Source organism: Gilliamella sp. B2785, assembly GCF_026537005.1.
Taxonomy (GTDB): domain Bacteria; phylum Pseudomonadota; class Gammaproteobacteria; order Enterobacterales; family Orbaceae; genus Gilliamella; species Gilliamella apicola_E.
Genome location: NZ_JAFNNC010000011.1, coordinates 1 through 50,989, shown reverse-complemented (window position 1 = coordinate 50,989; position 50,989 = coordinate 1). Strand labels below are relative to the sequence as shown.

Sequence of the window (50,989 nt, the reverse complement as noted above, 5' to 3'; positions counted from 1 at the left end):
CCTTAGGTTTGACAAAATAAGTGACCCGACTAGGATTGAAATCACTACTATTTGGAATACCATAACGCGTTGTTAATGTACCATTTGTACTAGTTAATATAACCTCATAAGGCGCTTTACAAGGCCTTAACACTGTATTACGTGATACTGTTCTACTTCTTTCATCAACGAGAGATAACTCTAAAAAACCATTAACATTAATCTCACCATCACCGTCATCATCCCACCAATAATTATTGGGCGGACCAATAAGTTTTTTTAAAGCGATTAAATCGACATTCGTTGGAAAGATCATATCTATATCAGCAAAACTTTGACCTGCAACTGGTAACTCAATGGGGTTTGAAGATGATGAAGTATTGGTTTTAGCCGTGTACTGTTCTCCGTTAGAGAGTGTAATACCGAGCAAAACTTCAATATTAAGCGCTCTTGTTCTACCACCATCGAAAGTTAAATAAGGCGCATTACCCTGAATTATATTCGAGGTTTTAACGGTTAATGCATGGCTGGAATAAAAAGGTATTAGCAAAAAGCCGAGCGATAAAAAGATCTGTCGGCGTAATTTAGATCCGAGAGATGATCGACGAGATGATCGGAATGATGATCCAAATGATGATCGAAATAACGATCGGCGCAACGATCGACTACGCGATCTTAAATTTTCGTCGATTAATAAACTGGAATGAAAAAAAATAGGCTGGGAGTTTGAATTTGGCGAATTTAAATTATAGGTTGGCCAAGTTGCCTGTTGCCTGTTGCCTGTTGAAAATTATAGAACATATGCGACAATCCTGTCAAGTATATTTATGATTTATTTACTTTTTTATATTTTTTAGTTAAATTTTATCTGTCTAACTAATAATGATCCGGAAGTATAGTGACTGAAAAAATATGACGCAATAATTTTTTCATTTTAGATCGTTAATCTTTGTAAAGATCTTCAGAAAAAGATCTAAACATTTTTTTGTGAAATTATGTTTTAATTGATAAATATCAACTTTACAAATCCTTAAAAACTATAATCTTTAATTCAGGAAAATTTTATTTTATTGGAATAATTTATTGATTTTTAAGTGGAGTTTTAAACGCTAAAAACCCCACTCCTCACTTTTTTTTGTAAAAATCAGTAATTTTTTTAGCCGTTAATCAATTTGATGATTAACAGCTATTTATTAGTCAGTTGATTTTTTAGGTAAGATTAAATTTAATAAAATCGCTAAAATTCCACATAAGCTAATACCTTGTAGTGCATAAGATCCAAAATCAAAGATCATTCCGCCGATCCCAAAAACTAATACTAATGAGACAATACACATATTGCGCGATATAGAAAGATCGACTTTATGTTTGATCAATATATTAATACCAACTGATGCAATCGATCCGAATAAAAGCACCATAATTCCACCCATAACAACTGTTGGGATCGTACTTAAAAAAGCGCCGATCTTTCCGACAAATGACATGAAAATCGCCCAAATTGCCGCCCAAGTCATTACTCGTGTTTTGAAGTTACGGGTTAATGTGACCGCGCCAATAACTTCGGCATAAGTGATACAAGGTGGACCACCAAAGAAGCCTGCACTTGAGGTTGCTAATCCATCACCAAGCAATGTTCTTTGTAAGCCCGGATCTCGGGTATAATCTTTTCCGGTTACTGCGCTGATCGCCATAATATCACCAACATGCTCGATCGTCGGTGCAATTACAATTGGGATCATATATAAGATAGCTTGCCAGTGAAACTCTGGAAAGGTGAAATCTGGTACTTTAAACCATGGCGCATCAATAATGGGTTGAAAATTGACTATGCCCATTATGCAAGACAATGCGTATCCCACAACAATACCTGCAATGATCGGGACTAATCTAAAAAAGCCTTTGGCCCAAATTGCTACAATTAAGGTGGTTAATAGTGACGCCATTGAGATCAAAATTAATTGATAGTTTTCGGCGGGTATTCCACTGTCGGTTCCCATTGCCATTTTGACGGCTACCGGTGCAAGTGATAGACCGATAACCATTATGATCGGTCCAGTAACCACTGGCGGTAAAATGCGATCAATTACGTGCTTTCCGTTAATTTTGACCAAAAAGGCAAAAAACATAAACACAAAACCGGCTGCAACAAGTCCACCCAATGTTGCAGGAATTCCCCACTGTGCAACGCCAAAAGAGATCGGTGCAATAAAAGCAAAGGATGATGCTAAAAATACCGGGACTTTTCCTTTGGTGGTGAGTTGAAATAATAGTGTGCCCAATCCGGCTGTGAATAAAGCAACATTGGTATTTAAGCCGGTTAATAATGGCACAAGTACTAATGCACCAAATGCAACAAATAGCATTTGGGCGCCGGTAAAAATGTCTTGCCACGAGTGTTGTGATGCTTCATTATCGATATTTTTAGACACATTGTCCTCTCTTATTCCACTTAATGTTAATCATATCTATTTATAATCAAATAGTAGGCATAAAAAAACCGGTTAAAACCGGTCTAAAATTTGAGATTTTATTTAGTGCCGAATATTTTGTCTCCGGCGTCACCAAGTCCTGGTAAAATGTAGCCCTTTTCATTCAACCGTTCATCGATTGATGCGGTATAAAGTTCTACATCTGGGTGAGCTTGTTCTAATACTTTGATTCCTTCTGGCGCAGCAACTAATACAAGTACTTTGATATTTTTACATCCAGCTTTTTTAAGCAGATCAATAGTTGCAACCATTGAACCACCGGTAGCAAGCATTGGATCAACGACTAATGCCATTCGTTCTTCAATATCAGAAGTTAGTTTTTGGAAATAAGGGACTGGTTCAAGCGTTTCTTCGTTACGATAAAAACCAACAACACTAATTCTTGCACTAGGTATATGTTCTAAGACACCATCCATCATTCCTAAACCAGCACGTAAAATAGGCACAACGGTGATTTTTTTACCTTTGATTTGTTCTACTTCAACAGGTCCACACCAACCTTGAATTGTGACTTTTTCAGTCGGTAAATTGGCTGTCGCTTCATAAGTTAATAAGCTACCAACTTCACTAGCAAGGTCTCGGAAATCTTTTGTGCTAATATCGTGTTCACGCATTAAGCCGATTTTATGGCGAACTAGAGGGTGTTTTACTTCAACAATTTTCATGGGGGCCTCAGTGTTATTTTTCGATGATCTAATTAGTAGGTATAAATAACCACTGAGAGGTAATTATAGCAGAGTTATCAAATCATGAAAACCCGAAATCCCAATAAAGGCATTATTATTGATGATGTGAATACTCGCTTTTCATTTTTTATAAACTTTCACCTTCGAGATATTCAACTGGTAAATCGATAACTTTTTGCTCGACCTTTTCACCATTGATACGTTTTAGTAGTAATTCGGCAGCAATTTTGCCCATTTCGATTCTTGGGGTTTGGATTGAGGCTAGCTTGGGATTCATATATTGACCAATTTTATGACCATGGAATCCAACGATGGCTATTTGTTTCGGTATTTTAATACCAATACGTTGACATTCAAGTAGTACGCCTAGCGCCAAATCATCATTAGTACTAAATATACCATCGACACTTGGGTACTCTTTCAGTATTTGGTGTAAAAATCTTGCGCCTAGTTCATAGGATGAGGCTTCTTTGGTTGCTAATGTTTTAGGCGTTAATCCTGCCTCTTGCATGGCTTTTTCATAACCTTGCTGACGTATGATGCTTCGCTGATCTTGCCTTGCACTGAAGTAGACTATGTTGCGTCGCCCTTTCTCTATCATGTGATGAATCATATTTTTGGTGGCAGTAAAGTTATCAAAGCCAACAGCCATATCTATGCAAGGTGAGATACTGTCCATTATTTCAACTACTGGGACGCCAGATATTTCGATCATTTTGAGCGTAGCCGGATTGTGTATTCTTTCTGTTAATATGAGTCCATCGATGTTGTAAGAGAGTAATGAACGAACCCGTAGCTCTTCTTTATCCGCACTGTATCCAGTGTGGGTGATCATGGTTTGGTACCCTTTTACATCAGTAACCATTTCGATACCTTTTAAAATATCAGCAAAGACTTGGTTAGTTAATGAGGGTAATACCACGCCAATAGCATAACTTTTGGCATTCGATAGCATGTCAGGCGCTTTGTTTGGAATATAGCCTAATTTATCAATAGCCGATGAGATTTTTAACCGAAGTGATTCTGATACTAGGTTGGGATCTCGCAAAAAGCGACTGACTGTCATTTTGCTGATGCCGATTAAGTTGGCGATTTCTTGTAAGCCAGGGCGACGTTTTTTACTCATTGTTTATTTTCCGGTAATCTTGGTTGCCAATCGATTGGTGTTTTACCATGCTGTGTAATGATCGCATTTGCTTTTGAGAAGTGTTTACATCCAAAAAAGCCACGATGTGCAGATAATGGCGATGGGTGTACGGCGGTTAATACATGATGTTTTTGCCGATCAATAAATTGACCTTTTTTCTGAGCCGGCGAGCCCCAAAGTAAAAATACCACGCCTTCCAAATGTTTATCGATCGCAGCAATAACATGATCGGTAAAGGTTTCCCAACCTATTTTGGCATGAGAGTGGGCCTGACCAGCTTCAACCGTTAATACGTTGTTAAGTAGTAGTACGCCTTGAGTTGCCCAATAACCTAAGTAACCATGATTTGGAATAGTAAATCCGTCAATATCCGTTGAGAGTTCTTTATAGATGTTGAGTAGTGATGGCGGTGGTTTGATTCCCGGTAATACAGAAAAGGATAAACCATGAGCTTGGTTTGGGCCATGATAAGGGTCCTGCCCTAGAATTACTACTTTGATGTTATTAAATTCAGTGAAACGAAATGCATTAAACACATCGCGCTGAGGAGGATAAATGGTTTTACCTTCAGCGCGTTGTGTGGCAACAAATTGCATTATATGTTGAAAATAGGGCTTCTCTTTTTCAGAGCCAATAACATCGTTCCAGGTTAATTGATTACTCATATTTTGCCTTTACTAAAATTTTATACGGTACTGCATTAATAATAATTATACCTAAAAATAATAATAAACCTAATGCTAATCAATGCTGGATGATATTAAATAAACACTCTTAAATATTCAGTTAAACACAAAATTGCCATGGATTGACCATATGGCATCGATGTTAATGGGATTTGTTTGTAATATGCTAAGTCACTGCCCATTGCAGTGCCAAATGAAACATTGAGTAGTGTTCCGTTGTCATCTATGTTTGTTAATATTCCTTTAATTGCTTTTTCTGCCATTACGGTATATTCATCAGAGATATAACGTTTTCTTATCGATTTTAAAATACCATAGGCAAATCCCGCGGTTGCCGATGCTTCTAAGTAAGAATCTGGATCATCGATGATTGTGTGCCATAACCCATTTTCATTTTGGTATTTAGCCAATGCCTGAATTTGGGCATTGAGTACTTCAATTAGTAGTTTTCTAAATGGATCGTTTTGATCAAGATCAAGTAGTTCAATAAATTCGGGAATGACAATGGTTAACCAGCTGTTTCCCCTTGCCCATCTGGCTTTGGCAAAGTTATGGTTGCCATCAAAAGTCCATCCATGAAACCAAAGCCCAGTTTGGCGATCCATTAGATATTGGATGTGAATCAGTATTTGGTAAATGGCTTCTTGTATATATTCTGGTCTATTGAGTAATTTACCGATTTTGGCGATAGGTAATACACTCATCATGAGCGTGTCATCCCAAAGTTGTTGATGATTTTCATTGTTGTAGACAATATGTTGTAAACCGCCAAATTTCGTTCTTGGCATTTCATACATTACCCAGTCAGCCCAACGCTCTAAATATGGTAGAAAAACAGGGTTTTTGGTTTCTTCATATCGATAGGCTAACGTTAGAAATGGACAAACCGTATTCACATTTTTGGTTGGTGTTCCTTCTGATAAGCGCTGTGTAAACCAGTCGTCAATAATGTCGAGCGTCGGTTTGTCGCCTGTTTGTTGATAAAATTGATACATACCATAAAGTCCAATGCCATGAGTCCATTCCCAGCCATTCCAACCTTTAGTGTCTATTACACGTCCATCATCTAAGCGTAATAGAAATTCACCGGTTTCATCTTTGATATTAATTAGATTATTAATAATTTTATGTATCAGTTGTTTTAATTCAGAACGTGAAATTATATATTCAGGTTTACAAAGTAATTTGCTATGTTTTACAGGAAATATCTGCATTTTGTACCTCTACTAATCATTAAATTTGAATTCTTTTTTTATTTATTTTTATAACCTATATTGTTATTTCCCCAGAGCTGGGAAACCGGCATACCAGTTAACATTTCTACAACCGGTTTGCCTTCATCACTAATTCGTCTTTCAGAACTTGTTCCAATACCTTTTATGTTATTAATTTCATTGATTAAAATTTTGTGAGTGGTTAGATTTAATTTGAATTTCAACGAAATGAAAAATCCTAATGAGAGAACGAATATTGTTCCAATCACTAATAAGAATAAGATAGTTAGCGAGACTTGTTCAGGTTGCTGATTTTGGCCACTCACAAAGCCCGACCATTGTAAACATACACCAATCAACATTACTGCTCCCGCTTGTGAAGCTTTTCGGGTAAATGTCATTACGCCAGCAAAAATACCTTCTCGGCGTTTGCCGGTAATAATTTCATCAACATCTGAAATATAAGTGTAGATATTCCAAGGAACGTAGTTGATACCACCTCGACCTAATCCAGCTATTGCTGAGATGGTAACAAGTAAAGTGTGAATGTGACTTAAGTTGTAATACCAAATGATGCCATAAGAGAGGCAACTTAAGCCAAAGATGGTTACGACAGCTCGGTATGCCGGCGCTGGACCATATTTTATGCATAATGGCATCATACAAAGTACAGCAACAAATTGGGTGATAGACATAGTTCCAATTAGCATTGAAGCAACGGTTGGCTCTTGTAATAGAACGAAAATTACATAATAGGTAAAGACGGCGTTAAATACATCCTGAGCAATATATCCACCAAGATACATACCTAAATGCTGTCTGAAGATTTTTATTTTGAAGGTGGATAATAATTCGATAACCAAATGGCGGATACTTTCTTTAAATGATAATGAAGCAGCTAGTTGTTCTGCTTGTAAAGCCTCTTTCGATTTTAGTTCATTTGGTCTTTCCCATGTAAATAGGTATACCATGCAAAGGGCAAAAGAACATAGGATTGAGAAGACTAAACTTGCATAGAAGAATGATATTGCATTATCTTTACCAAAATAGTTGAGTAAAATCCCCGGTAAGAACCCGGCTAATATTGCCGATAATTGTGCCATTGAAATTCGTGCACCGGAAAATTTGGTTTTTTGTTTAAAATCATCGGTCATTTCAGGAACTAATGTTTCGTATGGAACCAGCACCATGGTGTAGACCATGTCAAAGAAGAGGTAGGTGATTAAGTAGTAGAGATAATTCATACCAGGTGCCCACATTACGCTATAGCTAAATATGAGTGGAATACCAAGTAAGATAAAGAATTTACGACGACCAAAACGTTTACCTAATCGAGTTCGGCCAAAGTTATCCGTTAAATAACCCATCAATGGGCTAATCACTGCATCAAGAACCCTTGCTGCCGCAAAAATAAATGTGGCTTCGATAGGCGTTAGTCCACAAAAATTTGTATAAAAATATAATAACCACACAGCAGTCAATGCTGTTGTTCCCGCACCTAAAAAATCACCAGCGCCATAAGCTAAGTAATTTTTTAAACCTATCACTCTCTTTTTCATATTTGCCCCACTCATTTTTCCTTATTTCAAAAAATAAATATCCTTTTCACATTCTTTAGCTAGTCTATGGTGGGTGCTTTTCTTAAACTTTAATATATATGCCAACTTTTTATAAAAATGGCAAAATTTTGAAAGTCGATGTGATTTTGTTCACATATATCTTATTTTTATAAAATAATTTTTATTTGGTAAAAAAATTTATGAAACAATGATTCAAATTTCAATCATTATTATGAGTATTTATGATGAAGATCCCAAAAGTAGCCATTTTATTAGCTGAAGGTTTTGAAGAAGCTGAAGCCATTATTATCTATAACGCACTTTGCCGAGTAAAAATAGCCGTTCATCTATTAGCCTGCCAAGATGATATTGAGGTTAAAAGTTACCATGGTATTGAGATGAGAGCTCATGCATTGCTTAAGGATAAACAAACAACGCTATACGATGCAGTGATTTTACCGGGTGGGCCAGATGGCACAGTTAATTTAGGCAATAATCCCAATGTGATTAATTTTATTAAACGCCACGATAAGGAAGATAAGTGGATTTGCCCGATTTGCTCGGCAGCAGCAAAAGTTTTGAGTAAGAATAAGCTATTAAATGGTCGGAAATATGTCTGTTCTGGTGATTTATATAAAAATGTTCAAGATGGGATCTTTGTTGATCAAGATGTTGTCTGTGACGGAAATCTTTTGAGTGGTAAAGGGCTGGGTATGGCATTTAAATTCGCTTTTACACTAGCAGAATCGTTAAAAATAGATAAAGATGAAGTTCACTTTCAAGCCGAACATATTTATATCCATTATTAACTCCCCAATATAATTGAAGTTTATACCTTATTAATTGCTAAAAAGCTAATCAACGGTAAAACTTATCAGATTAATAGCTTTTTTTGATTTTAATCAAATTTTTAAAGTGCTATATTAGTCTCAATAGTTTAGGACAATAACGTCCAGATCCATTAGGAGGATTTAAAATGATTACAGGTATCCAAATTACTAAAGCTGATAATAAAGCACTACTTAACTCATTCTGGTTATTAGATGATTCAACAAAAGAAGCTCGTTGTGTTGCTGCTAAATCAGTTTATAAAGAAGATCAAGTTGTCCCAACTGCTGAACTTGGTCAAATCGAATATCGTGAAATTCCATTAGATGTAGCACCAACAATTAAAGTTGAAGGTGGTCAACACTTAAATGTGAACGTTCTTCGTCGTGAGACTTTAGAAGACGCTGTTCAACATCCAGAAAAATATCCACAATTAACTATTCGTGTTTCTGGTTATGCTGTTCGTTTTAACTCGTTAACAGCTGAACAACAACGCGATGTTATTGCTCGTACTTTTACAACTAAAATCTAAGTTTCTTATTTGACAATAAGTTTCGCCCAGCTTTATGCTGGGTTTTTTTTAACTTTTAATTTAGGTTTTATTTCACCCAAGTTAACTACTGCGCCGGGTCAAATTTACATTTAATATTTACAGATACATTTAGTCTTGTTTGAGTGTCAAAAAAATAGCGAAGTAGGAAACCCTGCTTCGCTATTAAGTGATAATTGATTTTATCCAAAAAACTTTTTCACTTTATCAAAAAAGCTTTTTTCTTTTGGGCTGTGTTTTGAGTTTTTGTCCGCTTTGAAACTTTCACCCAATTCTTTTAGTAGCTCTTTTTGTTTGCCAGTTAAGTTTACTGGGGTTTCAACCACTACGTGGCAGTATAGATCACCTACTGCGCTACCGCGTAATGATTTAATTCCTTTTCCACGCAATCTGAACATTTTACCTGTTTGAGTTTCAGCTGGTATGGTTAAGCTGACTTTACCATTTAGTGTTGGTACTTCTACTTCACCACCAAGTGATGCTAAAACAATGTTAATTGGAATTTCACAATGTAAGTTTGTACCATCACGTTCAAAGATTGCATGTGGTTTTACTTGTACCTGAACGTATAAATCTCCGGCTGGGGCGCCATTAAGTCCCGCTTCACCTTCGCCTGAAAGTCGAATACGGTTTCCGGTATCCACGCCAGCAGGGATGGTAACAGATAGTGTTTTCGTTTTCTGAATACGTCCTTCACCATGACATTTTTTACATGGATTTTTAACAATTTTTCCACGACCGTGACAGGTTGGACACTCTTGCTGTACAGCAAAGAAGCCTTGTCGCATTTGTACAACACCAGCGCCATGACATGTATCACACGTTACGACATCAGATGATTTTTCTGTTCCTTGTCCATGACATACATCACAAGTTACCCATGTTGGTACTTTTATCTCTTTACTTACGCCACTTGCTGCTTCTTCTAGCGTTAATGAGATGTTGTATTGTAAATCATCGCCTCGTGACGCGGTTTGACCTCGTCCTCGTCCACCACCGAAGAAATCACTGAAGATATCATCAAATGCAGAACCTCCACCAAAACCACCAAATCCACCGAAGCCACCGCCTCCAGCACCACCTTGACCTTGTTCAAAAGCAGCATGTCCATACTGATCATAAGCGGCTTTCTTTTGTGGATCGGTTAAGATTTCATAAGCTTCTTTGACTTCTTTGAATTTCGCTTCAGCTTCTGCTTTATTATCCTGATTTTTATCCGGATGATATTTCATGGCTAGGCGTTTGTAGGCTTTTTTTATCTCAGCTTCAGTAGCACTTTTACTTACGCCTAATGTTTCATAATAATCTTTCTTCGCCATAATTAACCTTTAACTTTAATCATTATATAAACAACTAAACGGGCTTGAGTTACCTCGCGCCCGTTTAATGTTTTACATGTTTAAAACTCGTTGAAATAACTCATTAAAAAACATATTAGTTAATGCTTATTTTTTCTCATCATCAACTTCTTTGAAGTCCGCATCAACTACATCATCAGCAGAGTTTGCGCTATTTGCTTGGCTTGCAGATTGATCAGCTTGAGCTTGTTGTTGAGCTAACTCAAGTAATTTTTTTGAAGCTTCCATTAATGCATTAATTTTAGCTTCGATTTCTGCTTTATCTTCACCGCGTGCAGCATTTTCTAAATCACTCACGGCGCTTTCGATAGCGGTTTTGTCATCAGCTGATAATTGATCGCCAGCTTCAGTCACTTGTTTACGAGTTGAGTGAACAAGATGATCAGCTTGGTTACGAATTTGAGCTAATTCTTCAAATTTACGGTCAGCATCAGCATTTGCTTCTGCATCATTTACCATTTTTTGGATCTCTTCTTCACTTAATCCTGAAGATGCTTTAATGGTAATGTTTTGTTCACGACCAGTATTTTTATCTTTTGCTGATACATGCAATATACCATCAGCATCGATATCAAATGTTACTTCAATTTGTGGCATACCGCGTGGTGCAGCTTGAATTCCATCAAGGTTAAATTGACCTAATGATTTGTTATCACTTGCACGTTTACGTTCACCTTGTAACACATGAATGGTTACCGCAGATTGATTATCTTCAGCAGTTGAGAACACTTGACTATGTTTAGTTGGAATAGTTGTGTTTTTCTCAATCAAGGTAGTCATTACACCACCCATTGTTTCAATACCTAATGATAATGGTGTTACGTCAAGTAATAATACGTCTTTAACATCACCACCTAATACACCACCTTGTACCGCAGCACCTACTGCTACTGCTTCGTCAGGGTTAACGTCTTTACGTGGTTCTTTGCCAAAGAAGTCTGCAACGGCTTTTTGTACCATTGGCATACGTGTTTGACCACCAACTAAAATCACATCTTTAATATCAGAAACAGTAAGACCTGCATCTTTTAATGCTGTTTTAACTGGTTCCATTGAGCGTTTAACTAAATCTTCAACTAATGATTCAAGTTTAGCGCGAGTCACTTTGATATTTAAGTGTTTTGGTCCAGTTGCATCAGCAGTGATATATGGTAAGTTAATATCAGTTTGTTGTGCTGATGATAATTCAATTTTCGCTTTTTCAGCTGCTTCTTTTAGACGTTGCATTGCAAGTGGATCATTTTTAAGATCGAATCCTTGTTCACGTTTAAATTCATCAACTAAATAGTTAATTAAACGAGAGTCAAAGTCTTCACCACCTAAGTGAGTATCACCATTAGTTGCTAATACTTCGAATGTTTTTTCACCATCAACATCATCAATTTCGATAATTGAGATATCAAATGTACCACCACCAAGGTCATAAACTGCAATTGTGCGGTTACCGACATCTTTATCTAAACCATACGCTAATGCTGCTGCTGTTGGTTCGTTGATGATACGTTTAACATCTAAACCAGCAATACGACCAGCATCTTTAGTTGCTTGACGTTGTGCGTCATTAAAATAAGCAGGAACAGTAATTACTGCTTCAGTTACTGGCTCACCAAGATAATCTTCTGCTGTTTTTTTCATTTTCTTCAATACTTCAGCAGAAATTTGTGGTGGAGCAATTTTTTGGCCTTTAACATCAACCCATGCATCGCCATTGTCTGCTTTAACAATTTTATATGGCATGATGCCAACATCACGTTGTACTTCAGCGTCTTCATAACGACGACCGATTAAACGTTTAATCGCAAATAATGTATTTTGTGGATTGGTTACTGCTTGGCGTTTAGCTGGTTGACCAACTAGAATTTCGCCATCTTGTGTGTAAGCAATAATCGATGGGGTTGTGCGATCACCCTCGGCATTTTCTAATACTTTTGCTTGGCCGTTATCCATTACTGCAACACATGAATTTGTTGTACCTAAGTCGATACCAATAATTTTACCCATAATCGTTTCTCCTCAAACCTGTATTTTATTCTTTGTATATAAGTCTTAAATATTTAATTTCAAGTCCTTATTTTGACAAAGATATGTAATTGTTTTCACATAAATGGGAACAATATTTTTAATATCAAGGGGCAAAATAAATTATTTTTTCTTAAATCTTGATTATAGACCTCTCTACACTTATTATTGCCGCCTTTTTTATTATGAAAATTAATTTATAGGATCTTTATGGAACAAACTAAATTAGCAAACCCTGGTCCTCTCGGCTTAATGGGTTTTGGTATGACTACAATTTTATTAAATATTCATAACGCAGGTTTTTTTCCTGTCATGACGGCCATTGTGTCAATGGGTATTTTTTATGGAGGACTGGCACAGGTGATCGCTGGAATTTTAGAATTTCGTAAAGGTAATACTTTTGGTACTACAGCGTTTACTTCATATGGTTTCTTTTGGATCGCTCTTGTTGGTATTTGGTATTTACCGACATCACCAGCAACCGCTCCAACTGATGCAACTTTTGTGGGTATATTCCTGGCATTATGGGGAATTTTTACCGCATTTATGTTTATCGGTACTTTAAAAGGTAATCGAGTATTACAATTTGTTTTTGCAAGTTTAACTGTTTTATTTGCTTTATTAGCAATTGGTAACATTTGTGGTAACCATGACATCATTCATATTGCCGGTTTTGAGGGTATTATTTGCGGTGCCAGTGCTATTTATTTAGCGATGGCTGAAGTGCTTAATGAACAATATGGACGTACAATTTTACCAGTTGGTGCAAAATCTCAGCATTGATAAGAACATCACATCTACTAACAAAATTGGTAGATGTGATGTTTTTGAAAAGGAAAATAAAAAATCTAGCTTTTAATTTTTATTTGAATTTATCAATGATTTACATACATTTAAAAGAGACTGGGTATGTTTATTTATTATTTCTTCAGATAAATTATTATCTTTTGAGCTAAAAGCATTATTTATCATAATTTTACCACTGTTATCCATTGTTCCCGATGTCATCATAATGTAATTTGGAAATTGGATGTCCATTGTTCCTTGTTTAAAAACAATATTTTCTAAATGAATATTTGACTCTTCAGGTTTTAAATAAATCAATTCATCACCATTTCCAATGCTATCAATAAATATGAATTTTTTATTTTTCAATTGTTTTGCATAGCTTTCCAGCATCTTTAGGCCATATTGTCCATTATTACCATCATCATATAAAACAAAAGCAATCTTCTTCTTTTCTTTTTTATCTAATTTATTAATTAAATTGATAATTGTAATAATACTTGAAGAGTTACAAACAAAATTCTTTTGATTCGGAATGCCACTTTTGTATTTCAAAATAATAAAAAATAATAAAATAGTCGAAACAATAGACGATACGCCGGGAATACTAAAAAAACCCTGCGACTGAATTTTGGGTATGAACACCCAGTAATTTAATACCAATGAGGTGATGAATAAGAAAATAATTGGCGAAATACTTATAAAATAGCCTAATTTACTAAAGTGAGGCGTGAATGCATATTTTTTATTAAAATTAAAATTTTTAATACCAGTATCATAATAGGTACAAATGATTAATTCAGCTTGATCTAAATTACCAATATAAGCGTTGTAATAATTTTCATACCGTCTTGTTGCTAACTTTAATTTTGCTAATTTAGCATCAACTATATAGCCCAATTGAGTAAGTTCTTTAGATATCACTCTTAAAAAAGTGATTTTTTCTTTAGACGTAAATCTTTTGCCAAAAATGACACAGTATCTTAGTACAAGGTCTTTAAATTTATCCATTTTTAATAATTATTTTAATTTAGAAAAACTGTTAGTGCGATATTAGTCACACTAACAGCGAAACAAATAGATAATATTAAAATAATGATTATCAAATAATATTATCTATAGAAGATGTTAGTTTAATCAATAATCATCTTCATTTTGAGATTGGGAGAAATTAGCCATATTGCTAATCGCTTCTTGGATATTCTCATGTCCAGTTTCAACACACTCTTTTGCCAAATCAAGTAGTGATAATGAATCTCTATTACATACAGCATTAATTACCATTGGCAAGTTCATACCGGTAATGACGCGGACATTCATACCTAATTTTTCCCATTCTGGCAAACATCGCATTGATGCGTTATAAGGCGAGGCACCCAATAAATCAACAAAAATTAAGACACCTTGCCCTGAGTCTAGAGATTTTGAACAATCAAATAAATTATCTTTTAATTGTTCAATATCTTGTCCTGGATTGAGTGATAGTGATTCAAATTTATCTTGTTCTCCAACAATCATTGATACACTATCTTTAATCCCTTCAGCCATTTTGCCATGACTAACTAATAAAACACCTATCATATTTTCGATACCTATATTATTCAAACATCTTAATCGCTTCGTTTAATGTGACTTTTTTCAACGAAGGCGTCGCTTGAAAATAGATATCCATATTAGGGAAGCTGTTTTGTAAATCGATTAGTAAATCAAGTTGTTCTTTATTAATCGATACTTCTTTAATTATTGAAGTTGCTCCAGGTACTAGCGGTAAACCTCCAATATTAAGATTAGTTATTGGCACACCCGCTTTAATGATTTTATACATAACTTCTATATTTTTTGTTATCAAAATAACATTAAAATCATCATACTGGCGATCATTCCAATATCTTACCGCGCCATCTTCTTTTAATACTCTTATTTTGTGTCCTGTACTTGCCCCAGCACCTAATATAATATTTTTAGTAAATTCATCATTTGCTGAGTAATCATCGGCTACAAATAACGCATTTGCTCCAGCTGCTTTAGAGACATTAGTTGCAACTTGACCATGAATAAGGCGGCTATCTACACGCGCTAACACTACTTTTCCCATAATTTTACCTCTATATTTTTTTAATTTTATAAAATTCCAATGGCTGCTAATACACCAAGTATTATGGTTAATCCAACTAATGCTTGAGTTACTTTTAACCCTTTCTTAGAAAAATAGAAATATAATCCCATCACGACCATAAGAGGCAATACACCCGGTAGGATTTTATCCAACGTATCTTGGATGACAAATTCTTTACCGGATAAATTGAATTTCAAACTTGATGATACTTTTATGTAGTTAGCAGCTAAAATACCCATCATGAATAGGCCTAGAATGGATAAGCCTTCAATGACCATTTGCATTTTATTACCAACCACTTCGGTAGCTGCATTTCTACCCAATTTGAATCCTAACTGAGCAAAATAGTACCCAACAAAAAGTTGATAGATAACAAATGCAATGAAAGGAAATAAAGCACCAATTGCTAGGCCTTCTTGAGCCCAAGGAAGCGCAATTGCAATAAAGATATATTGCACTGTTCCAGAGTCGATTGCGTCACCTATTCCGGCTAAAGCCCCCATTAAACCAGCTTTTGTATTATAGAGAACGTCGTTATCAATGCTGATCGGTTTCTTTTGATAAACTTCATCTGCTCTTACAGCTTCTAGTGACGCCATAATTCCTGAAATTGTTCCGCCACCCCAGGTTAATTGAGTGTTAAAGAACAATAAGTGTCTTTGATAAGCTGCTGAAAGCTCACTTTTTGATTTATATAATTTTTTGAGAATTGGCATCAATCCCCACATTAAAGAAGCGGCTAGATAGCGGTCAAATGAGTGTGGGATTTCATTTGCATAATACCAACGTAACCATGCAATAGTGATATCTTTTTTAGTTATTGCTTCCGGTTTGAGATCAATACTTTCTTGTACGATTTCAGTCATTATAAATTCCTCTTTTTAATTTATTAATCAATTAAAGATTAATAATCGTCATCATCTACTTGGTTATTTGAATTACTTCTAGGTTGCTCAGCCGCAGAATTAACCGCTTCATTCTTTGCAAGGACAAAGATAAACGCAACAATAGCGCCGACAATTGCGTAGGTAACCATTGTGATATTCAGTGGTTTTGCAATTACGGCCATGAAGTAAGCTAATAAGAAGAAAATGATGTAATTTTTCTTACCGATAACATAAATAGTCAGAGCAATACCTACTGCTGCAAGACCACCACCAATTACATTAAGGACATGGAAAACAAGTCCACCAGCATTGGATTTAATGATATCTGCAATTATTGGCGCACCAAAATAGAGTGCGACAAACATAAATGGTAAAAAGAGTGCGACACTACAAATGATTGGTAAGATAATAATTGATAAAGTTAATCCCGAACTGTTAGCTTCGTCAGCATATCGTTCAGTTAATTTCATAATCATTGTATTGAGGAAAAATCTTAATTGGTATAAATACGATCCTAACAAACCAACAGGTACGGCTACCGCCACCGCAGCTGCTGGTTGCATATCGCCGAGTAATGCGACAGGTACAGCGACAGCAGTTGCAATTGCGGGTTCTGATGGCATTTGTCCGCCAGGAGAAAATACCCCCATATAAATTAACTGTATTGCTGCGGTTATTATCATCGCGTTTGAAATATCATTAAAGACTATTCCAACAATTAACCCCGTCATCATCGGTGAGAATCTGAGTGTTAATGTTGCTCCACCCAGCCCCCGAGACATTACCATTGCAACCCATATTGAAATAATGGTTGCTTGAAGAAACGTTACATGCATTTCTTGCATATATAAACTCCTAGATTTTTTTATAATGTTTAAAAAATTTTAAGAAACAATTGATTGTAATTCTTGCTTATTGACAAATTTCTCTACATCTTCGACACATTTCTCCCCCATACCTTGCAAACACTCAATGGCATAAGCGGATGTATGTGGAGTAACAAGAACTTTTGGGTGTTGAACTAAAGGATTATCGTTATATGAAGGCTCGACATACATTACGTCAGTTGCATGACCAGCGACAATACCTTCATTTAATGCGTGTAATAGTGCATTTTCATCAATCAATTCAGCTCGAGCAGTATTGGTAATGTAAACGCCTTTTTTCATTAAATAAAATTGGTGATCTTTTAAGATATGATAACTAGTTTCATTTAATGAAGCATTTAGAGAAATGATATCCGCATGTTTTAGTAAATACTCTAAATCAACAATTTCAATATTATGTTGATTAGCCCATTGTTTATTTACGTTTGGATCTACAACAAGTAAGCGCGCATTAAACCCGTGTTTAAAAATTTCTGCCACACGACTTCCAATATTCCCACAACCAATAACGCCAACAACTTTACCCGTAACATTGATACCCAAAAAAGAGGCTCTTTTTTTCCAATCATTTGATTTCACTGCAGCTTGTGACTGAACTGTTTGCCTAATTAATGCAAGTAAATTAGTCACTGCATTTTCGGCTACAGCATCTCGCTCCACTAGAGGCGGTACAATTGTTACAATCGTTCCATGTTCCCTTGCAGCAACAACATCAACATTATTAAAACCTATTCCATGACGAGAAATTAAAAACAAAGGGTCTTTTTTATTATCAAAAAAATCTTTGTTAAAAAAAGGTCTAACACTAGCAATAAAAATATTGAAACCTTCTAAAGCCTTTGCTAATTCCTTCCCTGGTATATCATTATCAAAAGTAAAATGCTTTACTTCACCAATTTTTTCTAATCGTTTTAAATGATCTGGAAAATACTTTCCAAAACTACTTGAGTTAATTATCGCAATTTTATAATTATCCACTCCATACTCCTAATTTATAAAAGATAAACGTTATTGCTTTTTTATAAAAAATTAACGCTCATAAACCTCTTTTTAACTTAAATGTGACAGGTAACATTGATTATAATTAAAATGATTTAAAAAAAAATGAATTTAGATCACATATTTAAGAAATATTATAAAAATCGGCTTTGATAAGGGGATATTTATTTTCTATCAGAAAATATACTAATAATGCTGGAGGACTTTAAGAATATAGCTTTAGGAATGTAGCATTAACGAGTTCAAGACATAAAAAAAGGGCAATCATGCCCTTTATAAAATTTAAGATTGCTATTTTTTATAAGCATCATTATGTACACCAACTGCTGCACGGCCTGACGGATCATTTAGATTTTTAAATGATTCATCCCATTCAATTGCTTTTGCAGTTGAACAAGCAACGGTAGGACCACCTGGTACACAGTGTGCTGCACTTTCAACAGGGAATAATTCGTCAAAAATCTCACGATACATATACGCTTCTTTTGATGTTGGCGTATTGTATGGGAAACGGAATTTTGCATTTTCTAGCTGTTGATCCGTAATTTTGCTTTCAGCAATTTCTTTTAAGGTATCGATCCAACTGTAGCCTACACCGTCAGAGAATTGTTCTTTTTGACGCCATACCACTGAAGCTGGTAAGTAAGATTCAAATGCTTCACGAACAATGTGTTTTTCCATTTTACCGTTACTACCACACATTTTATCTTTCGGATTAATACGCATTGCCACATCTAAGAATTTTTTATCCAAGAAAGGTACACGCGCTTCAACGCCCCATGCAGCCATTGCTTTATTAGCACGTGCACAGTCATACATATGTAACGCGGCTAATTTTCGGACAGTTTCTTCATGGAACTCTTTGGCATTTGGCGCTTTGTGGAAATAGAGGTAACCACCAAACACTTCATCAGCACCTTCACCTGATAGGACCATTTTGATGCCCATTGCTTTAATTTTTCTTGCCATTAAATACATTGGGGTTGAGGCACGAATCGTTGTTACATCATACGTTTCGATAAAATAAATAACATCACGGATTGCATCAATACCTTCTTGAATGGTGAAGTTAATTTCGTGGTGAACAGTACCTAGATGATCAGCAACTGCTTGTGCAGCCTTAAGATCTGGGGCACCTTTTAAACCAACCGCAAATGAGTGCAATTGTGGCCACCATGCTTCTGATTTTTCATGATCTTCAACGCGACGAGCAGAAAACTTTTTAGTAATTGCTGAAATAACAGAAGAATCAAGTCCACCAGATAATAAAACGCCATAAGGAACATCTGACATAAGATGACTTTTTACAGACTCTTCTAGTGCAACACGAAGTTCATTGATATCTGTCTTATTATCTTTGACGTTATCATATTCCATCCAATCACGTTTGTAATAGGTTTTAATTTTACCTTCTGTACTTGATAAGTAACTTCCAGGAGGAAAAGCCTCAATCGTTTTACAAACCGGAACCAATGCTTTCATTTCAGACGCAACGTAAAACGTGCCGTTTTCATCATGTCCCATATACATCGGAATGATACCGATATGATCACGACCAATAAAATAGGTGCCTTTATTAATATCATAAAGAATAAACGCAAACATACCTTGTAAGTCATCAAGACAGTGTATACCTTTTTCTTGATATAAAGCTAAGATCACTTCACAATCAGAGCCTGTTTGGAATTCATAACGATCTTTGTACTGATTTCGGAGTTCTTGATGATTATAAATTTCGCCATTAACCGCTAAAACTAATGTTTTATCTTTATTATAAAGCGGTTGAGATCCAGTATTAACATCTACAATTGATAGACGTTCATGAGCTAAAATCGCTTTATCAGAAGCAAAAATACCAGACCAATCAGGGCCACGATGACGTTGCAGGCTTGATAGCTCTAATGCTTTTGTTCGTAGCTGTTCCGGATCTGATTTAATATCAAGAATACCTAAAATCGAACACATTGAATTTCTCCATTTAAAATCGCTATAGCGATACTATTTACTAATAAAATTTATTTTAAATATTATTGCAAGCAAATCACAAAAATAACAGGATACACATTATTGATTAACAATTAAAGTACAATATCGTTATACTTTTCCTATAATAAAGATTGCTTTTATTTTTTTATCCACTGCCCTTGCTGTTTGATGTATTGACCAGCAGGCGTTTTTTCTTGAGCTTTACTTCCTGCTTTGTTTTGAACTTCAACTAGTGGCACGTTACTTTCAGCTGATACTTTTTGGTACTCTTGTTTACGAGCCTGATTAATTAATTGGGCAATTTCGCTTGCATTACCTTCATTTTTTACAACGCCTAAATAACCATCGGTTTGTTCTCCAACTAAACCATTTGCTTTTGCTTGAGGTAGTGAATTAATCGCTTGATCTAAATTTAAAGCAAAAACTGGCATAGCTAATAAGATTGATAATAATGCTACTATCGCTTTTTTATTCATAACAGACTCCTTATTAAATACATCATATTAAGATGAATTAAATATGTAAAAACGGTTGAAATTTTAATGTTTTGCTATAAAAGTCGTGTTTATGCACTCATTAATATTAATATAAACCTGATTTATTAATAATATTATCTAGCGCTTTGTCCACTTTGATATTAATTTCGTGATCAATCTTAACGTTCAAATTGATATTAATTGGTTCATTTGGTGCTTGCACTTTAACCGTTGGCGTACAACCCATTAGTACAGCACTACACACTATAATTGTAATAATAGTTTTAATCATAGAATAACCTCTTATCTATCAAGATTTCCTTTTTAAATACGCTTCAATACGTTTACGAATAGGTTCGTTAATTTCATCGGAAAGTTGTAAACTTATTAATAGTTTTGCAATATTCTCTTCAAGATTTATATTCAAATTCACCGCTTTACCATTTTCAACATCACGGTTATTACCTTGAATATTTAGTCCTAATTTAGCAATTTCATTTTGATAACTCACCATACCCGACAACTTAGTATAATGAAAATTTTTGATTATATCAGTGAGAATTTTCATATTCGGGTTAGCTTGAGCATAATTTTTCAGTGCCGTATTTTCAAACTGTAAATATCCTTCATTAACCGTAACTAACTGGCCGTTTTTTATGACGACTTCATTAAAAGCTGTCCCTTTTTTACTGGACGGTAATAATGTTATTGGCAACGTGCCATCAATTGCCCCATCTCCAGCTAAACCATCAGCAGGATATTTAGCCAAGATATCTTTCAATTGTATCTTTTTTAGCCTTAAATTAAATTGTTGGGGTAATTTAGCTAAATTCAATTGTCCCTTATCAAGAAAAACTGAGCCAGAAAAAATAGCGGCTTGCGCTTTCGTCCATTTCACTAACCCTTTACTCGGTGCATTTAGCGATGCTGAATAACTACCTGCTAATCTAATCTTCTCGAAATTAACACCAATATTAACTTGTTGAATAGTTAATGCGGGCGTTGAAATAGTAAATTGATTGTTATTAAATGAAATGTCGATGTTGCCAACTGCGGATTTAAATTCACTCGCTTTAAATATGCCATCAAATTTATTAATTGTTAATGTTGATTTTGCATTAATTTGTTTCGATTCAAGCGAAATAGGTATTGTTACTTCAAAGGTCAGCTTTCCTACTAATGGTTTAACAATTAAGTCATCTGAAAATTTCGCTTTTTCAATATTAAATAAAGCGTTGTCTGAACTCTTTAAAATAACTTTATCGCTAGTTAAAACCCCAGTAAATGGTAAAGTCAGATTACCTTTTTCTATTCCAAATTGATTCAAGGAAGTCGTCAAGACCCCCTCTTTGATTTCGAAGCAAGAATTTAACTGATCAAACGAAAGGTTAGCAGTTAATGTGTGTTGATTATTACTTGATAGATTAAGTTGTATTGTATTTTGCTCTTTAGTGGCCTGAACCTTCAGGTTAACTAACTCTTTTTTCTGTTGATAAAATGTTAAAGAGTCGACATTGATATTATTTGGAAGCCAATAAATGATAGTCGATACAGTGGAAGAATTAGGAGAAGATTGATTGAGCTCTTGTGTATCTGTCACCTTTGGCAAGCCTGATTTATCAGTTGAATCGGACCAGTAAATATCAATACTTTTTGCCGTAAAGGTTGACAACGATAGTTTGACATTGCTCGCTTTTAACGATAATTGTGGCTGTTGTGAAATAGTTAGTTCATCAAAAGATAATCCGCTGAGGCCGATATCAATACCTTGCCAATCTATAGAAAGATTATGTTCATCCTTGAATGATAACCAATATCGCCAACCATATAAGCTTAATATCACTATTATGAGTAATATAAGAGATGGAATCCAATAACGTTTTTTTAAGCGAGCCATAATAAACTCTCAACAAGTGGATCGCCGAATAGTATCGGCGATTATTATGCTTGTTCTCTGTTAGCAATATAAGCCAATGCCTTGTCAATTCTTGCTAATGTACGTTTTTTACCAACAGCATAAACAGTTGCGTCAACAGAAGGCGATTGCCCAATTCCCGTCACTGCAACACGAAGTGGCATACCTACTTTACCCATCCCGACTTCAAGCTCGGTGGCTGTTGCCTCAATAGCATGATGAATTTTATCAATTTGCCAATCAAAATCTGAAATTGCTGCAATTTTAGCTTTGATTAGCTCTAAAGGTTCTTTTGCAACAGGTCGTAAATGTTTTTTAGCTGCATCAGCATCAAACTCATCAAAATCTTGATAGCAATAAGTACATGACTCAGCCATTTCTTTCAATGTTTTACAACGTTCACCAAATAGTTTCACTATAGTAATTAAATCAGGACCTTGTGTTAAATCATAACCTTGCTGATTCATATGCCAAACTAAATGCTGTGCAACATAATCAGCATCTAAATGGTTAATATAATGATGATTTAACCAAAGTAATTTTTCAGTATTAAATGCACTGGCAGATTTACTTACTGCATCTAATGAAAAGAAATCAATCATTTCTGGTACAGAAAATATCTCTTGATCGCCATGAGACCAGCCTAGACGAACTAAATAGTTAAGCAAGGCTTCTGGCAGATAACCATCATCACGGTATTGCATCACACTCACTGCACCATGACGTTTAGAGAGTTTTTGTCCATCGTCACCTAAAATCATTGATACATGACCATATTCAGGTAATGGTGCGCCTAGTGCTTTTAAAATATTAATTTGGCGAGGCGTATTATTAATATGATCTTCACCACGAATAACATGGGTAATTTCCATATCCCAATCATCAACAACGACGCAAAAGTTATAAGTTGGAGAACCATCAGTACGGCGTATGATTAAATCATCAAGCTCTTTATTGGCAATTTCAATTGGACCACGTATCAGATCATTGAAAACAACTACGCCATCTATCGGGTTAGCAAAGCGGACAACATGTGGCTCAGTGTGTGAATGCTGTTTTTGCACTTCATCACAACGACAATGGCCGTCATATCGGGCTTTTTCACCTTTCGCCATTTGCTCTTCGCGCAATTTTTCTAAGCGCTCTTTTGAGCAATAACAACGATAAGCCGTTTTATTGGCTAACATTTCGTCAATAACTTGATTATAACGATCAAAACGTTTAGTTTGGAAATATGGGCCTTCATCCCATGATAATTTTAACCAATTCATACCTTCCATAATCGCGTCAATCGCTTCTGGTGTTGAACGTTCAAGGTCGGTATCTTCAATACGCAATACAAAGGCGCCATGCGCATGGCGGGTATATAGCCAAGAATAAAGCGCAGTACGTGCACCACCAACATGTAAGTAACCAGTTGGGCTTGGTGCAAAACGGGTTTTAATTTTCATGAAATAATCCTATTAATAAAGAGCCCTAAAATGTCAATTTATCACTTATGCTCTTTTTATTTAACCGCTTTCCATAGATAGGAAAGGCAATTGCAATAAGTTCAATTTAGTTGCTTATTTTAACACGTCAAAAGGTTTCATCAAGCCGTCAGTAATAGACAAAATTAGCAACTAATTTAAGTAGTTACTCAATATAAAATCGAGTATAAAAATATAAATTATCAAAGCGATTAATGAGCTTCATCCCAATTATTACCAATACCGACATCCACTTTTAATGGTACTGAGAGTTGATAACAATTTTCCATGATAGATTTAATAGATTTACTATATTCACTAACAAGCTCTTCTTTAACCTCAAATACAAGTTCATCGTGTACTTGCATTAACATTCTGATATTACCGTTAGACTGGGTTTTAATCCATTCACTCATTTTGATCATTGCTATTTTGATAATATCAGCTGCTGTACCTTGCATTGGTCCGTTAATTGCCGCACGCTCAGCACCTCGTTTTTCATTAACTCTAGATGAGCTAATTTTTGGTAAATATAATCGTCTTCCTGATAAGGTTTCAACGTAGCCTTGCTCGGATGCTTGTTGACGAATTCTGTCCATATACACTTGTACACCAGGATAACGTTCAAAATAACGATCAATATAGAATTTTGCTTCTTTACGAGGAATATTAATTTGTTTAGATAACCCAAAAGCACTCATGCCATAAATTAATCCGAAATTTACAGCTTTAGCTCTTCTTCGCTCTTCTGCGGTAACTTCTGGCTCTGGTTTACTTAGAATTTCACTCGCTGTCACCCGATGAATGTCTTTATCATGAGCAAAAGCATTTAGCAAACTTTTATCCTGCGATAAATGCGCCATAATACGTAGCTCAATTTGTGAATAATCAGCTGAAATAATTTTATAACCTTTTGGGGCGATAAACGCTTGGCGAATACGGCGACCTTCCTCGGTTCGAACAGGAATATTTTGTAAATTAGGGTCGTTCGATGATAATCGTCCTGTTACAGTACCAATTTGGTTATAATTGGTGTGAATTCGGTGATCAATTGGGCTAATCATCAACGGTAGTTTATCGGTATAAGTATTTTTTAATTTGGCTAACCCTCGGTAATATAAAATTTTACGAGGTAATACATATGTATTTGCTAATTCATTTAATACTTCTTCACTGGTTGAAGGATCACCTTTAGGCGTTTTTTTGAGTACGGGTAATTGGTGTTTATCAAATAAAATTGCTTGAATTTGTTTTGGTGAACCCGGATTAAATTTTTCACCCGCAAGGAATTGTAACTCTTCTTCAGTATGCTTTAATATTTTGTTAAGTTCTTTTGAATACGCTTTTAATTGTTCAGCATCAACAAGAACCCCAGTTCTTTCCATGTTAGCTAAAATAATTGCTAGTGGCATTTCAATGTCTGAAAATAACTTAGTGAGTTTTTCATTTTTTTCTAGCTGTGGCCATAATTTTTGATGTAATTGAAAAGTAATATCAGCATCTTCTGCTGCATATTGAGTTGTTTTTTCAATATCAATAGTATCAATACTTGATTGCTTTCTACCAACTTTAGTTAATTCATCATAAGTAATTGTTTTATATTTCAAATAGCGTTTTGCCATACTATCCATGTCATGTCGTTGAGTGCTATTTAATACATAGGACTCTAGCATCGTGTCATAAGCAATACCCTGCACTTGGATGCCATAGTTCGCCAATACACTGTAGTCAAATTTGGCATTTTGGACGATTTTTTTGATTTGAGGATTCTCTAATATTGGTTTTAATTTTGCCAATACATCATTAAGCGGTAGCTGTTCTGGAACATCTAGGTATTGATGAGCTAGAGGAATATAAGCAGCTTGATTTGGAGTAACACTTAGCGATATCCCAACAAGCTTAGCATGGAAATGATCGACATTATCCGTTTCCGTATCAAATGCAAAGGCTTCGCAACTAGTTAATGTTGCAATCCATTCATCTAATTGTGTATTGGTTAAAATACATTGATAATCCTTTTCGTGTATTTCAGTCTCTAGCTCTTCTTGGTCAATTGAGGGCAATTCCCCTACAATTTCGACAGGAATTTGACTTTGCTGATTTAAAAAGTTACCAGCGATTAATTCTTTTTGCCAACGATGGAAATCATAATAAGCAAACAATTCAACTAATTTAGTTGCATCGATATCACCTATAAGTAATTGTTCCGTCGTAAAATCTAATGGAACATCCGTTTTAATTGTCGCCAATAAATAACAAAGGTCAGCTTCTTTTTTATGATCAGCCAATTTACTTTTCAATGATTTAGCACCACGAATAGGCAATTTTTCAATTTCATCCAAATGGCTATAAATATCATTTAAACTTTCAAAATGCGTTAATAAATTTAGTGCCGTTTTTTCACCAATTCCCGGAACACCAGGAATATTATCAGACGTATCACCTCTTAATGCTAAATAATCAATCATTTTTTCTGGCGGCACACCAAATTTTTTCATAACACCTTCTGGATCAAGAATTGTGTTATTCATGGTATTTATTAGTGTGATTTTATCACTGACTAATTGTGCCATATCTTTATCACCAGTACTGATTAGTACCTCTAGGTTTTCTTTTTCTGCTTGTCTAGCCAATGTGCCTATCACATCATCAGCCTCTACACCATCTACACAAAGCAGCGGTAATCCCATCGCTTTTAAAATAGTATGAATTGGTTCGATTTGGGGCCGTAAATTTTCAGGCATTTCTTCTCGAGTCGCTTTATACTCGCTATAAAGTTCATTACGGAAAGATCCGCCACTCGCATCAAAAACGACAGCAATATGAGTTGGATCATATTGATTCATTAGACTGCGTATCATATTGACCACACCAAAAATAGCCCCTGTTGGCTCACCTTTGGAATTAGTTAATGGAGGACATGCAAAAAAAGCACGATAAAGATAAGAAGAGCCATCAATTAAAATAATTGGCGTATTATTTGGCATTAATAGTTACCCAAATGTTATTTAATACAATTATTAGTAGTATAACCTAATTAGTAACAATATTCTTGTGAACACCGATAATATAGTGTAAAAATATTCGAGATCGCATCAATCTTTAAGTCAAATTGATTAATTAAAAATACTGTATATCGCTATATCACTATTATATAATACTGATATCTATTTTCGTCTGAGTATCAAATAAATGACAGAATTAAGTCCTGCAGCACTAGAGGTCAAAAAAGCACTAGCAGCTAAAAATCTTGAAACCCCATCATGTCGTTTACCTATGGACAATAGCGAACGGAAAGCAAAAATAGAAGCGCATTTCCGAGAAATCATGAAACTTATGGAACTTGATTTGAGTGATGATAGCCTTGCTGAAACTCCGCATCGCGTTGCAAAAATGTATGTTGATGAGATCTTTTCCGGACTTAACTATCATAACTTTCCCAAAATCACCCTGATTGAAAACAAAATGCAGGTTGATGAAATGATTACCGTTCGTGATATTACTTTAACCAGTGTTTGTGAGCACCATTTTGTGACCATTGACGGTAAAGCCACCGTTTCTTATATCCCAAAAGATAAAGTGATTGGTTTATCAAAAATCAATCGGATTGTTGAATTCTTTTCCCAGCGCCCGCAAGTGCAAGAAAGATTAACCCAACAAATTTTGGTGGCACTACAGACGCTATTAGGAACAGTTAATGTTGCTGTTTCAATTGACGCTACACACTATTGCGTTAAAGCTCGAGGTATTAAAGATTCCAATAGTTTAACGACCACGACTGCATTAGGTGGAGGATTTAAAACGAATCCAAGCACCCGACAAGAGTTTTTGCGCGCATTAAATCATTAATAATATAAGGATATTGAATGAAATATTTATCACTCATGTTTATGATACTGTTTATTACAGCATGTTCTGAACAGGAATCTAATCATAATGATAAATTTATTGGTTTTTGGGTTGAAGGTGGTCCGGATTATAAACATACGGCGTCGATCGCCAATCTTGTTGAAATAAGTAAACAAGGAGACAATTACTTTATCAATGAAAACTACGTTTATGGTAATGGTCAAACCATTGCGATGCGAAAACTCACAAAATCACAAGACTATTTCGACGGACTGGCTTATCCATCAGAAAGAAATTTTGGTTTAGAAAACAAAGTGACTATGGATGATGATACAAAAATCGGTATATTTAATACCCATTTCTTTCGAATTTCAAAAGAAGAAGCAGAGCACATTAAACGCGATGTAAAAGAGTGCGAAGAGATAGAAAAAAACCGATTTTTTATTCCTAATGAGCAACAAGCTGAATATAAAAAACGGGCAAAAGAACTGGCTTATTGTCGGATTTTTTGGTAACAATCCAAATTCAGTGGATTTTTGTGACAGTTGTATGGGAATTGATTATTCATCAAAATCCCAAAATCAAATACAAATCAACTTTATATTACGTGCATCTTTAAGAAAGATTGGTATAATTCACAGCTATTTTAGTTAAAACATCACAATTAATAGCACGCTTTCATGAAGATCATTCGCGGTATTGATAATTTAAACAATCAATTTACTCAATGTGTACTTACATTGGGCAACTTTGATGGCGTGCATTTAGGACATCAACAATTAATTAACCATTTAATAAAACAAAGTAAGAAATTAAACTTACCAACAGTGGTTATGTTATTTGAGCCTCAACCTTTAGAGTTTTTTTGCAAACAAAATGCTCCCGCTAGGTTAACGTCTTTTAAAGAAAAAGTGGAATTAATTAAAAAATTGGGTATCGACTATATTATTGCGGTGCCATTTACCCAAACCTTTGCCAATATGTTAGCCCCAGATTTTATTCAAGATTGGTTGATAAACAAATTACAAGCTAAATATATTGTTATTGGTGATGATTTCCGATTTGGTCGTGAGCGTAAAGGTGATATTAATCTTTTACAACAATATACTCATAACAATCAATTTGTAGTTGAGAGTATGCCTACGTTTGTTTGGAATGATTTAAGGATCAGCAGTACGGCTGTTCGTGAGGCATTATTTAATAGTGATTTTAAATTGGCTCATTGCCTTTTAGGCCGTAATTACGCCATTGAAGGGAAAGTGGTTCATGGCAATGCGTTAGCCAGACAATTAGGATTTCCGACAGCCAATATTCATTTAAATCGAAAAAAACCCGCTTTACAAGGCGTCTATTTTGTAAAAGTCAAAAACTGTTGTAGTAATCAGCATTATCATGGCATTGCCAATATCGGTATAAGACCAACCATTGAAGGCAAAAAGGCTATTTTAGAGGTTAATCTATTTGACTTTTCAGGTGATATTTATGGACAATATTTAGACGTTATATTCGTTCATAAGTTACGCGACGAGAAAAAATTTGATTCGCTAACCGATTTAAAACAACAAATTGCACAAGATGTTTGCACTGCGAAACAGATCAGTGCAAAATTAACCAATTAAAAAGTAGTTTCAACAAAAATTAACTGGAATAAATCAGCATGACAGACTATAAAAACACATTGAATTTACCGGAAACCGGATTCCCTATGCGAGGTGATCTTGCTAAACGTGAACCGGCGATGTTGCAAAATTGGTACGATAAAGAACTTTATCGCAAAATCCGTCAAGGCAAAAAAGGCAAAAAAGCTTTTATTCTGCATGATGGCCCTCCTTATGCAAACGGAAAACTTCATATTGGTCATGCCGTTAATAAAATTATTAAAGACATTATTATCAAATCAAAAGGCTTAAGTGGTTATGACTCCCCATATATTCCAGGATGGGATTGTCATGGTTTGCCGATTGAGCAAAAAGTCGAGGAGCAAGTCGGTAAACCAGGTGTAAAAGTAACACCAGCTGAGTTTCGCCAAATTTGTCGTGATTATGCTGCTTCACAAGTTGAATTACAAAAAGCTGATTTTATTCGCATGGGTGTGCTTGGGGATTGGCAAAATCCATACCGTACAATGGACTATGATACTGAAGCGAATATTATTCGTGCTTTAGGTAGAGTAATTCAAAATGGGCATTTAGTCAAAGGTGCTAAACCAGTTTATTGGTGTACAGATTGTATGTCAGCTTTAGCGGAAGCTGAAGTCGAATATTATGATAAATCATCGCCCGCAATAGATGTAAAATTCAAAGCCGTAGATAACCAAGCTGTTGCAAGTAAATTTGGTGTTAATACCGACCTAACTATTTATGCCGTGATTTGGACGACAACACCTTGGACATTACCTGCCAGCCGAGGTATTGCCTTAAATGCTGAATTTGAGTATCAACTAGTACAAATAAACGATAAAGAATGCTTAATTTTAGCCGCTGATCTGGTCGAATCAGTCATGAAACGTGCCGAAATTTCAGAATGGAAAGTACTTGGCAGCTGTAAAGGTGATGCGCTTGAGCTATTACGCTTTAAACATCCTTTCCTTGAGTTTGATGAACCAATTGTACTTGGTGAACATGTGACAGTTGACGCAGGTACAGGTGCAGTGCACACGGCGCCTGGTCACGGTGTTGAAGACTTTTTAGTTGGTCAAAAATATGGGCTTGAAGTTGCTAACCCTGTTGGTGGCAATGGCTGTTATTTACCTGGAACAGGTGTTGGTTTAGATGGTTTATTTGTTTTCAAAGCCAATAAAGTGGTAGTTGAACTATTAAAAGAACGCAATGCTTTACTACACTTTGAAAATATTGAACATAGCTATCCTTGTTGCTGGCGACATAAAACGCCTGTTATCTACCGTGCAACACCACAATGGTTTATCAGTATGGATAAACAAGGTTTACGTGCTCAATCACTAAAAGAGATCAAACAAGTTCGTTGGATTCCAGATTGGGGACAAGCTCGAATTGAAACTATGGTAGCGAACCGTCCTGATTGGTGTATTTCACGTCAACGCACATGGGGCGTGCCTATGACGCTATTTGTGCATAAAGAAACTGAAGAGTTACATCCAGACACATTACAACTAGTTGAGAAAGTGGCTAAATTGGTTGAACAAAACGGTATTCAAGCATGGTGGGATGCCGATATTAAAGATTTATTAGGTCCTGATGCTGATGATTATCGTAAAGTGCCCGATACACTAGATGTATGGTTTGATTCAGGCTCAACATTCTACTCAGTGGTTGGCGTGCGTCCTGAATTTGCAGGGCACGAAGCCGATATGTACTTAGAAGGTTCAGATCAGCATCGTGGTTGGTTTATGTCTTCATTAATGCTATCAACGGCAATTGATAACAAAGCACCGTATAAACAAGTATTAACTCACGGTTTTGTTGTCGATGGACAAGGACGTAAGATGTCTAAATCACTTGGTAACATTGTGACCCCACAAGAAGTGATGAATAAACTTGGGGCAGATATTTTACGTTTGTGGATTGCATCGACTGATTATTCAGGCGAAATGAGTTATTCAGATGAAATCATTAAACGTGCAGCCGATAGCTACCGTCGTATTCGTAATACCGCACGCTTCTTACTGGCTAACTTAAATGGTTTCGATCCAGCTAAAGATATGGTTAAACCAGAAGATATGGTAGTACTTGATCGTTGGGCTGTCAGTATAGCTAAAGAAGCTCAAGAGCAAATCATTCAAGCTTATGAAAACTACGATTTCCATAGAGTCGTACAACGTATTATGCAATTTTGCTCAATCGAAATGGGCTCATTCTATTTAGATATTATCAAAGATCGTCAATATACAGCAAAAAGCGATAGTGTTGCGCGCCATAGTTGTCAAACTGCGTTATATCATATCGCTCAAGCAATGGTTCGTTGGATTGCACCAGTTTTATCATTCACTGCTGATGAAATTTGGCAATATCTACCTGCTTCTGAAAAATCTGAATTTGTATTTGAAGATGAATGGTATACCTTGCTATTTACCTTATCAGATAGTGAAACATTAAACAGTGCTTATTGGGCTCAAATCTTAGCTATTCGAAGTGAAGTCAATAAAGTTTTAGAACAAGGCCGTAATGATAAAGTTATCGGGGGATCACTTGAAGCAGCGGTAACCCTTTATGCTAATAGCGAAATAGCAACGGCTCTCGCTAAATTAGAAAACGAATTACGCTTTGTATTACTGACTTCACAAGCGACGGTGAAACCTTTAGAAAATGCACCACAACATGCGGTACAAAGTGATATTCAAGGTCTTAAAATTGAGCTTGCTAAAGCACAAGGCGATAAATGTCCTCGTTGCTGGCATTTTACAGTTGATAACAACCCAACCACTCACTTATGTAAACGTTGTGAACAAAACATTCATGGTAATGGTGAAGTTAGACATTTTGCCTAAGTGATATAAAAATAAATAGGGCTATAAAAATAATTTTATAGCAATTAAGAACACTTACCGCCGACGATTGTCGGCGGTATTATAATAATGAGCATAAATTATATGAAAAAAGATAACGGACTTCACTGGTTATTATTTGCGGTTGTAGTTTTTATTATCGATATCGCAAGTAAATTCTGGATTATAAATAATTTTTACTTATTTGAATCTGTAAATCTTTTACCCTTCTTCTCTATCACCTATGTACATAATATTGGCGCAGCTTTCAGTATTTTTGAAGGTCAACGATGGATACTTGCTGCCGTAGCTTTTGCTGTTAGTGTCGTAATTGTTTATATGTTATATCGCAGTAACCATAAGCAAAAATTAGAAAATTTTTCATTAGCATTAATTTTAGGTGGTGCATTAGGAAACCTATTTGACCGTCTTTACCATGGATTTGTTGTCGACTTTCTAGATGTCAATTTTGGTGATTGGCACTACCCAACTTTTAATATTGCTGATTGTGCGATTTGTTTAGGTATTGGATTTTACATCCTAAGCAATTATGCTAAAAAGACTGACTAATATGCAGATTATACTCGCTAATCCTCGTGGCTTTTGTGCTGGAGTAGATCGAGCTATTACTATCGTTGAACGCGCGCTTGAGCTATTTGGTGCTCCTGTTTATGTTCGCCATGAAGTTGTACATAATCGCTACGTAGTTAACCGTCTTAAAGAACTTGGCGCAATATTTATCGAAGATCTCAATGATGTCCCAGACGACAGTATCCTTATTTTTTCTGCCCATGGGGTATCTAAAACAGTTCGTGATGAAGCCAAACGTCGCCAGCTACGAATATTCGATGCAACATGCCCTTTAGTAACTAAAGTTCATATGGAAGTCGCCAGAGCAAGCTATCGAGGTGAAGAGGTTATTCTTATTGGTCATGCTGGCCATATTGAAGTAGATGGCACGATGGGACAATATAGTAATCCAGCAGGTGGAATCTATTTAGTCGAATCAATTAAAGATGTACAAAACTTGCAAGTAAAAAATGACAATCATCTCTGTTTTACAACACAAACAACCTTATCGGTTGATGATACCGCAGAAATCATTGAAGCGTTAAAAAATCGATTTCCCAATATTCGTAGCCCTCGTAAAAACGATATTTGTTATGCCACCACTAACCGCCAACAAGCAGTTAAGCAGTTATCATCTCAAGCCGATATTGTCTTAGTGGTTGGATCTAAAAATTCATCAAACTCCAGTCGATTAGCAGAGCTTGCAAGACGAAACAGCAAAAATGCCTACTTAATCGACTACGCCTCAGACATCAATCTTAAATGGCTAGAAAATGCTCAAACTATTGGTGTCACCGCTGGCGCTTCTGCCCCAGAAATTTTAGTTAAACAAGTTATTGAGCATCTAAAAAGTTTAGGTTGTACATCAATGATTGAAACCGAAGGTATTTCAGAAAATATTACTTTTGAAATTCCCAAAGAGTTACGTATAGAAGTTAAAACAACTGATTAAGAAGAGTGTGTTAGTTGCTTAAATTTTTGCAATAATTCGTCTTGAGTTTCAACATGCTCTGGATCAGCAATAATCGCATTTTGAATTGGACAGACGCGTTGACAGGTAGAATGATCATAATAACCGACACACTCAGTGCATTTATTTGGATCAATTTCATAAGTATCGAACCCCATTGAAATGGCCTCATTTGGACATTCAGGTTCACACATATCACAATTAATACACTTATCAGTTATTTTTAACGCCATTGCTACAATATCTTTAACGAATAAAAAATTTGCGCCATTATAACGCAATCCTAAATAAATCCTAATACGGATCTACATTTACATTGAGTATTGACAAAACTTTTGCAAAAAATTTTGAGGAACGGGGTTTTTGAAGGTCTAAAATTGCATAAATTTGAAAATTAAAGCCTAATGCATATCAAAATAAGTGTTCCTAATCATATCATCCACCTAAATAGTTATTGGAATTTTAGAATTATTTTAGAAACTTATCAGCTTGACGCGAAAATAGTTTTATTAGTAAATTGAACAAAGGAACGGCTCAAAGCTTCACTAATTTCCATTAGTAAGTTAATTAGGAATTGCCTACTTTTTTGTGCAATAAACAAGTATTCCTATGTATGATTATCTAATGATATTTATAATCAAATTTTTAAGTACATATTAAAAGAAAGGTGATTTTTTCTATCAATTCAGAAATATCTTTAATACAGTTAAAAATTTTCATAAAAATTACAATTTATTATCTTTAGTTATCATTGCAAATGAAATTAATACGATACAATGCTCAAAAAATAACAAAAACGAAAGGATGAAAAATTGGCAAAATTCTTTAGATTCAAATATATCGTTATCTTTATTGCCACTTTAGTTGTGCTTTATTTAGGAAAATTAATTTTTTTTCCTTCAGAGCAGGCCGTTAATTATATTACGTCGCCAGTAACGAAAGGAAATGTTGAGAAAACGGTTCTTGCTGATGGCACTATAAGCGCTTTTAAACAAGTTAGTGTTGGTGCACAAGTTTCTGGACAAATCAAAAAATTGTATGTTGAACTTGGCGATGAAGTTAAGCAGGGAGATATGATTGCTGAGATTGATGATCTTAAACAAAGTAACGATCTCAAACAATCTGAAGCAAAATTAAACAGCTTGGAAGCTCAGCGTACATCTAAGCAAGCAAAATTAGTTAACTATCAACTAACTTATGAACGCCAATTAAAACTGGTTAAAAAAGGGGTTGGTGTCCAATCAGATTTAGATTCAGCAAAAGCCGATCTTGATGCAATCAAAGCTGATATTGCAGCGCTTGATGCAGATATTGTTAGCGCTCAAGTGGCAGTTGATACTGCAAAAGTTAATTTAGGTTATACCAAAATACGCTCACCAATTGATGGTGTTATTGTTGCCATTCCTGTCGACCAAGGGCAAACGGTAAACTCGGTACAAAGTGCTCCGACTATCGTTAAAGTCGCTCAATTGGATAAAATGACCATTGAAGCACAAATTTCGGAAGCCGATGTTATTGGTGTTAAAAAAGGTATGCCCGTTTATTTCACAATATTAGGACAACCAAACAAGCGGTTTGAGGGATTAACATTAAGATCGATTGAGCCTGCACCTGACTCAATTAATACTGAAAACTCTACGTTAAGCGCATCATCTACCACCAAAAGTGCAATTTACTACAATGGTTTATTTGATGTTGATAATCCTGATCATCTTTTACGTATTTCAATGACAGCTCAAGTATATATTGTGTTAGCTGAAGCGAAAAATGTACTGACTATTCCATCCCAAGCTGTTCAAAAAAATTTAGCAGATAATAAAGCGATTATTTATCTACTTGATCAACATAATAATGTTGAAGAACGAGAAGTCAGTCTAGGTATCAATAATAATGTCAATGTGGAAATCAAATCGGGACTTAAAGAAGGTGAAGTCGTCATTATTGGTAGTAACAATGGCGCATTATTTAATCCTAATGGACGCACGCCGAGGATAAGATTTTGATATGACAAATAATCCACTTATCAAACTTGAAAATATTGTTCGTGAATTTCCAGCCGGTGATTCAACCATACAAGTACTTAAAAATATCAATTTAACGATTAATGCCGGTGAAATGGTTGCCATTATTGGTGCATCTGGCTCTGGCAAATCGACGTTAATGAATATTTTAGGTTGTTTAGATAAACCAAGCTCGGGAGTCTATACAATTGGAGGTCGAACCACCAATAAATTATCACCCGATGAATTAGCTGAATTACGTCGAGAACATTTTGGATTTATCTTTCAACGCTATCATTTATTAAGCGCCTTAACTGCACAAGGTAACGTTGAAATTCCCGCCATTTATGCAGGAATCACTAATGAACAACGAAAAAAACGAGCTATTGAAATATTAACGCGTTTAGGGCTTGAAGATAAAATTAATAATAAACCCAGTCAATTATCGGGAGGTCAACAACAGCGTGTCAGTATTGCTCGAGCCTTAATAAATGGCGGACAAGTTATTTTAGCAGATGAACCAACAGGCGCACTTGACCGTAAAAGCGGATTAGAAGTTATGGCTATCTTGCGAGAACTTCATAAACAAGGGCATACTGTGATTATTGTAACGCATGATAGCAATATTGCCCAAAGTGCAGAGCGAATTATTGAAATCAGTGACGGAAATATTATCTCAGATTCAATCAATCCTAACTATCAGGTAGAAGAAAAAAAAGATAATCGCCAAGTTAAACAGATCGAAACCACTAAAACCCAAGACAACTTTCAAGCTAAATACAATCGTTTTCGAGACGCCTTTAATATGGCGATATTGTCGATGCGTTCTCAACGATTACGCACTTTTCTAACCATGCTTGGTATCATCATTGGCATAGCCTCTGTCGTTTCCATGGTTGCATTAGGAGAAGGCACAAAACAAAAAATACTCTCGAATATAAACTCATTAGGAACAAGCACGCTAGAGATTTATCCCGGTAGCGGATTTGGGGATCGTAATGCAGATAAAATTACCACCCTACGCTCATCCGATGCTGACTTTTTAGCGAAACAGAATTTTGTTCATAGCACAACCCCAAACCTGGCAACATCAGTCTATTTTCGAGTCAAAAATTTGGCGATGACTGGTACAGTAAATGGTGTGGGAGAGCAATTTTTTGCCGTTCGTGGTTATAACATCACCCAAGGCATTGCTTTTGACCAAGCTAGCGTTGCATCATCAGCACAAGATGCCGTTATCGATGAAAATACCGTTAAACAGTTATTTAAGAATGAAAATCCAATTGGAAAAATTCTTATGGTGGGTCAATTGCCGGTAAGAGTAATTGGTGTTGCCACCAAACAACAACAGGGATTTGGTAATAATGAGAGTCTTAATATCTGGTTACCTTATACCACTGTCATTAATCGCATGGTTGGACAAACATCGTTAAGAAGTATTACGGTTCGGATTAATGATAATGTTGATTTATCAGTTGCTGAACAAGCGATTAATAAAATCATGATACAACGGCATGGTGTTAAAGACTTTTTTATCTTTAATTCAGATAGTATCCGTGAAACGGTTAATTCCTCGGCTTGGGTGTTAACATTATTAATCTCAACCATTGCATTTATATCACTGTTAGTCGGTGGTATTGGGGTAATGAATATCATGCTAGTATCGGTTACCGAAAGAACTCGAGAAATTGGTGTGCGCATGGCTGTTGGAGCACGCTCAAGTGATATATTGCAACAGTTTTTAATCGAAGCGGTATTAGTGTGTTTGATCGGCGGAACATTAGGTATTTTATTATCATTTGTGGTCGGTGGGATTTTTAATTATTTTGTCACATCATTTGCAATGCGTTTTTCAATCATTTCAATTATCGCTGCCTTTAGCTGTTCAAGTATAATTGGCATAATTTTTGGGTATTTTCCAGCAAAACGAGCCGCAAAACTTGATCCAATTTATGCATTAGAAAGAGAATAAAAAGCGCTATTAAAATAAAATCCCTTTGCACGATAAACTGCAAAGGGATGACAATTTGTTAATAACCGTTTAAAAATTAATTATTTTGTTCTTCACTTTCAGTTTTTTTATCAATTTCTACCTTAACATGCGGATCTAAATCCACTAAGTAGGCAGTAACTCTCGCATAATCTTTGACATAATCAGTGGTATTTTTAGTATTAAGACCACGCGAGTTCACAAAAAACTTACGATTAACCACAACAGTTGGAATTGACTCAGGTCTTAATTGGTTATAGGCCTCAGTTTGTTGTGTCATAAACGCTTTAACTAAAAAACTTTGTTTGGTTTTATCAAACTGATCAGCATCAACACCTAAGTCTGCAAAGACAGCTTTAATATCATCAGCAGTTTTTAATTTACGCTCGGTTTGTACAGCTTTATAAAGTGCATCTGACACTTTATCTTCAATACCTAATACATTAGCCACCGCCCATGCTTCAGCTAGCTCTTTAGCTAACGGACCAAAATTGTCTAAATGATAACGTTTAAATTTAGTACCATTTGGTAAAGCTTTAGCAATCGCGTCTGTTGCATGATATTCGCTTTCAAATTTAAAACAGCTAGGACAGTTGAATGAGAAAAACTCTACAACCTCTTTATCTGGAGAGGGTTCAAATGGTAAAACACCATATTGTTCACCTTGTTCAATCGGTTTTAACTGCTCAGCAACATTTGCTGTAGCTGGTTGAGTATCATTTTTATTATCTGCCGGCGCTTCTTGCGCAAAACAGGTTATAGAAGTTAATAATACTCCAATAGCAATAAGCGTTTTTTTCATTTAATTTATTCTCCTTATTCTTTAATAATTCCGCGAGCTTTTAATATTGCTGATTTAAAATCATCTTCATAATCTTTTTTTAATCCAGGTATAGCTTCGTTTTTATCTGAATTACGCATTTTTAAATGATAAATTAAAACCTCATCACTAAGATCTTTTAAATTACCATCAAAACCAGCTTCTTTACCCAATTTATCTAAAAGCTGTAATAAATTGAGATCTGAATCATTTTCCCAAGCTGGTTGTAATAACTCAATTAACTCATCAATACGATGACATTTCATAATAACTACCTTTTAATTATTCAACTAAGTTGATAGGTGATGACATAAACCTTTATGTTAATCTTTACTTTACAATCTATATATTAATAAGCTTCTAGTATATACTCGGCTTTAAATTTAAATTGTCCATTTAAAAGATTCATAAACAAATATATTTTATGTCTAAAAAATAACTTTGCTATATAGTAATGTTATTTTGCTTTTTGGCAATGTAAAAGAGAAAGAATTTATGGAAAAACTGCCTATTACTGCTATTATTTTAGCTGGTGGTCAGAGTAACCGCATGAATGGTGTGGATAAAGGCTTGATGTTATTAGCTGGGAAACCACTTTTTCAACATGTAATTGATCGCATCAAACCTCAAGTCGATTTTATAATGATTAATTGTAATCGGCATGATGATCAATATGGTTCGCTAAACTACCCTATTTTTGGTGATGATTTAAAAGGATTTTTAGGGCCGCTTGCCGGAATCTATAGTGGCTTATTACGAAGCAATACAGATTGGAACTTATTTGTTAGTTGTGATACCCCTTTTTTACCACATGATTTGCTCGCTCGTTTAACAAAATTTTCAGCTACTCATCAAGCTATTTTCCCTTTTGATGGTAAGGATAATCACCCAACCATTTTATTAATCAATAAATCTGTCATTACTCAACTAAAAAAATATTTGGAAAACGGTGATCGCAAACTGATGTTGTTTTTAAAGAAGATTCATGCAACTGCTGTTGATTTTAGCGATACGCCTACTAGTTTTATCAATATTAATACAGTTGATATGCTAGAAAATGCCAATTTGGTAATTGAGGCGAATAAATAAATCACAAATCGAGCCTTTTTTAGCTTATTGATTTTTTTTGTTTAAAAACCCCGTTCCTCAACTTTTTTTATATTTTATATTATTAACAGTTTGATAGATAAAAACTTACTGTCATTTTTTAAGCAATTTTTTTAATTCTTGAGCAAAGTTTTCTATTTCAACTTCTTGTGTTGACCACGAAGTGCAAAAACGTAAACAAATATGGTTTGGATCACTTTGCCCTAAATTATCCACAGCATAACGTGAAGTAATTTTTTTGGCTAATTGATTCGGTAAATTGACAAACAGCTGGTTGGTTTGTGGTTTGGCTGCAAAGGTGAATCCCTCATTTTCAAATAAGTTTGTAAGTTTTTCAGCCATCATATTGCTATGTTTGCCTAATGAAAGATAAAGGTTATTTTGCATTAACGCTTTAAATTGTACAGCTATAATCCAACTTTTAGCTAATATTGCTCCTTTTTGTTTCATATTAAAACGGAAGTCGCGATTAATAGTATGATTGTTAAATACCAACGCTTCACCAGCAAAACCACCAACTTTAGTGCCACCAATATAAAATACATCGGTATATTTGGCTAAATCAGGGAAAGTAATGTCATTATCTTTAGCGCCTAATGCCATAGCTAAACGCGCACCATCTAAATAAAGATATAAATGATTTTTTTCACAAAATTGATACAGTTTTTTTAGCTCTTGTTTGGTATATAGGGTACCTAATTCGGTAGTGTTGGAAATGTATATCAGCTTTGGTTGGACCATGTGCTCGTCACAATGATAATCTAAAACAGGTTTTATGGATTCTGGTGTTAATTTTCCATCTTCAGTTTTCACCGTTACAACCTTATGTCCTGTGGCTTCAATTGCACCCGTTTCATGCACATTGATGTGTCCAGTTTCCGCTGCAATCACAGCCTGATATGGTTTTAGTATATGTGAAATGGTTGTTAAATTGGTAATTGTCCCACCAGCCATAAAATGTATGTCTGCATTCGGGGATTTTAATCTTTTCCTAATCTGATCGATTGCATCATTACAACAATCATCTAAGCCATATCCAATCAACTTTTTATTATTGATATTGATAAATTCTTCTAACAATTTAGGGTGTACTGTTTGATTATAATCATTTAAAAAATCGTACATATCATTAATCTTGTATAAAATAATATTTACGTTTAAATATAGCACGTTATTGTTGAGAATCTATGAATAATAAAAAAATTATTGGTATCACTGGATATAGTGGATGTGGTAAAACTACTTTGCTAAAAAAGATTATTCAGTTAATGGTTTTGCGAAATATTAAAGTAGGTTCATTAAAACATGCCCATCATGATATTGAGTTAGATATCCCTGGCAAAGATAGTTATGAGCTACGCAAATCGGGAGCATTACAAACTATTGTTGCCTGCGATAAACGTTACGCATTGATTGAGGAAACACCCGATACCCCAGCAGATCTAAAAACGCTTATTAATCGGTTTACCGATGTTGATGTGATATTAATTGAGGGATTTAAAGATGAACAAATTCCTAAAATTATGTGTCATCTAACACAATGTCAAAAACCATTATTTATTGATGATTTTACCATTGCTGTTGCTAGCGATGAGCCGTTAATAACATCTTTACCTGTATTAGATATTAATCAACCAGAGCAAATTGTGAATTTTATAAATAATTATTTATTTTGCCGTTAATATATCGTATTTTACTTAACTGTTTTTTTAACTAATATTATCATTATGAAATTTCGACTAAGAAAAACTATAAGCATTGCCAAGAAAGTCCTAATTGGATTAATGCTTTTCTCTGTTTTTCTTATTCTGCTTATGCGTTGGGTTAATCCTTGGGGTTCCATGTTGATGGTCGAAAGAAAGATCGCTAACTGGAATATTAATCAACAACGAATTTGGAAAGATTGGGATCAAATTTCAGATAATATTAAGATTGCCGTTATAGCTGCTGAAGATCAGCAATTTGCCAATCATTGGGGATTTGATTTTAAGGCTATAAACCGTGCGTTAAATTATAATAAAAATAATAGAAAAATCCGTGGCGCCAGTACCATCACTCAGCAAGTTGCGAAAAATATTTTTTTATGGTCATCGCGAAATTGGATCCGCAAAGGTGTTGAATCATGGTTCACAGTTTGGATTGAGCTTATTTGGTCAAAGCAACGGACACTTGAGATTTATTTAAATAGCGTTGAATGGGGTGAAGGGATTTTTGGTATTGAGGCCGCCTCACGCCACTACTTTGGTGTCAGTGCAAAGCAATTAACCAAAGAGCAAGCTAGTTTACTGGCTGCAATTTTACCTAATCCTAGAAAATGGAGTCCAGTTAATCCTAATATCCTTACACAAAAAAAAGCAAAATGGATCCTAGGCCAAATGGAAAATTTAGATACGAAAAAATATTTGAAGAAACTTAATTAATTAACGCTTAATGTTTTTACAAATTCAGGCACAATTTTACTTGCAGGGCCGTAAATTTTGGTTTGAAATAAACTTTCCCCCAAACTCGGCTCTAAATTGAGCTCAACAGTTTTTGCTCCCGATTGATTAGCAACCTCTACAAAACCCGCTGCCGGGTAAACATTGCCCGATGTACCAATCGAAATAAAATAGTCAGCTTGTGAAAGCGCATGGTAAATTTTATTCATCTCTAATGGGATTTCACCAAACCATACTATGTGTGGACGAATAAGCTTATTTTTTACATAATCCACATCTCGATGACAATCAATGATTTGCCCAGTTTGTTCATTACGAACTTTCAATAATTCGCCATGCATGTGAATAATATTTTTAGAACCCGCCCGCTCATGAAGATTATCAACATTTTGTGTCACAATTAATACATTTTCACTGCCGAGCTTATGTTCAAGCTCAGCTAAAGCAAAATGCGCTAAGTTTGGTTTTACCTCAGGGCTTTGTAATTTTTTTCGTAGCATATTATAGAAAGAATGGACCGCAATGGGATCGCGACTATAACCTTCATAGGTTGCAACATCATTAACATCATATCCTTCCCACAATCCATCTTGTGCACGGAATGTCGATAGTCCAGATTCCGCAGAAATACCCGCACCCGTTAAAATAACAATTTTCGTTTCTTTCATCATACCTTAACTTCTTATCTTTCTAATTAGGTAGGTTTAATTGATTTGCTATTGGCTATATTCGGTTGTAAACATGCTCATAGCAGGTTTTTTTAAGTTTTGATACTTACTATAAGCACTAGCTACTTTTGATCTTACATTTGCTTTGCTTTCACCATTTAACCAACTATCAATCATAGCGTGCACACTATACGCTTCCGGAGCCATATACTGCATGGTTAATATCAATGGCGAAATTCCGGTAGCTAATAACGGTTTGGAAAAATATTTTTGACTTTTACAAGCAAAAACGGCCGCATAGCGCGATTTTTGCTTTTCTTTCTCTTCTTTTGAGTTTGACGCCCAACTCGTTTCATAACCAAAGAATTTACTCCAAGACCATTCCATTAAACCATTGTGACCAATGTAAACAACTAAATTAGCTTTACCACCGCCAGCGATTATTTTTTTGTTATCTAGGGTAAATGTTGATTGTTTTTTGCCTGCTGAGTAATTAATAAAATCATCAATCGTATTATCAATATATTTACCATCATAAGCTTGCGCAATAATATAAACATCTTTGCTTTTATGTTTATAGATAATCTCTTCTAATATTTTACCCTCTTGAGGTTTATTGACTTGGACTACTTGCCATTCTTTTTGTTTACTAAAAAATGTTTTAAAGCCATAGGCGGCGCCCCAATAAAGATTATTTTTTGGATCTTGACCATTACCGATTGCTGCTGGAACGGGTACAATTCCTTGATACTTATTATCACATAATGCAACAACGACATGAATTACTTTGGGATCAGCAAAACATGAAACGGAAAAACACATAATTAGCATTAATAATAGATATTTACTGGCTTTCTTCATTTGTTATCAATTCTCCATTCACTTCGTATTTTACAATTACATTATTTTTATACATCATTTCAGAGCAAATACATGCCGGGGCGCCACCGACATTGTTTTTGGTCATGGTGTCTCTCCAGATTTCATTTTTTCTATAGATAACACCTTGCCTTTTAATAAAGGCATGCTGCTTTTCATAAACATGATAGCTGTATAGTCTTTCTTCATCACATAATAGCTCACCCTCTAGTTGGTGATCGCCAACATGAAGCATAATTTGAAACGTTTTATCGGTAGGATTATGAATAATAAGATCAATATAATTATAAAAAATAGCGGCACCCGAACCAAAAGGTAACACACGACCATCATCAGGAAAAGGATCAAAGCTATGATTTGCTCGCTCAACTATTTGGAGTTCTGAATGGAGAGCTAACCAATGAATTAAATTACTGATCTGACATATACCACCGCCAATACCTGAACGAGCTACGCCAAATGAAAGTTCCATTCCATTCACAAATCCCCGCTTTTTAGTTGGTTTTCCGACTAATCGGCAAAACGAGAAATATTCACCAGGTTTAATTAAGATTCCATTTAACGAATCAACGGCAATTTTTAGGTTTGTGACTTTATTGTATTGAAGCTGAATATCGCTGTTACCCAATCGACGTATTAATTTAGAGGTATGTTTTTTATAGCGAAAAGGTAAACGTAAATCATGACTACGTTTTAAGCTATATTGACGCGAAGAACAATACCAGTACAAATGACGAAACAAGCGACGCTGATTTACCCTTAACCAATAAAGTAAGGGATGATAACTGGATAACGGCTTTCGCATTATTGCTTTTTCCTTATATTCTACTAATATCGATTATAGCATCAAAAGATTTATATACTATGTTATATACGTTTTTTAAGTTTAAAAAATTGTTACAAGACGCTTTGGTTTATTTACCAAAATACCTTAACATTTAACAAATTTAATCTCTTCGACATAATTTTAATCACACAGTTCGCTTAATACGTTTAGGAAATGGATAAAATGAAAACAATAGGTTTAATCGGTGGGATGAGCTGGGAAAGTACAGTGACTTATTATCAAGTGATCAATCAAATGGTAGGAAAATCATTAGGAGGATTACATTCAGCCAAGACACTTTTATATAGTGTCGACTTTCAAGAAATTGAACATTGTCAGTCCCATGGTGAATGGGATAAAAGTGCGCTTATTTTAATTGATGCCGCGAAAATACTAGAATTAGCTGGGGCAGATTTTATCGTGATTTGTACCAATACGATGCATAAAGTCGCTGATCAGGTTCAAGCTGCCATTGATATTCCCATTCTCCATATTGCTGATGTTACGGCACAGCACTTAATCAAAGGCAATATTCATACGGTTGCTTTGCTAGGAACAAAATATACGATGGAACAAGACTTTTATAAATCAAAACTGACTAATAAAGGTTTGAAAGTACTGATTCCCGATGAGCAAGATAGAATGATCATCAATCAAATTATCTATGATGAACTCTGCCATGGCATAATTAAGCCAAGCGCTAAACAAGCTTATCTTGATATTATTGATAAACTTGTTAACCAAGGAGCACAAGGCGTTATACTGGGTTGCACTGAAATTGGCTTGTTAATCCAACAGGCAGATTGCCTGACGCCATTTTTTGATACCGCTTTATTGCATGCCGAGGAAGCCGCCTTATTTGCAATAATTTAATCATTTACTCTTTATCAGTATATTCTAATATATCACCCGGTTGGCAATCTAAGTGTTTACAGATTGCCTCGAGGGTTGCCAGTCTGAATCCTTTTACTTTACCTTGCTTTAGTAATGATAAATTTTGTTCAGTAATACCGATTGCGGCTGCTAAGTCTTTGGATTTAACTTTGCGTTTAGCCAGCATTACATCTAAATTTATAATAATTGCCACATTAAGATCCTATTAAATCGTTTTCTAGGTTAACGTCATTGTATCGTACTCAACGTTATTATTTATATGCCATATTTAGATAAACTGTCTATTTTCTTCAGCGATCTGACAGGCCTTTTTTAAGATCTGACCAATTAGCATAATACTGATTGCTAAAAGCAATGTCATAAAATCTTCGCTAGTAAACGATACCGTAAAATAACGCTCAGGTTGATTGTAACTTAATATTGCCGTTATTACCGGTTCTGAAAGTATGCCCATTATCGCCCAAATTACCAAAAATTTACCAAAGTTATAACAGTATTTTGTTGATTTAACGGAAAAATAGTCCGCTTGCGCAAAATTAACCAGCATTAATCGTAGTTGATTAAAAGCATAAATTAAAATAACAATTCTGCCGGTATCAATAAGTGTTGCTAAGGCAGCTTGCCAAAAGTTTAGGCCTGTGGAAATGTCGATACTATCATCCATTGTCGTGGAAATGAAAAAAGAATATCCATCAGATCCAAACCCAATATTGTTCTTATCAAAAAAGTAATATAACAAAGGCGATATCGTTCCAATCAGCATACATAAGATAGGGATCAAAATTAATACTGACATCAATTTACAATATTGATTTAAGCGAGTCTGATTTTTAGCTATATCTGTGTTCATTTTTATTTCCTTTTGGTTAAATTTACCAAATAGAGTATAAGCTGAGGGAAATAAAAAAACAATAATTTATTAAAATAAAACGATAATAATTTATCGTTATTAGCTTATTTGTGATTATAAAAAAGCCTTGCTGTTTAACGGCAAGGCTTCAAAAAATTAACTAATTATTTATGCTTCAATAGCAACACGTAGTTTTTTCATTGCATTTTTTTCGAGTTGGCGTATACGCTCAGCCGAAACACTATATTTATCAGCCAAAACCTGCAATGTTGATTTGCTATCATCAGCATCTAACCAACGCGCTTTAATAATATCTTGGCTACGCTCGTCTAATTGAGATAATGCATCATGTAATTTATCAGTTGCATCATTTTCCCAATTGTCATTTTCAATTGATTTAGAAAAATCAGAATTAACATCTTCTAAATAAAGCGCAGGAGCAACAATTGAATTATCATCGTCATCACTATCAATATCAAATGACATATCTTGCGCTGACATTCGTGATTCCATCTCTAGTACATCTTTACGACTTACGCCAAGCTCATCAGCAACCATATCAACTTCAGCACTATTAAACCAACCTAAACGTTGTTTATTTTTTCTCAAATTAAAAAATAATTTTCTTTGCGCTTTAGTGGTTGCGACTTTTACAATACGCCAGTTTTTTAGTACGTATTCGTGAATTTCAGCTTTTATCCAGTGTACCGCAAAAGAGACTAAACGTACCCCCATTCCTGGATTAAAACGACGTACCGCTTTCATTAAACCAATGTTACCTTCTTGAATCAAATCAGCTTGTGGTAGACCGTAACCAGAATATCCACGCGCAATATGCGCAACAAAGCGTAAATGAGACAAAATTAATTGTCTTGCTGCATCAACATCATCATGATAATAAAGTCTTTCACCTAGAGACTTTTCTTCCTCAGCTGTTAGCATCGGATAAGTATTTATCATACGAAGATATGATTCAATATTTCCTTGTGGGATTAAAGCACCTGCTTGCATTTTTAAATCAGTACTCATTTAATTCCCCCCTTAAATTAGACTAATTTTGTTACATCTTACTTGTGTAACAATTTAAATTCTTTCTTTTAATTTAGACCACTAAAATGTGATTTAGTTCACATTTTTATCATAATTTTTATTATGTAGGATCTGGTAAAAATGGCAAATATTTAATCCACCATTATGAAGCTATAACCATTTTATTCAAATACTTTTTAGTAGCAATAAATGCTGAAAACCAACCTATAATCATCGAGAATAAAATAATTAATAAGCTTTCATCCCATGAAAGACCATTTATATTAACTATTGTTCCAAAAACATCCGATACATGCAACATGGTTGAATCTATTTGAAGGATAAATACTTTCGATAGAACCAAAGCCAAAATAGCACTAATTAATCCAGTAAAAATACCATTATATAAAAATGGTCGTAAAATAAAGCCTTCCGTTGCCCCAATCAATTGCATAACCATAATCGTTTGCCTGCGAGCAAATATATTTAACCGAATGCTATTCCCAATAACCAGTGACACAGCAATGATCATAAAGATTGAAATCGTCCATACTATTGATTTGACCATATTGGTTAATGCCGTTAATCGCGTAAACCAACTGTCATCAAGCTGTACATCATCGACACCATCTATTTTTCGTAATCGTGCTTGTAGATCGTGTAATTTATTAGTTTGCTTAGCTTCTTCAACTGGAAAAATGATAGCAACTGCAGGCAATGGATTGTCAGCAAGTAAATCAAGTGCATCATCAAATCCTGACCAAGTTTTGAATTCATCGCGTGTTTCATCTCGAGAAAGATAAGTCACATTTTGAACTTCAGGAATCGTTTTAAATTGGTCAATTAAATTATTAGTTTGCTCTGGCGTAAGTGTTTTGTTTATATAAACTGTTACGTTAGGAGTTGGATACCATTGCTCTGCTGCTTGATTTGCATTTTTTAATAGTAAATAGCCTATTGTCGGTAAAGTAATTGAAATAGCAATAACAAAAATAGTCAGCAAGGAGGCAAATATATTTTGATAAAAATAGTTAAATACATTATGCCATGCATAGCCAATCTGCCTTTTCCACCGCCCTAAAAAGCTATTATTCTTTTTTTGTTTAGATGGTTTAATTTTGGCCTTTATCATCAACTTTTAACCTCTAAACGTCCTTGATTTAAATTGAGTATTCGATGGTGTTTTCGACGAATAAGCCCCATGTTATGCGTTGCCATCAGTACAGTTACACCTGTCTGGTTAAACTCTTCAAATAATTTCAATATATCTTTTGAAAGTTTATCATCTAAATTACCAGTAGGTTCATCAGCAAGTAATACGGTTGGGCGATTAACAATAGCTCGAGCTATTCCTACGCGCTGCTGCTCCCCGCCAGATAACTGTATTGGATAAAATTTCATTTTATCAATCAATCCAACTTTATCTAATGCTGCTGAAACTCGTTTTTTAATTTCTTCGGCTGGCTTTCCTAAAATGATTAATGGAAAAGCCACATTCTCATAAACAGTATGATCTAATAATAATTGGTGATCTTGAAATATCATACCTATTGTACGACGCAAAAACGGCACTTGATGTTTTTTTAAACGAGAAACATCAACACCATTAAGTAATACTTTACCATCATTCGCTTTTTCTAAACCACAAATCAAACGCATTAATGTGCTTTTACCTGCACCTGAATGGCCTGTTAAGAAAGCCATTTCCCCTTGCGATAAAGTAAATGTTATATTTTGCAAAGCTGGCTTTCCACCAGAATAAACTTTACTAACACGTTCAAATCGAATCATGATTTATCTCTATTCTTCTGCTTCATCAAACAGTGCGTTAATAAAATCATCAGCCACAAATGGTCTTAGGTCTTCTATTTTTTCACCGACACCGATATAACGGATTGGAATATTAAACTGATCAGCAATGCTGAATATAATACCACCTTTCGCAGTACCATCTAATTTAGTCAATGTCATCCCTGTTACACCAACAGCTTCATTAAATAATTTAGTTTGACTAATAGCATTTTGGCCTGTTCCTGCATCTATTGTTAACATGATTTCGTGAGGAGCAGTTTCATCTTGTTTTTTAATTACTCGTACAATCTTTTTTAATTCATCCATCAGATGTGATTTATTTTGCAAACGTCCTGCAGTATCAGCAATTAATACATCAATATTTTTCGCTTTTGCAGCTTGAATGGCATCAAAAATTACCGATGCAGAATCAGCATTAATGTGTTGTGCGATTACTGGGATATTATTACGTTCACCCCAAACCTGTAATTGTTCAACAGCAGCAGCGCGAAAAGTATCGCCAGCTGCAAGCATAACTGATTTACCTTGTTGCTGAAATTGACGAGCTAATTTGCCAATTGTCGTCGTTTTTCCAACACCGTTTACACCAACCATCAATATAACAAAAGGTTTATGACTTTCTATATTTAGAGGTTGTTGAGCACCATCTAAAATAGATTTCATTTCATTTTTTAATAGATCATGTAATGCATCAGCATCTTTTAATTCTTTTCTTGAAGCTTGTTGTGTTAATGTGCTTATTAATTTTTGTGTGGTATCGAAACCAACATCAGCAATGATCAATTGCTCTTCTAATTCTTCAAACAGTTGATCATCGATCTTTTTTCCTTTAAATAAGCTAAGAAAACCAGATCCTATATTTTGTTTAGTTTTAAAAAGACCTTTTTTTAAACGAGAAAAAAAACCTTCTTTTTTTTGTTCAATCATAAATAACTTATCCCATGATCAATATCAATGATCATTTTATCTTATTTTATTATAAAGCCCAACGTATTCGATCAAAGAGAATCATATTATTGATCTATTTGATCCTTGAATCTTTTAAGGATCGTGAATTAAATTTAATTATTTAATATAAAGATCGTTGAGAGTAATAGATCGCCATTCGCCTTGGGGTAGGTTGTGAGTAAATAAATTATACTTGCCAATCTGAACTCGAATTAAACGTAAGCAAGGAAATCCAACGGCGGCACACATTCTTCTAACTTGTCGATTTTTTCCTTCTGTTATAGTAACACTTATCCATGAAGTGGGAATTGTTTTGCGTTCTCGAATAGGTGGGACTCGTTGCCACAAATTAATAGGCTCTTCTAAAAAATCCACGATTGCAGGTGCGGTATGAAATTCCTTCAATTGTACACCGCTGATTAATTTATCAATCGCTTGCTTATCAATTAACCCTTCAACTTGTACCCAATAGGTTTTAGGTAATTTAAATTTTGGAGAACTAATTTTAGACTGCAATTTACCATCATTGGTCAGTAATAATAATCCTTCACTGTCAGTATCTAAACGACCAGCAGGATAAAATCTAGGCATGGATATATAATCTTTTAATGTCTGATATTTTTCATGAGCAGAAAACTGTGTCACGACATTAAATGGTTTATTAAAAGCGATTAATGAACTCATTCTATCCTCAGAAGAATTAAATAACCTTAGAATGCAAAAAAGCCCAGCATTGCTGCTGGGCTTTCGCTTTAATTTAAAAGTCTGGCGGCACCCTACTCTCACATGGGTAATACCCACACTACCATCGGCACTACGGCGTTTCACTTCTGAGTTC

At 35.0% G+C, this 50,989-nt stretch carries 49 protein-coding genes and 1 pseudogene; 15 read left to right on the top strand and 35 right to left on the bottom strand.

Annotation, left to right across the window (positions count from 1 at the left end; translation table 11 throughout):
- The 7 genes from J3U24_RS11180 to J3U24_RS11150 all read right to left on the bottom strand — a co-directional run.
- Positions 1-637, bottom strand: a 637-nt coding sequence (locus J3U24_RS11180) for a hypothetical protein (protein WP_267347000.1), incomplete at its 3' end; no start/stop codon positions are given.
- Between the two features lie 535 nt (positions 638-1,172).
- Positions 1,173-2,411, bottom strand: a complete 1,239-nt coding sequence (locus J3U24_RS11175; RefSeq protein ID WP_065733567.1) for a uracil-xanthine permease family protein — start codon at positions 2,409-2,411, stop codon at positions 1,173-1,175.
- A 98-nt stretch (positions 2,412-2,509) separates the two neighbouring features.
- On the bottom strand, positions 2,510-3,136 hold the full coding sequence (gene upp / locus J3U24_RS11170; protein ID WP_065563803.1) for a uracil phosphoribosyltransferase: 627 nt from the start codon (positions 3,134-3,136) through the stop codon (positions 2,510-2,512).
- Between the two features lie 148 nt (positions 3,137-3,284).
- Positions 3,285-4,283 carry a gluconate operon transcriptional repressor GntR gene (gene gntR, locus J3U24_RS11165; protein ID WP_065733566.1) on the bottom strand — a complete coding sequence of 333 codons (999 nt, stop codon included), beginning with the start codon at positions 4,281-4,283 and terminating at the stop codon, positions 3,285-3,287.
- The gene (gene ung / locus J3U24_RS11160) at positions 4,280-4,969 is read right to left on the bottom strand and encodes a uracil-DNA glycosylase (protein ID WP_065733565.1); all 690 of its coding nucleotides are present in this window, start codon (positions 4,967-4,969) and stop codon (positions 4,280-4,282) included. The genes gntR and ung overlap by 4 nt, the downstream gene beginning before the upstream one ends.
- A gap of 95 nt (positions 4,970-5,064) precedes the next feature.
- A complete protein-coding gene (locus J3U24_RS11155; protein WP_065563806.1) occupies positions 5,065-6,204 on the bottom strand; it encodes a glycoside hydrolase family 88/105 protein in 1,140 nt (379 codons plus the stop codon).
- A gap of 38 nt (positions 6,205-6,242) precedes the next feature.
- Positions 6,243-7,763: an MFS transporter gene (locus J3U24_RS11150; RefSeq protein WP_267331102.1), complete on the bottom strand. Its 1,521-nt coding sequence runs from the start codon at positions 7,761-7,763 to the stop codon at positions 6,243-6,245.
- Between the two features lie 242 nt (positions 7,764-8,005).
- Between J3U24_RS11150 and J3U24_RS11145 the strand changes: the two genes are divergently transcribed.
- Together J3U24_RS11145 and grcA are read left to right on the top strand one after the other, a co-directional pair.
- On the top strand, positions 8,006-8,572 hold the full coding sequence (locus tag J3U24_RS11145; protein WP_267337763.1) for a DJ-1/PfpI family protein: 567 nt from the start codon (positions 8,006-8,008) through the stop codon (positions 8,570-8,572).
- A 167-nt stretch (positions 8,573-8,739) separates the two neighbouring features.
- The gene (gene grcA / locus J3U24_RS11140) at positions 8,740-9,123 is read left to right on the top strand and encodes an autonomous glycyl radical cofactor GrcA (protein ID WP_065563808.1); all 384 of its coding nucleotides are present in this window, start codon (positions 8,740-8,742) and stop codon (positions 9,121-9,123) included.
- A gap of 200 nt (positions 9,124-9,323) precedes the next feature.
- Here grcA and dnaJ read toward each other — a convergent pair whose 3' ends face one another.
- Together dnaJ and dnaK are read right to left on the bottom strand one after the other, a co-directional pair.
- Positions 9,324-10,460, bottom strand: a complete 1,137-nt coding sequence (gene dnaJ, locus J3U24_RS11135) for a molecular chaperone DnaJ (protein ID WP_065563809.1) — start codon at positions 10,458-10,460, stop codon at positions 9,324-9,326.
- A 126-nt stretch (positions 10,461-10,586) separates the two neighbouring features.
- Entirely contained in the window at positions 10,587-12,500 is a 1,914-nt protein-coding gene (gene dnaK / locus J3U24_RS11130) for a molecular chaperone DnaK (protein WP_267331099.1), read from the bottom strand.
- A 228-nt stretch (positions 12,501-12,728) separates the two neighbouring features.
- Here dnaK and satP point away from each other — a divergent pair, with 228 nt between their 5' ends.
- The gene (satP, locus tag J3U24_RS11125; protein ID WP_065733562.1) at positions 12,729-13,301 is read left to right on the top strand and encodes an acetate uptake transporter; all 573 of its coding nucleotides are present in this window, start codon (positions 12,729-12,731) and stop codon (positions 13,299-13,301) included.
- 72 nt (positions 13,302-13,373) lie between these two features.
- Here satP and J3U24_RS11120 read toward each other — a convergent pair whose 3' ends face one another.
- The 12 genes from J3U24_RS11120 to polA all read right to left on the bottom strand — a co-directional run bounded on the left by J3U24_RS11120 (position 13,374) and on the right by polA (position 27,026).
- Positions 13,374-14,315, bottom strand: coding sequence for a hypothetical protein (locus tag J3U24_RS11120; protein ID WP_267337762.1), 942 nt, complete (start codon positions 14,313-14,315; stop codon positions 13,374-13,376).
- 126 nt (positions 14,316-14,441) lie between these two features.
- Complete coding sequence (locus tag J3U24_RS11115; protein WP_065733560.1) at positions 14,442-14,885, bottom strand: PTS sugar transporter subunit IIA; 444 nt, start codon at positions 14,883-14,885, stop codon at positions 14,442-14,444.
- Between the two features lie 16 nt (positions 14,886-14,901).
- On the bottom strand, positions 14,902-15,399 hold the full coding sequence (locus J3U24_RS11110; protein ID WP_065563814.1) for a PTS system mannose/fructose/N-acetylgalactosamine-transporter subunit IIB: 498 nt from the start codon (positions 15,397-15,399) through the stop codon (positions 14,902-14,904).
- Positions 15,400-15,425: 26 nt separating this feature from the next.
- Positions 15,426-16,286: a PTS system mannose/fructose/sorbose family transporter subunit IID gene (locus J3U24_RS11105; protein WP_065563815.1), complete on the bottom strand. Its 861-nt coding sequence runs from the start codon at positions 16,284-16,286 to the stop codon at positions 15,426-15,428.
- Positions 16,287-16,324: 38 nt separating this feature from the next.
- Entirely contained in the window at positions 16,325-17,143 is an 819-nt protein-coding gene (locus tag J3U24_RS11100; protein ID WP_416380420.1) for a PTS mannose/fructose/sorbose/N-acetylgalactosamine transporter subunit IIC, read from the bottom strand.
- 48 nt (positions 17,144-17,191) lie between these two features.
- Entirely contained in the window at positions 17,192-18,172 is a 981-nt protein-coding gene (locus J3U24_RS11095) for a D-isomer specific 2-hydroxyacid dehydrogenase family protein (protein WP_267337760.1), read from the bottom strand.
- Positions 18,173-18,484: 312 nt separating this feature from the next.
- The gene (gene asnB / locus J3U24_RS11090) at positions 18,485-20,158 is read right to left on the bottom strand and encodes an asparagine synthase B (protein WP_267337759.1); all 1,674 of its coding nucleotides are present in this window, start codon (positions 20,156-20,158) and stop codon (positions 18,485-18,487) included.
- A 158-nt stretch (positions 20,159-20,316) separates the two neighbouring features.
- On the bottom strand, positions 20,317-20,655 hold the full coding sequence (locus J3U24_RS11085) for a YdbL family protein (RefSeq protein WP_267337758.1): 339 nt from the start codon (positions 20,653-20,655) through the stop codon (positions 20,317-20,319).
- Between the two features lie 106 nt (positions 20,656-20,761).
- Positions 20,762-20,947, bottom strand: coding sequence for a YnbE family lipoprotein (locus J3U24_RS11080; protein ID WP_065563820.1), 186 nt, complete (start codon positions 20,945-20,947; stop codon positions 20,762-20,764).
- Positions 20,948-20,965: 18 nt separating this feature from the next.
- Positions 20,966-22,552 carry an intermembrane phospholipid transport protein YdbH family protein gene (locus J3U24_RS11075; protein WP_267337757.1) on the bottom strand — a complete coding sequence of 529 codons (1,587 nt, stop codon included), beginning with the start codon at positions 22,550-22,552 and terminating at the stop codon, positions 20,966-20,968.
- Between the two features lie 44 nt (positions 22,553-22,596).
- Positions 22,597-24,021, bottom strand: a complete 1,425-nt coding sequence (gltX, locus tag J3U24_RS11070) for a glutamate--tRNA ligase (RefSeq protein ID WP_267337756.1) — start codon at positions 24,019-24,021, stop codon at positions 22,597-22,599.
- A gap of 230 nt (positions 24,022-24,251) precedes the next feature.
- Positions 24,252-27,026 carry a DNA polymerase I gene (gene polA, locus J3U24_RS11065; RefSeq protein WP_267337755.1) on the bottom strand — a complete coding sequence of 925 codons (2,775 nt, stop codon included), beginning with the start codon at positions 27,024-27,026 and terminating at the stop codon, positions 24,252-24,254.
- Between the two features lie 205 nt (positions 27,027-27,231).
- Between polA and folE the strand changes: the two genes are divergently transcribed.
- From folE to ispH, 6 genes are all read left to right on the top strand, one after another.
- Positions 27,232-27,888: a GTP cyclohydrolase I FolE gene (folE, locus tag J3U24_RS11060; RefSeq protein WP_267331093.1), complete on the top strand. Its 657-nt coding sequence runs from the start codon at positions 27,232-27,234 to the stop codon at positions 27,886-27,888.
- 17 nt (positions 27,889-27,905) lie between these two features.
- Positions 27,906-28,403 carry a hypothetical protein gene (locus J3U24_RS11055; RefSeq protein ID WP_065563825.1) on the top strand — a complete coding sequence of 166 codons (498 nt, stop codon included), beginning with the start codon at positions 27,906-27,908 and terminating at the stop codon, positions 28,401-28,403.
- Positions 28,404-28,568: 165 nt separating this feature from the next.
- The gene (gene ribF, locus J3U24_RS11050; protein ID WP_220225364.1) at positions 28,569-29,507 is read left to right on the top strand and encodes a bifunctional riboflavin kinase/FAD synthetase; all 939 of its coding nucleotides are present in this window, start codon (positions 28,569-28,571) and stop codon (positions 29,505-29,507) included.
- 38 nt (positions 29,508-29,545) lie between these two features.
- Complete coding sequence (ileS, locus tag J3U24_RS11045; protein WP_220225365.1) at positions 29,546-32,353, top strand: isoleucine--tRNA ligase; 2,808 nt, start codon at positions 29,546-29,548, stop codon at positions 32,351-32,353.
- Positions 32,354-32,455: 102 nt separating this feature from the next.
- Entirely contained in the window at positions 32,456-32,920 is a 465-nt protein-coding gene (lspA, locus tag J3U24_RS11040) for a signal peptidase II (RefSeq protein WP_065733549.1), read from the top strand.
- A 1-nt stretch (position 32,921) separates the two neighbouring features.
- Complete coding sequence (gene ispH / locus J3U24_RS11035; protein WP_065563829.1) at positions 32,922-33,872, top strand: 4-hydroxy-3-methylbut-2-enyl diphosphate reductase; 951 nt, start codon at positions 32,922-32,924, stop codon at positions 33,870-33,872.
- Here ispH and J3U24_RS11030 read toward each other — a convergent pair.
- Positions 33,869-34,123, bottom strand: a complete 255-nt coding sequence (locus J3U24_RS11030; RefSeq protein WP_065563848.1) for a YfhL family 4Fe-4S dicluster ferredoxin — start codon at positions 34,121-34,123, stop codon at positions 33,869-33,871. The two genes, ispH and J3U24_RS11030, sit on opposite strands and share 4 nt — an antisense overlap.
- 579 nt (positions 34,124-34,702) lie before the next feature.
- Here J3U24_RS11030 and J3U24_RS11025 point away from each other — a divergent pair.
- Together J3U24_RS11025 and J3U24_RS11020 are read left to right on the top strand one after the other, a co-directional pair.
- The gene (locus J3U24_RS11025) at positions 34,703-35,893 is read left to right on the top strand and encodes an efflux RND transporter periplasmic adaptor subunit (protein WP_267337754.1); all 1,191 of its coding nucleotides are present in this window, start codon (positions 34,703-34,705) and stop codon (positions 35,891-35,893) included.
- Between the two features lies 1 nt (position 35,894).
- Positions 35,895-37,862: a MacB family efflux pump subunit gene (locus J3U24_RS11020; protein ID WP_065563830.1), complete on the top strand. Its 1,968-nt coding sequence runs from the start codon at positions 35,895-35,897 to the stop codon at positions 37,860-37,862.
- Between the two features lie 76 nt (positions 37,863-37,938).
- On the opposite strand, the gene J3U24_RS11015 is transcribed toward J3U24_RS11020, so the two are convergent.
- Both J3U24_RS11015 and J3U24_RS11010 read right to left on the bottom strand, forming a co-directional pair.
- Positions 37,939-38,682 (bottom strand): DsbA family protein, encoded by a 744-nt coding sequence (locus J3U24_RS11015; protein ID WP_267331089.1) that lies wholly within the window; start codon positions 38,680-38,682, stop codon positions 37,939-37,941.
- 14 nt (positions 38,683-38,696) lie between these two features.
- Positions 38,697-38,966: a YihD family protein gene (locus J3U24_RS11010; protein WP_065563832.1), complete on the bottom strand. Its 270-nt coding sequence runs from the start codon at positions 38,964-38,966 to the stop codon at positions 38,697-38,699.
- Positions 38,967-39,195: 229 nt separating this feature from the next.
- Between J3U24_RS11010 and mobA the strand changes: the two genes are divergently transcribed.
- A complete protein-coding gene (gene mobA, locus J3U24_RS11005; protein ID WP_267337753.1) occupies positions 39,196-39,789 on the top strand; it encodes a molybdenum cofactor guanylyltransferase MobA in 594 nt (197 codons plus the stop codon).
- A gap of 111 nt (positions 39,790-39,900) precedes the next feature.
- Here mobA and J3U24_RS11000 read toward each other — a convergent pair whose 3' ends face one another.
- Complete coding sequence (locus tag J3U24_RS11000) at positions 39,901-40,932, bottom strand: threonine aldolase family protein (protein ID WP_267337752.1); 1,032 nt, start codon at positions 40,930-40,932, stop codon at positions 39,901-39,903.
- Positions 40,933-40,994: 62 nt separating this feature from the next.
- Between J3U24_RS11000 and mobB the strand changes: the two genes are divergently transcribed.
- Together mobB and mtgA are read left to right on the top strand one after the other, a co-directional pair.
- Positions 40,995-41,489: a molybdopterin-guanine dinucleotide biosynthesis protein B gene (mobB, locus tag J3U24_RS10995; RefSeq protein ID WP_267337751.1), complete on the top strand. Its 495-nt coding sequence runs from the start codon at positions 40,995-40,997 to the stop codon at positions 41,487-41,489.
- 45 nt (positions 41,490-41,534) lie between these two features.
- A complete protein-coding gene (gene mtgA, locus J3U24_RS10990) occupies positions 41,535-42,227 on the top strand; it encodes a monofunctional biosynthetic peptidoglycan transglycosylase (protein ID WP_065563836.1) in 693 nt (230 codons plus the stop codon).
- Here mtgA and cobB read toward each other — a convergent pair.
- The 3 genes from cobB to J3U24_RS10975 are packed head-to-tail and all read right to left on the bottom strand — an operon-like array spanning position 42,224 to position 44,597.
- The gene (gene cobB, locus J3U24_RS10985; RefSeq protein ID WP_267337750.1) at positions 42,224-42,916 is read right to left on the bottom strand and encodes a Sir2 family NAD+-dependent deacetylase; all 693 of its coding nucleotides are present in this window, start codon (positions 42,914-42,916) and stop codon (positions 42,224-42,226) included. The two genes, mtgA and cobB, sit on opposite strands and share 4 nt — an antisense overlap.
- Before the next feature lie 45 nt (positions 42,917-42,961).
- Entirely contained in the window at positions 42,962-43,774 is an 813-nt protein-coding gene (locus J3U24_RS10980) for a hypothetical protein (protein WP_065563838.1), read from the bottom strand.
- Positions 43,758-44,597 (bottom strand): VanW family protein, encoded by an 840-nt coding sequence (locus J3U24_RS10975; protein WP_267337749.1) that lies wholly within the window; start codon positions 44,595-44,597, stop codon positions 43,758-43,760. Before J3U24_RS10975 ends, J3U24_RS10980 begins: the two co-directional genes overlap by 17 nt.
- Before the next feature lie 204 nt (positions 44,598-44,801).
- On the opposite strand from J3U24_RS10975, the gene J3U24_RS10970 reads away from it, so the two are divergent.
- Positions 44,802-45,491 (top strand): aspartate/glutamate racemase family protein, encoded by a 690-nt coding sequence (locus J3U24_RS10970; RefSeq protein ID WP_267337748.1) that lies wholly within the window; start codon positions 44,802-44,804, stop codon positions 45,489-45,491.
- A 4-nt stretch (positions 45,492-45,495) separates the two neighbouring features.
- On the opposite strand, the gene J3U24_RS10965 is transcribed toward J3U24_RS10970, so the two are convergent.
- The 7 genes and pseudogenes from J3U24_RS10965 to J3U24_RS10935 all read right to left on the bottom strand — a co-directional run bounded on the left by J3U24_RS10965 (position 45,496) and on the right by J3U24_RS10935 (position 50,835).
- The gene (locus J3U24_RS10965) at positions 45,496-45,705 is read right to left on the bottom strand and encodes a helix-turn-helix domain-containing protein (RefSeq protein WP_065733542.1); all 210 of its coding nucleotides are present in this window, start codon (positions 45,703-45,705) and stop codon (positions 45,496-45,498) included.
- A gap of 75 nt (positions 45,706-45,780) precedes the next feature.
- The gene (locus J3U24_RS10960) at positions 45,781-46,362 is read right to left on the bottom strand and encodes a DUF2975 domain-containing protein (RefSeq protein ID WP_267337746.1); all 582 of its coding nucleotides are present in this window, start codon (positions 46,360-46,362) and stop codon (positions 45,781-45,783) included.
- A 168-nt stretch (positions 46,363-46,530) separates the two neighbouring features.
- Positions 46,531-47,391 carry an RNA polymerase sigma factor RpoH gene (rpoH, locus tag J3U24_RS10955; protein WP_065733540.1) on the bottom strand — a complete coding sequence of 287 codons (861 nt, stop codon included), beginning with the start codon at positions 47,389-47,391 and terminating at the stop codon, positions 46,531-46,533.
- 163 nt (positions 47,392-47,554) lie between these two features.
- Positions 47,555-48,523, bottom strand: coding sequence for a permease-like cell division protein FtsX (gene ftsX / locus J3U24_RS10950; RefSeq protein ID WP_267337744.1), 969 nt, complete (start codon positions 48,521-48,523; stop codon positions 47,555-47,557).
- On the bottom strand, positions 48,523-49,182 hold the full coding sequence (gene ftsE / locus J3U24_RS10945; protein WP_267331079.1) for a cell division ATP-binding protein FtsE: 660 nt from the start codon (positions 49,180-49,182) through the stop codon (positions 48,523-48,525). Before ftsE ends, ftsX begins: the two co-directional genes overlap by 1 nt.
- Before the next feature lie 9 nt (positions 49,183-49,191).
- Positions 49,192-50,115 (bottom strand): annotated as a pseudogene (ftsY, locus tag J3U24_RS10940) (signal recognition particle-docking protein FtsY); the annotation flags it as partial.
- 153 nt (positions 50,116-50,268) lie between these two features.
- Positions 50,269-50,835, bottom strand: coding sequence for a pseudouridine synthase (locus J3U24_RS10935; RefSeq protein WP_267331078.1), 567 nt, complete (start codon positions 50,833-50,835; stop codon positions 50,269-50,271).
- Positions 50,836-50,989 lie beyond the last annotated feature (154 nt).

Coding starts and splice junctions, on each gene's coding strand:
- dnaK (WP_267331099.1), bottom strand. CDS start 12,500: ATGGGTAAAATTATTGGTATCGACTTAGGTACAACAAATTCATGTGTT.
- J3U24_RS11155 (WP_065563806.1), bottom strand. CDS start 6,204: ATGCAGATATTTCCTGTAAAACATAGCAAATTACTTTGTAAACCTGAA.
- satP (WP_065733562.1), top strand. CDS start 12,729: ATGGAACAAACTAAATTAGCAAACCCTGGTCCTCTCGGCTTAATGGGT.
- upp (WP_065563803.1), bottom strand. CDS start 3,136: ATGAAAATTGTTGAAGTAAAACACCCTCTAGTTCGCCATAAAATCGGC.
- polA (WP_267337755.1), bottom strand. CDS start 27,026: ATGCCAAATAATACGCCAATTATTTTAATTGATGGCTCTTCTTATCTT.
- cobB (WP_267337750.1), bottom strand. CDS start 42,916: ATGATGAAAGAAACGAAAATTGTTATTTTAACGGGTGCGGGTATTTCT.
- J3U24_RS11015 (WP_267331089.1), bottom strand. CDS start 38,682: ATGAAAAAAACGCTTATTGCTATTGGAGTATTATTAACTTCTATAACC.
- J3U24_RS10935 (WP_267331078.1), bottom strand. CDS start 50,835: ATGAGTTCATTAATCGCTTTTAATAAACCATTTAATGTCGTGACACAG.
- lspA (WP_065733549.1), top strand. CDS start 32,456: ATGAAAAAAGATAACGGACTTCACTGGTTATTATTTGCGGTTGTAGTT.
- gltX (WP_267337756.1), bottom strand. CDS start 24,021: ATGAAAATTAAAACCCGTTTTGCACCAAGCCCAACTGGTTACTTACAT.
- ftsE (WP_267331079.1), bottom strand. CDS start 49,182: ATGATTCGATTTGAACGTGTTAGTAAAGTTTATTCTGGTGGAAAGCCA.
- mtgA (WP_065563836.1), top strand. CDS start 41,535: ATGAAATTTCGACTAAGAAAAACTATAAGCATTGCCAAGAAAGTCCTA.
- J3U24_RS10960 (WP_267337746.1), bottom strand. CDS start 46,362: ATGAACACAGATATAGCTAAAAATCAGACTCGCTTAAATCAATATTGT.
- J3U24_RS10970 (WP_267337748.1), top strand. CDS start 44,802: ATGAAAACAATAGGTTTAATCGGTGGGATGAGCTGGGAAAGTACAGTG.
- mobA (WP_267337753.1), top strand. CDS start 39,196: ATGGAAAAACTGCCTATTACTGCTATTATTTTAGCTGGTGGTCAGAGT.
- J3U24_RS11000 (WP_267337752.1), bottom strand. CDS start 40,932: ATGTACGATTTTTTAAATGATTATAATCAAACAGTACACCCTAAATTG.
- mobB (WP_267337751.1), top strand. CDS start 40,995: ATGAATAATAAAAAAATTATTGGTATCACTGGATATAGTGGATGTGGT.
- ung (WP_065733565.1), bottom strand. CDS start 4,969: ATGAGTAATCAATTAACCTGGAACGATGTTATTGGCTCTGAAAAAGAG.
- J3U24_RS10975 (WP_267337749.1), bottom strand. CDS start 44,597: ATGCGAAAGCCGTTATCCAGTTATCATCCCTTACTTTATTGGTTAAGG.
- J3U24_RS11020 (WP_065563830.1), top strand. CDS start 35,895: ATGACAAATAATCCACTTATCAAACTTGAAAATATTGTTCGTGAATTT.
- J3U24_RS10980 (WP_065563838.1), bottom strand. CDS start 43,774: ATGAAGAAAGCCAGTAAATATCTATTATTAATGCTAATTATGTGTTTT.
- J3U24_RS11030 (WP_065563848.1), bottom strand. CDS start 34,123: ATGGCGTTAAAAATAACTGATAAGTGTATTAATTGTGATATGTGTGAA.
- J3U24_RS11145 (WP_267337763.1), top strand. CDS start 8,006: ATGATGAAGATCCCAAAAGTAGCCATTTTATTAGCTGAAGGTTTTGAA.
- asnB (WP_267337759.1), bottom strand. CDS start 20,158: ATGTGTTCGATTTTAGGTATTCTTGATATTAAATCAGATCCGGAACAG.
- J3U24_RS11055 (WP_065563825.1), top strand. CDS start 27,906: ATGAAATATTTATCACTCATGTTTATGATACTGTTTATTACAGCATGT.
- J3U24_RS11075 (WP_267337757.1), bottom strand. CDS start 22,552: ATGGCTCGCTTAAAAAAACGTTATTGGATTCCATCTCTTATATTACTC.
- ispH (WP_065563829.1), top strand. CDS start 32,922: ATGCAGATTATACTCGCTAATCCTCGTGGCTTTTGTGCTGGAGTAGAT.
- dnaJ (WP_065563809.1), bottom strand. CDS start 10,460: ATGGCGAAGAAAGATTATTATGAAACATTAGGCGTAAGTAAAAGTGCT.
- ileS (WP_220225365.1), top strand. CDS start 29,546: ATGACAGACTATAAAAACACATTGAATTTACCGGAAACCGGATTCCCT.
- J3U24_RS11085 (WP_267337758.1), bottom strand. CDS start 20,655: ATGAATAAAAAAGCGATAGTAGCATTATTATCAATCTTATTAGCTATG.
- J3U24_RS11110 (WP_065563814.1), bottom strand. CDS start 15,399: ATGGGAAAAGTAGTGTTAGCGCGTGTAGATAGCCGCCTTATTCATGGT.
- folE (WP_267331093.1), top strand. CDS start 27,232: ATGACAGAATTAAGTCCTGCAGCACTAGAGGTCAAAAAAGCACTAGCA.
- ftsX (WP_267337744.1), bottom strand. CDS start 48,523: ATGATAAAGGCCAAAATTAAACCATCTAAACAAAAAAAGAATAATAGC.
- gntR (WP_065733566.1), bottom strand. CDS start 4,283: ATGAGTAAAAAACGTCGCCCTGGCTTACAAGAAATCGCCAACTTAATC.
- J3U24_RS11100 (WP_416380420.1), bottom strand. CDS start 17,143: ATGCATGTAACGTTTCTTCAAGCAACCATTATTTCAATATGGGTTGCA.
- J3U24_RS11105 (WP_065563815.1), bottom strand. CDS start 16,286: ATGACTGAAATCGTACAAGAAAGTATTGATCTCAAACCGGAAGCAATA.
- J3U24_RS11080 (WP_065563820.1), bottom strand. CDS start 20,947: ATGATTAAAACTATTATTACAATTATAGTGTGTAGTGCTGTACTAATG.
- ribF (WP_220225364.1), top strand. CDS start 28,569: ATGAAGATCATTCGCGGTATTGATAATTTAAACAATCAATTTACTCAA.
- grcA (WP_065563808.1), top strand. CDS start 8,740: ATGATTACAGGTATCCAAATTACTAAAGCTGATAATAAAGCACTACTT.
- J3U24_RS11120 (WP_267337762.1), bottom strand. CDS start 14,315: ATGGATAAATTTAAAGACCTTGTACTAAGATACTGTGTCATTTTTGGC.
- rpoH (WP_065733540.1), bottom strand. CDS start 47,391: ATGAGTACTGATTTAAAAATGCAAGCAGGTGCTTTAATCCCACAAGGA.
- J3U24_RS11150 (WP_267331102.1), bottom strand. CDS start 7,763: ATGAAAAAGAGAGTGATAGGTTTAAAAAATTACTTAGCTTATGGCGCT.
- J3U24_RS11115 (WP_065733560.1), bottom strand. CDS start 14,885: ATGATAGGTGTTTTATTAGTTAGTCATGGCAAAATGGCTGAAGGGATT.
- J3U24_RS11010 (WP_065563832.1), bottom strand. CDS start 38,966: ATGAAATGTCATCGTATTGATGAGTTAATTGAGTTATTACAACCAGCT.